Raw genomic sequence first — 55,484 nt, forward strand, 5'->3', positions numbered from 1 at the left:
GGGGGCCGCGGTCTCGCTGGCGGTGGCGGCCGGCGCGGAGGCCGCGTCCTGCGCCATGGCCGCGGGGGCCAGGCTGGTGAAGGCTGCCGCGGCCAGGGCCAGGCAGGCGAGAAGTTTCTTCATGATCGGGACTCTCTTCGTTGGATCTTGGGGATCGGCGGGAGCGGCCTCCCCTCGGCGGCCGCGGCGGGGTCGGGGTCGATCAGGCGCGGGTCAGAGCGCGTCCTGGCCGGTCTCGCCGGTGCGGATGCGGATCACCTGGTCCAGCGGGGAGACGAAGATCTTGCCGTCGCCGATCTTGCCGGTGCGCGCGGCCTTCTCGATGGCCTCGATGACCTGCTCGACGACGCCTTCCGCGACGGCCGCCTCGATCTTCACCTTGGGCAGGAAATCGACGACGTACTCGGCGCCGCGGTAGAGCTCGGTGTGGCCCTTCTGGCGGCCGAAGCCCTTGACCTCGGTGACGGTCAGCCCCTGGACGCCGATGGCGCTCAGGGCCTCGCGCACTTCGTCCAGCTTGAAGGGCTTGATGACGGCGGTGATCAGTTTCATGACGTTTTCTCCTCGATGCGGGCGCGCGGGACGGCGGTGCTGGGCCCGTCCCGGATGGGGGTTCAGAAGACTTTCTTGACCGACAGGACGACGCCGTTCTTGCCCAGGTCCTTGCCCTTGCCGCCGATGTAGGCGTCGGTGCTGGTGGCGACGACGCCCAGGCCGAAGGTGAAGCCCTCGAAGTCCTTGTTCACCGTCAGGGCGTAGTCCGTGTAGCTGAAGTCGCTGCTGTGCTTGACCGTCTGGCGGCCGATGTGCGGCGTCACGGTGAAGCCGCTGCCCACGTCGAAGGTGGCGCTCAGGTCGAGGTAGCCGCTGTTCTTGGAGTCGGCGAAGCCGAACAGGTTGCTGACGCTGTGCGAGTACTTCAGCGTGGCCGGGCCGTAGGACACGGCGCCGTAGAGCTCGTTGGTGTTGGCGCTGGTGGGGAGCTTGTTGCTCGGGTAGTTGTAGCGCAGGAAGCCGACGTCGACGGTGACGCCGCCGCCGACCTCGGTCTTGTAGCCGGCGTAGGTGTCGATCTCGACGTTGGCGTCGCCGCCGCCGTCCTTGATCCACTTGATCGTGGAGGCCCAGGCGCCGATGTAGAAGCCGCTGGAGTGGGCGTAGTCGACGCCGCCCTGCAGCGCCGGCTTGAGCCGGGTCTGGGAGATGCCGCGATAGCGGTAGTCGGAGGTGACGCTGACGTTGAAGGACAGCGGGTTGGCCTCCTGGGCCAGCGCCGGGAGGGCGGTGGCGGCGACGAGGGCGATGGCGGCGGCGCGGACGGCGACGGAGGGCTTCATGCGCGGGGGCTCCTGATGGTTGGGCGACTCGGGGCGACTGCTTGGGCGAGGCTTTGCAGCTTTTGTGCCAAGCGAACGGTTGCCCCTCGAAGGAGCCCCAATCCGGCTCACGCCACCCCGAAAGGCGGGGGGAGTCGCCCCGTCAAGCATCAAGACGCACCAAAAGCAGGCGCGGGAGGGGGAGTGGTTAACCCTGGAAACGCCCCAACAGGGTGCTAGGCGTGAAACCGGCGGCTGGGGACACTGCCAGGCTCATGAACAGGATGGGTGCGAAGGAGATGGGGATGCAGGGGAATGCCGCGATGCTGGCGAAGCCGCCGATCGATCTGTCGGGCGTTGCGCCGGGAGTCGCGGCGGACTGGCTCATCGCGAAGTACTGGGATGACGCGATGCCCATCCTCCCGGGGCGTATCGCACAGCGACTCGGTATCCGATTGGTGTACCTGCGGGCCACCGAGCAATCGCAGGTGTGTACCGACGACCAGGGACGCGTCTGCATCGCTTTCAAGGAATGCGACACCCCGCACATCCAGCGCTTCACGATCGCCCACGTACTCGGCCACATCGTGCTCGGCCACGGATTCCCGCCTCTCGAGGCGTGGGGTTCCTTCGGCAACAACGCGCCCGATCCGAGAGACCGCGCGGCCAACCAGTTTGCCGCCACGCTCCTGGTTCCCACCGATGCCCTGCGCTGGTGCTTCACCAGCGGATGGATGGCGAGTCTGGAACGGATCGTGGAGGCGTTCGATGTGCCGGAGAGCGTGGTGCTCTATCGGTACGACCAGTGGCGACGCAGCAGGTGAAGGGGCCAATCGCCCCGATGGAGATGCCTTGATGTCTGACCTGGATTCAACAAAGCCGCCCGACCTGTCGGCGGCCCCCCTTGTCGATGCGCCTGAACCGCTCGCGAAGCCGAGTTCTCGAAGGGAATCCGTCGACTCTCGCGCAAGGCTTGTCTTTCGATCGCTCGCACTTGGGCTGGCGCTTCTTGTCGTGGCATTGCTGACCGTATGTCTTCGCGACGTGATCACGACTTTCCTCGCCGGCGCGCACGGCGCTTCGCACCAGGAAGCCGGTGCCAGGCGGGCATCGAATCCCGGCGGCGGCGCTGTGCCGGCAGCCGCTCGTGCAGCACAGCAAGAGGCATCGAGGGATTGGCCACCGACTGTCGTCACGGTCCTCTCGCTGCTGTTGGTCGCCGACGTCGTCCTGACCCTGGGATTGATTCGCGCCACGTTTTCCCTGTCCGTACCCGGAGATGCAGTCAAGGACGACACCGGGGACAAGCGTGAAGGGACCAATCTTCCCGGAGTGGAATTGCTCAAGGCAACGACCGACGCGATCGCGACGGTGCTCAAGGGCCTGCCCAAACGCTGAACGAGCCCCGCGATCACCGTGGCGATGTCCCTCTCCATCATTCACAGCCGCGCGCTCGACGGCCTGTCGGCCGTGGCGGTCGAGGTCGAGGTGCACCTGGCCAATGGCCTGCCCAGCTTCACGCTGGTCGGCCTGGCCGACCTCGAGGTCAAGGAGTCCCGCGAGCGCGTGCGCGCCGCGCTGCAGAGCAGTGGTCTCGAGTTCCCCGCCAACAAGCGCATCACCGTCAACCTGTCGCCGGCCGACCTGCCCAAGGAAGGCGCGCGCTTCGACCTGCCGATCGCGCTCGGGCTGCTCGCGGCCAGCGGCCAGATCGACGCCGAGCTGCTGACCAACCTCGAGTGCGCCGGCGAGCTCGGCCTGTCCGGCGAGCTCCGGCCCGTGAAGGGCGCGCTGGCGATGGCGCTCGCGTTGCGCGCCGCCAAGCTCGACCGCGAGCTGGTCCTGCCGCGCGGCTGCGCCGACGAGGCGGCGCTCGTGCAGGGGCTGGTCGTGCGGGAGGCCGCTCACCTGCTCGACCTCGTGAACGCCCTCCAGCCCCGCAGCGACAAGCCGTTGCCGCGCGTGCAGCGCGATCCGCCGCCGCCAGGCGAGACGCCGGTCGACCTGCGCGACATCAAGGGCCAGGCCGGCCCGAAGCGGGCGCTGGAGATCGCCGCGGCCGGTGGCCTGAGCATCCTGCTGGTCGGCCCGCCGGGCACCGGCAAGTCGATGCTGGCGCAGCGACTGCCCACGCTGCTGCCGCCGCTGTCGGAGGCCGAGGCGCTGGAGTCGGCGGCGCTGCTCAGCGCCAACGGGCAGTTCCGCCCGTCGCTGTGGGCCCGGTGTCGCAAGTTTGAATAAATGCGACTGCATCGAAATTGATGCGACTCAGAGTTCGGTTCCCGACAGCTTTCTTCCACAACCGCCCGGAGACGAAGACGGCGGCTGCCCGAGCGTACGGTCGGCGGCTCTGCGTCGGAGGCAGCAGGAGCTTTTGTGCTGCAGGGGAAGGGGGGCGGTAGCCCCTACAGGCGCGCCCCCACATCCACGCCGGCGACGACCAAATCGGCCAAGGTGCCCGAATCTCGCTTCTTCGAACACAGCCAGGCGGCTGAATCAGCGATCCGCCTAGCCTTCGTTCGCTGTGCCGTCCGCAAACTACCTAGGCAGGACGGCTCCAACACCCCTCGTGTCATCGAACGTTTAGCCGCTGTGCACGCACGGAGGACTCGAACATGGTTCGTGTCTCACCGGGAGGAAGTGTGAAGTTTGTTGTGGCCGAAGATTCGCCGACGCTACGTCGGATGGCAGTTGCCCGTTTGGAACGCGAAGCCGGAGCAACGGTGGTGGCACAAGCTGACAGTGAGCGTCGACGTCCGAGAGTCATCGCTCATCTGGCGCTTCGATGCTGGTTCGCTCGCCCTCAGAAGTCGTTGTCGACCTTTCTCTGCACCTGCACTCGCATGGTTTGCGCGTTGAGTTCCAGGGCCAGCCCGTCGCGGTCCAACCCCGGGTCGGCTACCAAGTCCAGGCCGTCGGCCAAGCCCATCGCCCACAAAGCACGGAGATAGGTTCCGAGGCCGGTCGAGAGCTTGCCTGACTCAATCGCTTCGATGGCCGTGCGGCTTAGGCCGGCTCGGTCGGCTAGGTCCTGCTGGCGTAACTTGCGCCGAATGCGAGCCGCGCGAATGCGCTTGCCCAGCTGAGCGGCCAAGTCCGCTACTGCGGGCGGAGGAGGGAATGCAGGAGCGATCGTGCTTTTCATAGAACGCATTATCCAGAATATCGCATTTTATAGAACGCGCGGAAGTGGTCGGGGTGGAGGTGGACTTCGACCGGATCGGTCAACCGACTGCTCTCCCTAAGACCAGCCTGATCGCCGGCCTTTACGATCTGTTCCAACTCGGACAGGTCGGCAACGTGGCGTTTGCCCAGTCTTTTTCCTTGCACGCCTTCGCCCGAGCACTGGGCCGCGGCTCGAGGAGCGTCGGGGAGCTGCTGCAGATGACCTTAGAGCCGCTCCACACGGCTGTGTCCGACTCGACGCTCAGTGACGACGACTGGGGGCTAATCGAACTGCGGCTATCCTGGGTGTCGGAAGACAAGCGTTGGGACCGCTTAGGCCGGCTGAGAAACGCGGTTGCCGGCGCGTACCTGGACCGGCACCTGTGGCCGCGCGGTTTCGCGTCGATAGCAGCCGACAACAACGTGTTCGTAGCGTTAATGGAACAGACAGTGGATCGCTGGGGCGGCAAGCGCTTTCTGAAGACTGTCGAAGAGTCGCTGGAGCAAGAGGCCGACGCCTTTTGGCGCGCTAGGCGAGAGCTGATCCACTGGTTTCTGAAGCGCAAATAGTCGCAGGATCGATGGCCCCTTCATTTAGTGACGAATCAGGGCTGCCGTCGCCTCGCCGTACAAACCTTAGGTTTGCATCGAAAGTTCGTCAACGTTCCCACGCTCCACCCGTTCGGTGGCTATGCCTGGTTGCCTTTGCGGGGCGATTTTCGAGGTCTTGTGCCCGTGTTTTTGATTGGCGCAGAGGAGGCTGGCCGTTTGAGCGAGGCTCCCTCATCGATCTTGGACCGCTCGCGTCTGTCCTTGGCTGCGCGTGCTGGATCGAAAGAGGAAATCGGCTCTAGCTTCAAGTCGAACGGCTCGTACGTGCCCTTGAACTGAGATTCTCCAGGGACGCGTGCGACGTCTCTCCAATACGTTGGCTGCAAGTTGCGTTCCTCATCTGTGGTAGGCCTCCGCATGCATCGCGACGTTATTTGCTGGCAAGGTGCATCGAGGAGCCGGATGTTTTTGTAGCCGGAGGCGCACGCGGACATGAGCTGAAACAACGCTTGTAGCGCTGCCGTTGCATTAATCAGGTCTGGCTGCGTTCCGCGATGAATGAACTCGTTACGGGCCTTGCGGGCGAGATTGAGGTGACGATAAGTCTCGGCCATGATGAGCCCCTTCTGGAATAGCAGCTCGATGCGTGCGGAAGTTGTCCAGACTCGATAGTCCTTCAGAAAGCCGCCGCGGCTTGGGATCTCGTCACCTTGGCTAGTTGCCTCTACTTCAGCGCGCCAGATACGGCTGACGATCTGCTCAATCGATGTCCAGAGGCATGTAAGCGCCTCGGCCAGAGCACCCGCAACATAGTGGGTCGTACCAGCTAGCGCGATCTCGGCTCCCAGAGGCTCGCATTGCGCAAGGATCTTCCGGCCACGTTTGATAGCAGCGTCGAGGGCCGCAAGCGTGACGGGCATTTGACGTAACAGCACGATGTTGTCGCTCACGCTCGCGCTCTTGTCGCGAAGTCCGGAGTGCAACGATGTATTTCGGCTAGCGCCGCTCAGCATTCGGATGTAGCCGGTGTGAAAAAGGACGCCTGGGCAAATGTCGGCGGGTGCAGCGCCCTCGGTATAGATGCCACCTAGCAGCATTTCGAGGAATACGCGGTTGAAGATCTTCAGCGCGACGTCCGGTTGGGCAAACTTTGGCAAAGCCGGCATAGCAAGGCTGCCGTCGAATCCAACGAGCATCATGTAGGGTGCAACGCCGCCATCGATGAAGCCGCTAGCCCGATTCAGCTTCAAGTAGTCGTATGTGGAGCGGTTGATGTCCTCCAGGGTTGGGTTCCACTGGTCGCCCGCATCTTTTGTGATGAGCTTCAGCGGGGCGCTGAATGCCATGACAAGCGGCATCCCTTCAGGCTTGTTTAATTTCGTCATAACCTTCATGCTCCCTCGAAATCCAGCGAAGCGAGCCTGCAGCTACCCATCTGTACCAACAGTCGTCTTGGGAGCGAGAGGACCTTTCCAAGCGGAAACAGGAACAGCTTTCGCAGGCCATGTCGTCGTACCAAGACCTCAGCCGACTCATAGACCGCATACTCTTTCGGTTGAGGAACCTTCAGGGCGCTCTCGACGGAGCCGCCAAAGTGGAAATTCGCAACGCGCGAGCGAAGTATTGAGAAGCTGTCGCCGATTGGAACGAGAGCCTCAATCGAAACCTCGTGATGACCTTGATGTACTTCGGATCATCTGCTCGACAGATGCTCGAGGACGAGATCGTTGGTGGGCTGCGGGAATTGCACCGCTTGGCGATCGTCACGATCAAGCAACCAACGCCGGAACGGGTGCGTGCCTTGAAGCGTTCATCTGACGACTTCAATGTGCGCGTCTACAAGTTCAACGCCATGCTCTTGGTTCAGTTGCAGGAGGGCCAGGTCGGCTCATTCCTCCCCGCAGATCTGAAGGACGCACTTCCGTCTGAAGAACCCGACGTGAGTACCGAGGTCGAGCCATCTTCAGAGACAGAACATTTAGCGCCCTGCTCATCGCCTACAGCTCCAAAATCGCTTAGCCGCCCCTCTGCCTCTTGCGATCCCAGGCCATTTGAGACGCGATGACCTTCATGCAGCGTGAAGCGATATCTGCGCGCAGGTCGCTATGCCCTTCTTCGCATCGCCGGCAACGCGAGTAATCAGCGTTTGCGGTTCGACTGCACCACGACGGTGGCAACTAGCGTCTTCGTCGTAGTGGATGACCGCGCATTGTCGAGCGCACCGCCAGCTTTCGCTTCCGTTTTTGCTCCGGTCTGCGCTGCTGAGCCGGCTTGGCGCAGTGCGGAACCCGCCAGCGAACGCTGCAGCGCACTGGCGGAATCGCTCTGCAGTGTCTTGCCAGCGAGAGAGGCCACCCGAGGGGAGGTCTGCTTGGTGTTCTTGCTCATGAAGGCTCCTAACGAAACGGGCTGAAGGCTGGGATTAAATCCAGTTCAACCACTATAGGTAGTGGAGAATTTGAGTTCAAGACCCTACATCTAGTGTTTTTACTGACCCACGCGGCCGGGCAGCCAAGCAGGGTGGCAGGCAAAGTCTGATATCCTCAGTCCATGGCCCGCACGCCGGCCAGCCCGCCCACGAGGCGAAGTCGTATCGACAGCGTGATCTTCAAGATGACGAGACAGGCTTTGACCATCCACTGGTCGCCGCCGGCTCGGTGTGTGGGCGCATCTGAGCTGCCGCGACCGCGGAGTCAAGCCATGACTATGTCCTTCCCTCCCACCCAACTCGTGCGCTTCCGCAGGGAAGCCAAGAAGCTCGGCCGCGAGGCCTCCATCCCCCACAGCGAAGCGCTGGATCGCGTCGCGGTCAAAAACGGCTTTGCTAACTGGTCATTACTGGCCAAGCACAGCAACAGCGCGGAGGTACTTGCCTCTCGCGCTCGAACTCCACAGCCTGAGTCACCTCGCAGCATCCGGTACTACCTGCACGGGGACATTCGTGAAACCGATCCATCGCAGTGCTACTGCGCGCGCTGCGACGTCTTCTGGCCGCACGACCACCTGCTACCCGTCAGCCACCACGCTGATGGGAAGGACGGGGAGCGGTTCCTTCGAGACTTGGCAAGCTGGAACGCGCTGACCAGGGACGAGCGCGGGCTCAACTTTCGGCCTCAAGCGGCTCCCAATATCCTGTCCGCCCTGGCGACGGCCGCGCGCGACGCGCGGGAGGCTGCGAGGTCGCCGTTCCATCGTTGGCTGGACCATCAGCGCCGTCGCAACGATCCGGTCGGTGACTTAGCCAGCGACATCCTTCGCGACGCTGCCTTCCCCATCGGCTTGGCGACCCGTCGCGAGCTCGAAGAACACCTCGACATCTGCGGCTCGCATGTGAAGAAGGCACTGCGACAAGCCTGGCGCGAGTTCAAGGGTGGGGATCGCCTGGCGTGGACACGCGCGGATGCACTGGCCGCCGAGCTCAAGATTTCCCGTGAAGAGGCGCAGGAACTGGTCGACGTCGAACCGATTGAACTGACCGGCCACAGCGGTGACGGGGCTTACGGGTACGAGTTCGACTTCTCCCGTCACGCCTCGCCGAAGCTGGGCGCAACGCTGATGCGCAAGCATCGGTCTTTGACCCTCAGGGTGGGCCCCTGGTTCTACGACGGCATCGAGGGCAGCGAGTTCTCGCGCTGACCTTCCAGACCCAAGGCTGGCGGCATGCCGCCGCCAGCTCGAACTTCAATCAAGGGACGGGACCCACATGACGGGGGACTCGTGCCAAGGATGGCAGATTCGTCTCCGCAGCATTTCTGAGTGGCAGCCCTCGAGCGAGGGAGGTACGTCTTACGTATCGCAAACGCCGAGAAGCACGGAGTCATATGAAAACGCAAGCCAGCGGGGACACGTCCCGCCCCTCCCGTTCAAATGTCGCTGAGGGAGAGCCGCTTGTCGTGGCGGTGCTCAAGCTTCTGTCGCCTCGCGTACGCGAGCGCTTCTGTTATGTAGCCCTGGCCGTGGGCTTTGCCGTGTTCGCTCTCGGACTCTGCTTTGCGCCTGGGACCACGATCACCTGCGTCGGTGCGGCCGTGGCAGGCAGGCTCAGCAGGTAGATCGGGCGTTGAACTAGGCAACTCACCCGTGTCGCCGCGTTGAGCGCGCGATCACGCGATTACGTCATTGCCGCTGCTCGTGGAACACCGGCGCAAAGAGGTCGCGTATCGGTACCCCAAGGGCCTGCGCCATGCGCTCAATGTTGTCCAGCGACGCATTCCTGCGCAGCCGCTCCACATGAGCGACGAAGGTGCGATGAAGCCCACACTCCAACGCGAGCGCTTCCTGTGACCACCCCTTTTGTGCTCGCAGCCGGATGAGATTGAGCGCCAGCTGCTCACGCGCGCTGACGGCAATCTCCTTGGGCTGGTGACGAGGTGTGGACACGTGTGGAAGTCTTCACACCCATCGCCTATACGTCACCCGCTTTTAAGTCACAATCGCCACGCATTCAGTCAAGCGATCATGAACTTCAAAGAAGCTGCGCTCGCCAATGGCCAGAGCATCCGCATTGCCACCATGTCGGGCACCGTGCTCGACCCCTCCGGCTCTACCGGCGCGCCACGCAAAAAGGGCGGATTCTGGTTGCTCGATAGCGAGGGCAAAGAGAGCTTCATGCGCTCCGCCGGCCTTGGCATCGCCGTTCGACCCGGCCACCGCGTCTCTCTCGTGTACGGCGCTCCGTCTGCGCAGGTTGATGGCGTGATGTTTGGCGCGATGAATCACACGACCGGTGAAGTGGCCTGCGACATCATGGTGCTGGGGCAGTCACTTCGCAGTTGGCGACTGGATGTGGCCGAGGGGAAGAGCTTCTTGATCTGGGCATTCGCTCCTTGCCTCGTCCTGGCCCTGCTTGCTTTCGCCTCTCCCGCCACGCGGCTGGACAACAGGATCTTCGCCGCCTTCTGGAGCGCCATCGGTGGGTTCATCCTCGGTAGCGTGGCCTGGTACTTTGTTGGCTTCCGAATTGGCCCACAGGCGCGCCTCGGCGAGTTGGCAGCACAGATCAACGCGCTCGGGGTGGCGGCCCTCCAGCAGGCTGGCGATTGAACCTTTCGTGTGCTGCCGTGGCACGCGCCGTTGAGTCAGCGCGGCTCTCGAGCTTCCGCAGTGGTGATTGCGTGATCGACCAGCCAGCCTGGGAAGGGGACTCGATGATCAGCTGTCTCGGGCCACGTTGCCTGAGTTCAGCGGCACGGAGCGATCATGTCCGGTGAAACGCGGGCCAACCTCCAGACTGCCTGGACACTGAAAAGTTGCGTGTCGCGCCTTCAACCTTTGCTGCGATCCTTCGTCGGCGAGCGCGTCGGTTTCGCCGAACTGTGAGCTTCTCCCTTGCCGGAGATCCGCTTGGCAGCAACGCTCTCGACCTTGATCGACGTCGCCTTACCCAGCAGCGTGGGGTTTTCGGTTGGCCGCCGGAACGCCGGCCTGCGGGCGCCAGCTCCCGAGGAGGTACCGCCCTTCTCGGCGCCTTCTTGAATCCGTCCACCCGCGGCTGAGCGCGCGGTATCGACCCCTGGCCGTGGCGCGCCTTTGAGCTTCAGGTGAAGCTCGCAGTAGTTGGCACCGTCCATGGCGTCCAGCGCGCAGGTTTTGTTTGAGCAGCGCATCTTGTCCTCCCCGAAATTCTCTTCAGTTGCCGGTTCGGCCGTAGATCATCAGAAGCACCAGCGGCACGCAAAAGCCCGCTGCGCTGCACAGCGTCAGCAGGCAGTGGTTGAGCAGCTGGCGCTTGTTGACGAGAGCCGACCTTGTCTCGTTGCACGCACCCGTCCAGCGCTTGATCGCGGCTTGGATCATCCGCTCCCGCCGCAGCTGGAGCTCGGCCGAGTCCGCACTCGCACCCAGCAGGTCATCGATCTCGTCGATGCCTTCTGAACTCAGATACGGGGACGAAACATCGGTGATCCAGATGGCGCTCAAGGCGAAGACGATGCCGGCGATCAGGAGCGCCACGATCGTGAGCAAGATCACATGCTCCGCCGTGCTCGCTCCTTTGAGCTGCCCCACATACGCGAACGCACCGGCAAGAAAGACCCCAGCCAGGGCGGCGATCGGCTGGGCCTTGGATTCAACGACCTTCCAAGAGTCCCACAGTTCGGCGTACTCTGCCTTGAGCTCGGCCAATGACTCCCGCCTCAAATCGATGCGAGTCTGGAGGTCGATCATGATCAGGACCTGACGGCTTTGATGAAGCTGAAGTCGTCAGAACTCCCATCGGCACGGTGCACGAAGAAGCATGGCCGCGTGAATCCCTCGCCGCGGCATTGCCCCTTGGCAAAGCGCTCCACGCCGATGCCGATCTTCGTCTCCTGACCTTGCGGCACATCCCGGTCGTAGTGCTGGAGCAAGGCCAACAGGTCGTCGTGGTCGGTGCCTTGTGGGACCGTCTCGTCTACCTTGTAGCGTCCCAGCATCTCCGTGAAGTGCGCGATGGCCTCCTGGCGCGTCGACCAACTTCTTCCGTTGGCCAGGCTGAAGGGTTTCTTAGCCATTGCGCGTCCTCACCGGCACCACGAGCTTCGGTCGGATGGGCACGAGATGGCTGGCATACGAGCGAAGGATGTCGTTGTAGAGATCCGGATGTTTCGGCGCCTTGACCGTCAGCACGAGGGCGTAGGGAATCTTCGGCGGCTGCTTTGCGGTGCCGCCCGCCGTCCGCGCGTTGTAATGGATGTCGAACACCGGCTGGTCGAGGCTGCTGCCCAATTTGCCGACCTTGTTGTGCATCACGGTTTCCCACTTGCCTTGGTCGGCGCGCAGTTCATGCTCGGTCGCGTATTTCGCGCGGGCGAAGAACGAGTGGGTTTCCGCCGCCTGCTTGCCTTCCTTGACGTTCGTCAAATTCGGCCGGAAAACAACCTCCAGACCGGCGCGCGTGTATGAGGCCGAGTCCTGCGGATCCGTTGGGGATGCGTAGCAGAAGGTCGCCGAGAGTTCGATGCGCCCCTTCAGGCCACCCGCCGGGATCGGCAGCGCGGCGCGCAGGTATTTGCCCGGCTTGAGCTCACCTTGATAGACGACGCGTGCAACCCCATCCGGGCAGGAAATGATGTCCATGAGGTCTTCAGGAATCTTGCCCCAGCCGACCTCGCCCACGTCGTGCTCGCTCGGATCCGCGGCGTGAACCAGCAGCGCTTTGATGGCGAGCGTCGACAACGCGTTGCCCAGCACGGCGCGCACTCCGACGGCGTTGCGCAGCAGGTAGGGCGCCGCGAAGCTGGTGCCGAACTCAGGCACCAAGGTTGGCCGCGATCCGCGCGTGAGGACGTGGAAATATCGCTCCGCGCCGCCGCCGAAGGCGAGCAGATCCGGCTTGATCACGCCGGGGCTGCGACCCGGCCCGATTGCACTGTAAGGAGCGCGAGCCCAGCCTGCGGAAGGACTATCCGCCGCACCGACAGCAATAGCGTTGACGCAGTCCGACGGAACCTGGATCCGTGCCTCAGCCGCGTCCTCGTCTTCACCGGTGTTGCCCACCGCAACGGTCATGAAGGTCTTCCCGTCGCTCAGAAGGTCGTCGATCACGGACGTCCAAGCGTGCACCTCGTCATCCTCGACGGGCAACGCCGGTCCCAAGCTCAGGTTGATGAATTCATAGGCGCCGGAGAGCAGGACTTCTTCCACGAACTTCAGCGAGCGATACAGCTCCAGCGGATCCTGTTTCACATCGTCGACGACCCGCAGGTGATCGATGTACGAGTACGGTGCGGGTCCGATCCCGGAAGGCTGCAGTGGGCCAAACAGGAACGACGAGCTGACGTTGAGCCCATGCTCCATGCCATCGGAGGTGCTCTTGGCCTTTTCATCCATCAGGCGGTAGTTGCGAACCCATCGACCGATGGGGTGGGAGTCCGGCAGCCCACCGTCGAGGATGGCGACACGGGGCTCGGCGGACAGCGGCTCGTCGTTGGGAAGCTCGCAGTGCAGACGAGCGGATCCCGCCCGAGCCTCTCGCCGGATGCTACGCAACACGGGCATCGGACGGATCACACGGACGAAAGAGAACTCTGCGAGCTGCTGAATCTGGGCCTGCGTGCCGCGCACGGGCACGAACCAGAGGTTGCTCGCGTTGAAGGTCAGGTCATCCTCGATCTCGACACCGAGCTCAGAGGCGAAGGCCTCGAAGCATCGTTCGATGAGCTGGGTGGAGTCGTTCGGGATCAGGTGCAGACCTACCTCGTAGGTCCTCACCTTGTCCGATCGTGCATTCCCCATCACCCCCCGCAACCGCTCGGCCGATCGGAATGGCGCGACGGTTTCCAGGTGCGCAAAGTCCAACGCCTCTTCCGTTCCAGCCTGCAGCGTCTGCGCCCACTGGTTCAATTGGGTGAGCGTGTTGCGCTTGGCAGCGACGAAGATCTCCGTGGTCGAGGTTTCGTGAGGCTCAACCTTGCGCTTCCAGGCCTCGGGCACCAGGCGGACGGCACGGCTCCCCACCGACACCATGCCCAGCACGCTGAACATGTGCTTGGGGAAGTAGGAACGCGCGATGTAGGAAGGGTTGAGCGTGAACCTGGCGACCGTGATGTCTTCGGGGCAGGCCTGCGCAGGAAGCGCCGCCACCGACTCGGCCAGGGCGCCGAGCTTCTCGCTCAACCGCTCGCGCGCCCGGTCGAGCGAATACACCTCAGCCTTGTCGATGTTGCGCGATGGACCCGTGATGGTCTGAGTCAGCGCTTCTCCGTGTCCGATCAGAAAATTCGGCATCTACTCACCCTCCCTGGTGTTACCCGTCTTTAAGGATTTGCGGTCCTACTCCGTATCGTGTCGCGGCTCACACCGGTCAGGTCTGAGGCAGCATGCTGCGAGAACTTGCCGACCTTGACCAAGTCGACAGCCAACAGAATTCGATCGGCGTGCTCCATCGTGCCGGCCTTGCTGGCAACGAGGTGGCGCACGACGTCCTCAACTTTCCCTGTCCCCAGAGCCAAAGCCCGGCGAAGACGATTCAAGTCGCGCTCGATGTCGCTGTATGAATCGCCGCGGTACATCAGGGCCAGGGTGGTCACCCACTTCTTAAGGTAGGTCGCGTCAGCGCCAAGGAAGCGTTGAACCGCTTGCTCCACATCCTTGGGTGAGGGGGCTGGAAACTCCACGACCAACTCAAACCGACGCCACATGGCCGGGTCGATCAGTTCTGGATGGTTTGTCGCAGCCAACAGCAGCCCGGTGCTTGGCCACTCGTCAATCTCCTGCAAGATGACGGTCACCAACCGTTTGAGTTCTCCCACATCTGCGTCGTCGCTTCGGCGCTTGGCGATCGCATCGATCTCATCCAGCAGCAAGACGCAAGGGATGCGCTTGGCGTAGTCGAGCGCAGATCGCAGATTCGTCCCGCTACGGCCAAGCAAGCTGCTCATCACCGCAGTGAGATCCAGGATCAACAGAGGCACATTGAGTTGCTGAGCTAGCCATCTCGCAGTAATCGTCTTGCCCACGCCGGGCGGACCGACAAAGACCGCGGAACGGGTAGGTTGCAGCCCCTTCTGCGCCAGTTGCGCGCTTAGTCGTCGCTCATTGACAAGCTGCTCCAGACTGGAGCGAATCTCTTCACCGTGGATGGGTGCGATGTCGGTCTGTTCAGGCGCGAACACCTTGAACAGTGAGAGCCGCGACTCCTCGTCCACAGGCACGCCTGTCGACGCATCTGGCGCAGCCGCGGAGCCACGCCGAAAAGGTGTCGCCGCTGGCGCAGCAGGTCTAGTCTTGAGAACAGTTTCGAGCTGGCTGGCGGCGTCCGGATGCGAGGAACGCAGCTTTCTGATCATGCGTGCGACGTACAGACGCAGATCGTCCTCACGCTCGGTGAGCGCAAGTTTCGTGACGTGGACTAGCTGGTCTAGCATCGCACCGATTTCGTCCACTGATTTCATAACTTGTTGATTCACAGTGGTTTTTCTACTTAGATTAATGGACTACTGGTTATTCTCTCAGGGTTTGATGGTTCTGTCACCTGCCGTGATGTCACGTGAGCGCATGACGTGTCCGGCGAGGCGTTGCTGACCGCGCGCTGCCTGCTCACGACGAGCTCAGCCAACAGCGCTCTGTGCTTGCCTCGCAAGCGAAGAGCTAGCGGCACCCCACGCGCGGCCCTACGACTCGACATGAGATGAACGTTGAGAGACTGCCGAAGCGTCTGCTGGCTGCCTCACGAGTTCCGTGCGGAAGACCAACCCAGCGGGTGTTGCCCAGCCTGCCTCCGCACCCTCGCACCCCTCATGTAGGTGCCGCGGCCAAACAGATGTCGGGATTGGCCGACCGAATACGTTTCTCCTTAGGGGAGAACGTTTGAGGCCGCGCCCGTGGTCGTTGCACAGCGTCAGGCAGCCACATCGACTTGCGAGTTTCATGGTCTCAGCGTATCTGCGCTGTGGTCGACCAGAAGACGGGCAAGGCTCGCCCGTCGGGTCGGCAACTATGAAGAAAACAAGTCTGGAGGAGACCTATGTCTGGCGATTCCGCCCCCGGCACGGCGGCCCGTGTGCTTTTGATTCAGATCTCGGACATCCACTTCTTTGAGCCTACCGATGCGGTGCTCAAGCGCACTGCCGAGATAGCGGCTGCGGTGCAACCTCTGTTGCCGCTGGCCACGCGCGTGGTACTGATCGTGACGGGCGATATCGCCCAGTCTGGAAAGTCGACTGAGTACGACCTAGCGACGGGTTTCATCCACAGCATCGCCGCCGACATCGAAAGTCGCCATGGTCGGCCGCCAGAAGTCATCACCGTACCTGGCAACCATGACGCGGACTTCGAATCACCACGAGCGCGGATTCGCACGCTCGTTCTGAACACGCTCAAGTCCGGGCATGCATCGAATATCGAGCTGACAGACGTCGAAGAATGTGTGAGTGTGTTCGACGCTTACGAAGACTTCGCCAAGAAGGTCGAGACTGGGAGCGCGATCAAGCACTCCCCGATCTGGCGAACCTTCGAGATCGACGTCGGCGGGAAGTCGCTCCATGTGCATTGTGTCAACAATGCCTGGAGCTGCGAGCTTCGCACCGCACCCGGGAGCCTGGGGTTCCCGACCAAGCTTCATCAGCAGTGTGCGGATCCCACCGGAGCACTTCGGATCCTGCTGATGCACCATCCAGCACACTGGATCTCCTCGCATCAGTATCGCGAGTTCCGTCGCTTCACTCGAGAGTGTGCAGAGATCTGCTTTACAGGGCACGAGCACGAGAGCAACGCAGGTGCCAATCGGGACAGCGAAACGGGCCTGACGGCATATGTGGAGGGCGCCGTCCTTCAGGATCGGCACAACTCGAACGTGTCTGGCTTCAACGCTTCGCTGATCGACTTCGAGGCGAACAACATTGAGACCACCGAATTCGCGTGGAACGGCACAGCGTATCTCGCTACGCGCCAACCGTTGACCTTGTCACTGCCGAACAAGGCCAACGTGGTGAACCTGAACCCCGAGTGGCAGGACTTCATCAGTGACCTAGGGTCCAACGTCTCCCATCAAGGGCGCGAGCACGTCGACCTGGCTGACCTGTACGTGTACCCCGAGCTGGAGCAGCAAGACGACAGCGAAGAGAACCCGCTTATCGTTTCGAGCAAGGAACTCTCCAAGGAGCTTGCATCACCCACGGCGTCGACGCTCGTCAAGGGCGAACAAAGCAGCGGCAAAACCGCGCTGCTGAAACGCCTGTACGCCGATGCCTTGGAGCGCGAGCTCTACCCGGTCTATATCAACGGCCGGTCGATGAAGAGCTCATCCGACCGAGATCTCAAACGCCTGCTCGAACGCTCCATCAACGATCAATACGCTCCCGACTCTGCGAGCAAAGTGCTTCAAGCCAAGCCCGAGCAGCGCATCCTCTTGCTCGACAACTTGGATCGTTGTGAGTTCCCGGACCGCTATATGTCCGACGTGCTCAAATTTTTCGACAAGCAGTTTTTGAAGATCATCGCGACGGTCGACCCCGCCTTCGACCTGAAGGAAGCGTTGTTGACCGCGGACTTCAGCTCGCTGCGCAGCTTTGTGCAGATGCAGCTGCTCGAGTTCGGATTCCGGTTGCGCTTCCAGTTGGTGTCCAAGTGGTTCGGTCTGGACGATCGGACGAAGCGATCAGAACAAGAGGCCCAACACGCGGACAAGATCATCTCCAGGGTGGTAGGACGTGGCCTAGTCCCTTCGTTCCCCATCTACGTCCTGATCCTGCTGCAGAGCATCGAAGTCGGGCGAGCTGGGGAACTCGAGAACAGCGCGCTGGGTCACTACTACGAGTACATGATCCTGCAGGCGCTGGAGCCGCGCGTTCGACAGGAGCATGTGCACGAGATCTTGAACTACTGCTCGCAGTTCGCGTGGTTCCTTCACTCCGTCAAGAAGGAGAAGGTGTCCGACAAGGAGCTTCGCAGCTTCCATGCCGCCTTTGAGACCAAGTTCGATCTGGAGCTCAAGTTTGAAGATCGCAAGCGCATGTTGCTCGACGCCGATCTATTCATTGAGCTGGGTGACGAGGTCGGGTTCCGCTACCCATACAGCTACTTCTTCTTCCTTGGCCGCTACCTCGCCAAGAATTTGCAGAATGAAGAAACGCTCGGCTTCATCAAGCGCTGCTGCCAGAACCTGCATGTGCGCGAGAACGGCAACGCCATGCTGTTCCTGGCCCACCACAGCAACGATCAGTTCGTTTTCGATGCGCTGCGGGAGGCAGTTGACTCTCGGTTCGCAGAAACGGCCCCGCTTCAGTTCCAGCAGGACACTGAGGCACTGGACAAGATGGTCGACAAGGCGCCAGTACTTGTCTTCAACGAAGCGCACACCCAGGTTGGACGGGAGAAGGCGCAGGTGGAGGACCACGATATCGAGCAGACCTTTGATGACGCCGCCAACGGCGGACTCGAGTCGGGGATCGCATCCGATGAGCAACGCCAGGCGCTACAGCTCCTGGCCGAAGTCAACGGCTTGATCAAGGGCATCGAGCTGTTGGGCATGGCAATGAAGGCCAATTTCGGAACGATCGACACGGACGCGAAGCAAAAGCTCATCGACTCACTCTTCAAGGGAGGCCTGCGTGGACTGCGCGTGTTCGTGGAGGCCTTCTCCGAGGTGCCCGACCACATCATTGCGGAACTCGGCGCGGCGATCCAAGAACTCAGCTCGACAAACACGATCGACCGGGAACGCGCCGTCAAGGTTCGGATCTTTCAGGTGATCGGACGCTTCTCGTTCTGGTTCATTCGCCGCATTGGTTCGGCCGTGGGTTCCAAGAGCATGGCGCCAGCTATCAAGCGGTATGTCGACAGCAACGACACCATCGCCAACCAGTTGGTAGCCATGAGCAGTTCGTTGGAGACGCCGGGCCGCATTCCCTTCGACGAGCTGCAGGCCCTCAACAGCCGCGTATCTAAGCAGGCGTTTGCACAAAGCGTCCTGCGCTACATCGTGTTCACTCGGATTCACATGTACAAGACCTCCGAGGCGGAGAAGCAACAGGTCTTCCAAGAGTTGGAGATCCAGATCTCTACCCAACACGTCATTGACTACAAGACGCGCAAAGCCAAGAGACTGACCAAGACCTAGATTGGCTGGCTCAAGATCGAGGACGAAGTCGCGGGCGGCTTCGCTCCTCGAGGGGTGGGCGGGCTCCAGAACGCCACCGCTGGCGACGTGGGAGGTCCAACCGGCTCTCCGTGGTCAAACCGCGCTTTCATATCCCAGGCCGCGCGGGATCCACACCTCAATGCACGACCGGCCCCATTGCCGCGGCAACGCGCCACGCAGACGATCGACGCAGGGCTTCCTTGACAACATCGGGATCCGGCTCGAGGTCCTCGCTCAGGTCCACGCTGAACAGGCGACAGTGCAGAGCCTGAGCGCAAATACAGAGGTCGCGCACGAAGCGATCTGAATCCTTGACTCTTGCGTCGAGTCTGGCGATCACCTCCAGCTCGCATTCCCCCAGAGTCGAACCTCGACACGGTGACCCAGATCGGTCCCATAGATGCGCCAGCCGGCGAAGGACATGTTACTGCCCAGTCCTTCGACGAGCATCTCCAACACGTCGGCCTGCTCGGTGAGGGCTACCTTTGCGACGCCCGGCTCCGGGGTGAAGCAGAGATCGAAATGCCAACGCGACATCAGAACGCTCCGGAGTTTGGCGAGGCGCTTGGATGCGGCGACCAGCACTTCGTCAAGTGCACCTGGACTTGCAGGACAGCACATGGCTGGGGAATCGCATCACGAAGGTCTCTGTTCATAGCCAGCGGCTCCCAAGCACCGCGGCCCAGACCGAGGCGGCCAGCACCAGGGAGAGCAAGACTGCGGCGCTGCCGAAGTCTTTTGCCCGCTTGGACAGTTCATGGTGGTCGAAGGAGATCCGGTCGATCGCGGCTTCAAGCGCCGAGTTCAGCAGCTCCACGATGAGCACCAACCAGATCGACGACATCAGCAGCGCCCGCTCAACGCCGTTGCTCCCCAGCCAGATCGCAAGTGGCATCAGCACGATCGCAGCCGCCACCTCCTGTCTGAAGGCGGACTCGCCAGCAAACGCAGCTCGAAGGCCCTGCAGCGAGTACCCAAACGCATGTACGAGCCGATCGAGGCCCGTCCGACCCTTGTGGGGATTCACCGCTTGCCTTTCACGTGACCTTCGAGTTCCGCGAACGACGGACGCTCGGTCGAATAGAGCACCTTGCGCCCGAACTCGATGGCCACTTGCGGCGCGTAACCCTGCATGGAAGCCAGGAGCGTGGTCTTGATGCACTGAAGTTCCTTGCCGGCCTCGTCCACCTTGGATTCGAGCGCGCCGGCCAGCGGCTCAGCGAAAGCGTAGGCCAGCAAGATCCCGAGGAAAGTACCGACCAGCGCCGAGCCGATCATCCCGCCCAGCACCGCCGGCGGCTGACCGACCGAGCCCATGGTGTTCACCACGCCCAGCACAGCGGCGACGATGCCGAAGGCCGGCAGCCCGCCCGCCAGGCGCTGCACCGCGATCACGGCGAGAAAGGCCTCGTGATGATGCGTGTCGATCTCAGCGTCCATCAGGGACTCGATCTCGTGCGCGTTCAGGTTGCCCGAGACCATCATCCGAAGATAGTCGGTGATGAACTCCGTGACATGGTGGTCATTGCCCACCGTGGGGTATTTCTGGAACAGCGGCGAGCTTTGCGGATCCTCGACGTCCTTCTCGATGGACATCAGGCCTTCCTTGCGGGCCTTCTGCAGGATGTCGTACATGAGCGCCAGCAGCTCCATGTAGCGCGCCTTGGTGTACTTGCTTCCCTTGAAGCAGGCCGCGAGACCCTTCACCGTCGCCTTCATGACCTTGGGAGGATTGGTCGCCAACATGGCGCCGATCGCCGCACCGAAGATGGTGGTCATCTCGAAAGGCAAGGCTTTGAGCACGACACCGATATTCCCCCCGTGCGCGATGAACACGCCGAAGATGCAAGCCAAGGCGAGCACCCACCCGATGGCTATGAACATTGATCAATCTCCAAAAATTGATGTGCCGCGCGTCGACGTTTTCGCCGTGACGGCCGCGGCGCAGAGGCCGCGACCAAAAGGCGCGGCGAGTTGATGAGGTGTCACGCCGGCTTCGCGTGCGCGCGCCGCGTTGGGCAGCGTCCCGCGATTCATCCGGCCGGCCCTGCGCGGACCAGCAGGACATAACCATCGGCATCGAAGAGCACATGCAGCTGGGAGCGGCGGCCCTCGGACAGGGAGCGCCAGGACTTCTCGGTGGTCACCAGGAACTCGTGCTCGTGAAGCGGACCGAGCTTCGGATCCCGGCGAAGCCAAAGGTCAAGCTCTTCGTCCTTGACCACGTCGTGCGCCTTGCCGCCCGTGTAGAAACTGGCGGAGTACGGAAGTGCATTGAGGAACGTCACTTCCGAAGCCTTGTGGCCGCCAGACAGCAGCGGAAGCAGCACGCCGGATGCCGATCGGATGGCGCCCATCGACCCTTGGCTCGAAAGCAGCGCAGCGGCTGCGCCGGTCAGGATGACGAGTCCGGTCGCGACGAGCCCGTGAACGACGCGCTGCCTCGGATCTCGCGCAAGCCAGCGCCCGGCAAGGATCGCCAACGCAGGCGCGGCCGGAAGCACGTACGTCCAGAGGATGTTCCTCGAGGCCGAGAACAGCAGCGCTGGGGTCAGCGCCCATGCGACGAGTAGCGCCGTGTCCGGGGATCTCTCCGATCGCGTGTCGGCGGCGACCCGCCTCGCGGCCCGGCGCCTGCCGATCAGCAGCCAGGGCAGGAGCAGGCTCCACGGCAAGAATCCCACCGCCAGGTATGCCCAGACGATTCCCCTGGTCTGCTCGTGAGCGGTGCCATAGAGGTCGCCGGTCCATCCCGGCTGCGTGAACCGGCTCCAGTGCTCACCGACGAGGAAGTATTCCAAGAATCCGGGACTGCGAAGCTCCGCCAGCGCGTACCAAGGTCCCGCAATGCCCAAGACCAGGAGCCCACCCTTCATCCAGGGCAGCGACCTCACGTCTCTGAAGGCGCCGCGACAACTCAGGGCATGCACCCCAACTGGGAACAAGGACAAAACAAGCGCCACCGGACCCTTCGCCAGCAGCCCCAAGGCAAGCCCAACAAAGAAACCCAAGGCGCCGAGACGCACCCTGGTCAAGTTGGTCCCGGAAATGGCCCACCAGAAGCCGCCGATGCTGAGCGTTACAGCGACCGTCAGAGCCATGTCGGTCATCACCGCGCCGGCACTGACAAAGAACACCGCGCTTCCCCACAACACGGCGACGCCAAGAATGGCCTCGCGGGAACTGGAGTCGCGCAACCATCTCCAGACGATCAGCGTGACCATCATGGCGAGCACCAGCATGGGCAGGCGAGCACCCCACTCGTTGGCACCGAGCGCCAGTTGACCGAGTGCGGAGAACCAGGTCGACAACGGCGGCTTGCCCCAGAAGACGACATCCCCTGGCAGATGAAGATTGATCCAGTCGCCGCCCGACATCATGATTCGCGCAATCTCCGCGTACCGGGCTTCGGTGTTGTCCGAGAGCGGGTAGCTTCCCAGCGTCAGCAGGCGAAGGCCGATGCAGAGCACCACCAAGACGACCACCCAGAACGTGGTCGATATCGCTCTGGGAGGGGTGTGGGCAGCTTCGAGTACTTCCAAGGCTTGGCTCACCACGGCCTGGCTCCGGCGACCCACAGGGGTGGGGATGAGACCGCAGGACGGAACTCCTCGATCAGGTACAGCGGCCTGGCTTTGGACTCGATGAAAAGGCGGCTCACGTATTCACCGAGGATTCCGATGGCCATCAGCTGAAGGCCGCCGAGGATCAGGATGCTGATGATCAGAGTCGGAAGCCCATGTATCGGCTCGCCGAACAGCGCCGTCTTCGCAAGGAAGTACACCGCGTAGACGAAGGACGCTACCGCGCAGGTCAGGCCCACGTAGGTGGCCATCTTCAACGGTACCGTCGAGAATCCGACAATCCCCTCCACCGCAAAGCGCCAGAGCTTTCGGAACCCCCATTTGGTGTGGCCTTGGTTTCGCGCGTCTCGGTCATAGTCGATCGTGACAACCTTGAATCCGACCCATGCGAACAAGCCCTTCATGAAGCGGTTGCGCTCCGGGAGCCGATTGATGGCGTCCACGACGCGTCGGCTCAGCAGACGAAAGTCCCCCACGTCGGGCGGCATGGCGGTGTCCGACAGCATGTTGAAGACGCGGTAGAAGGCGTACGCCGAGAACGTCTTGAGCCAGCTTTCTCCTGCGCGCGATCTCCGTCTCATGGTGACGACGTCGGCACCTTCCTCCCAAGTGCGAATCATCTCGGGGATCAACGCAGGCGGATCTTGGAGGTCGGCATCGATCAGGATCACGGCTTCGCCGCGCGCCAGGTGAAGCCCGGCGGTCATCGCCGCCTCCTTGCCGAAGTTTCGGCTGAAGGAGGCGACACCCACGCGGGGATCTAGCGCACGAAGCGCGTTCAATGCGTCGCGCGTCCCGTCGGTACTGCCGTCGTCGATGTACAAGATCTCCACGCGGCGATCCAGAGACAGCAGCGCGGAGCTCAGTCGCTCGTGGAACGTCCTCAGGCTGGCCGCTTCATTGAAGACCGGCACAACCACAGAAATTGCACCAGCCATCTGACGAATCGGCGCAGCAGGAACAAGTTGGAGGGGCGCCGGCGACCAGGCAGCGTTGAACATCTCAGCCAAGCTCCTCTTCCTCGTGTCCCATGGCAGCATCCAGCTGCAACTTCACTTGGCGCGCCCATCGAGGTCCACCGCGCATGGCATCCAGCGCGTCAGAGCTCGCCTTCGCGAAGTAGAGAGACTCGGACAGCCCGTGGTTGTCCAACGCTTGCTTCAACCGGGCCGCGCGATGCCGTAGCTCCACATCACGGGGTCCTGAGCCCTGAACGCCGCCATCAGCCAGGTAGCCGGCGCTGCGCTTCAGTGTCTGCAGGGTCGATGAGGAGAGCGCAGGGATAGCCCGCGGCGAAGACAGTCGTGCATGCTGGATAAACGGGTTCTTCCCCACCACCAAGCCCCAAGGCCGAAGTCCTTCGACGATGTCCACCGTCATGGCCTCCAGCTTGGTCAGCCCAAAGTCCCTTGCTACCCTCAACCGCGCGGCCAAGGCGCCGTTGGTCTTGGCCACTTCGAAGATGCCGCGTGCCGCGTCGGCCTCGCACCCTTGAACAGGGAGGATAAAAGTGCGGATCAGCGCCTGGGCTTGGAAGTCTTGAGACTGCGAGGCCAGATACAACCAGTGCATCCCCTGTTCCGCATCGCGTAGCGATGCAGCGGCGCGCAGGATGGTCGCGCCCAGCCGGCGCTGCGCGGAAACGTCCCCGCTCGCAGCAGCCTTCTCCAAGAAGAATCGCGCCATCGGAGGATTTGCCACGGAGCTATGGTTGTTGGCATGCAGCTCATAGAGGCGTGTCCACGCTTCGCCGTAGCCTGCATCGGCTGCCCGCATGAGCAGTGCGGAAGCCTTGCGTCTGTTCGGCGCCTGCACCAGCATGTCCCAGCCAATCGATCCGACGTTGTTGCCGCTCAGCGCCTGGCCCAGCAGCAACGCCGCAGCGCAGTTCCCTCGATCCACGCAGTCATCCAGCAGTACCTCGATGGCCTTGGTATCGACCGTGATTCGCACATCGGGGATCGACTTGGCGAAGCTGATCGCGGCGTACACCTGATCGGCAAGGGTGGAGTTGGACAACTGCCCGAGGACCAGGCTCACTGCGAGGGCTCGCAGCAGAAGGCGAGGCTCTTTCCTCATGAGGGCCCGCTCCATCACCAGCGCGATCAGTTCCGGCCAACCAATCTTTGGCACGCCCAGCAGGGCCTTCACGCGCAGCACCGCGGCGTCGTCTGAGTCAACCGCGGAGGCGGGTAGCGTCAGCGCCTCCTTTGCGCCGTCTTGACCAGACCTCTCGGCAAGCCGAAGCCAGCCTACCGCCTCGCTTTGATCCACCTGCGTGAGCAGATTCCAGATCGCGACCCGGAGCTGCGCTTCTCCGCTGCCAAAGCGAGCAGCCCGCTCAAGCGTGGAGACACGTCCGTGTACGGCGATCTCATGCAGGTCGAGCGCCTCAACGATCAGCCGCTGAGCTTCGTCCTCCCTGAGGGTCTCGACCTGACTCAAGTACTCGAGTCCGAGCGGCACGTGCCGCGGGAATCCCTTCATCCCTTCGAGGTACAAGCGCCCGGCCTCGAAGCAGGCCGCAGCGTCTCCTCGCCTTGCCCTGGAAATCAGTTGAATGTCTTGTCTTCTCATCGAGCGCCTTTCTTCGTACTGGCGCCTTTGCTGAGCATCTTCGGGACACTCGCGTCGCCGGTACATCGCGAGCAGACGAGAGACTAGAGACCAGGCATTGACCAACAACTGACGGCCTGATTACCGGTTCGTCAGCTTCAACGTCGATGGCGTTGGTCAGTCTGGGACGTGTCGAACATGTGACCTCGCATCAGAAATTTCCTGCTGCTTCGGCTGTGTCCTGAGCGACACGTCTCACGACCGTTTGGACCACCGTGCGCGAGTACGCCCCCGCTCAATCGGTAGAACTCGTGGATTTCCCTTGCTCTTCTCCCTAGCCTGCGTCGTGCTTGAGGCGAATCGCGTCTCTATGCATCGACCATCGAATAGGAGAAGTTCATGAATAAGCCAGTCCTCTTGGCATTGGCATGCAGCGCGCTTGCCGGCTCGGCCTTCGCGCAAACCTCGTCCGTCACGCTGTTCGGCGTCGCTGACGTTGCCGTGCGCCAGGTGAAGAACGGCAACGCGGGTACGGTCAAGGGCGTGACGTCCGGTGGGAACACAACCAGCCGGCTGGGCGTTCGTGGCGTTGAAGAACTGGGCGGCGGACTGTCGGCTGGCTTCCACCTGGAATCGGGCATCGATCTGGACACCGGCACCTCCAACGCCAGCAAGTACTGGAACCGCCGTTCGACGATCAGCCTGATGGGTGATTTCGGTGAGGTTCGCCTAGGCCGGGACACCACCCCGACCTACAACAACACGCTCAACGATGAATTTGGCATCGTGGGTGTTGGATCTCGCGGCATCTTTGTTTATGGCAGCGGCGCGAACCTGGGCAGTGGTGCAACCACGATCCAGCGTACGGACAACGGCGTGAGCTACTTCCTGCCGAAGAACCTGGGTGGCGTCTACGGTCAGTTCCATGTCGCCGCAGGCGAAGGCACCGTGGGCAACAAGTACTACGGCGGCCGGATCGGCTACGAAGACAAGAGCTTCCTGGTCGGCGGTGCCTACGGCACGACGGATGTCGGCGCCAACCTGTCCAAGTTCAAGAACTACAACCTGCTGTTCAACTACAAGTCGCCGTGGGGCGTGTTGCACACCCTGGTTGACGTGAAGAAGTGGGGCGAACGCAAGTCGACCGAAATCTCGGTGGGCGCGACCATTCCGGTGACCGTCGGTCAGATCCGCGTGGGCTACACCAACGCCAACCGCTCCGGCGGCGCGGTTGGTTCCGGCTTCGCCGATGGCGACGACAGCACCCGCCTGGCGCTGGGCTACGTCTACGACTTCTCGAAGCGCACGGCGCTCTACGGCACCGTGGCTCGCGTGACCAACAAGGGCGCCGCTCGCAGCTCCGTGCTGTACACGACGCCGGCGGGCATGCTGGGCGGCCAGAACTCCTCCGGCGCGGAAGTGGGGGTGCGCCACAGCTTCTAAGGCTAGGCTTTCTGCAAGGTAAAGGCGAAGGGGATGCGCATCGCGCATCCCCTTTTCTTTGGGCCTACCATTTGGCTTTCGGAAGCAAACACCGATCGGAGGGCTGATGGACGAGGGCTGGGTTTCGAACCTCGAGGTCGACTGCAACGAGTCCGGGCGTTTCGTGGCCGTGCTGGTGCTCACCCCGCCGCCCGAACTAGGGCCGCCTATTCGCGTGCCGATCGAGGGGGAATACGACCGCCCGGAGCTTGCCGAAGATGCGGCGCTCGACGCCCTCGCCGCGATGACTCGAGGCGATTGAACCGGCCGCGACGAACCCACAGGTCAGTCGCGAACTGATCAGTGATCAGCCACGCCTCGTGGGCGACGCAGCATTTGGCAGCGCAGCTGCCTGTTTGAACTCCGTGGCCTCATCATCCAGCGATGCCATCGCCAGGGTGTACAGAATCGTGTTGCGAGCGAACTCAGCCTGCTCGCGCTCGACCTCTACGGTGTTGCCATCGATGCTGTCTTGCAACGGCTGTCTGTAGCCTGCGAACGCCAGCGTGCTCGAGGGTATGAGCGGCACTTCCCGAGCCACGCTCGTTTCCTTGCCATCCTGGTCGGTCAGTTCCTCGGCCTGGCTTGAGGCCTTCAGGACGTCTGCAAACGAGATGTCGCGCGCCTTGTAGTTGGGCGTGTCAGCGTTGGCGATATTGCTCGCCAGCATGGCTTGGCGCTTACCGCGAAATACCAGCGCCTGCGCCCGCCACTCATCTGAATCCTGCGCCTGCTTCGCCGTGGCGGCGCCGAACCTCGTGTCTTTGATCCCATCCATGGCATCCCCCAAAAAGGCGAAGCCGCTGGTGCGGCTTCGTGGGTTTCAGGCTCGTTCGCCTTCGTTCTTGTCGACGTAGACCTTGAACGGCTTGCTCGAGAACCCCGCCGGAGCGATCTTGGACAGGTCTACCGCGCGGTGCCCGACGACGTCGAACTTCCAGGCGAAGGTCTTTCCGCCTTGGCGGAACTGCACGGTCTGGCCGCATTCGATGTTGATGGCCTTGCGCGAATCGAGGTCGACGACGAAATCGGTCTTCTGACCTGCGAACGGCACGCCGTAGATGGAATTTCCGTTCATCAGACGCTCGGTCGTCTGTGCTGCGACCGGCGCGTTCAGGCCGGCGAACAGGCTGGCAGCGACAGCGATCATGGCAACGGTTCGGTTCATACAGATCTCCTTGTTCCGGTGGAGCCGTGCTCAACAAGAGCACCTACCGCATCCACCATGAACAGCACTTTAGAAATCTGTCGCTTTCAACGGACCTGTCGTAGTGATGACAAGTTTGTTAGCTCGCGCCCGCGGTGCGCCGCCGTTCTCCGTCCTTGGGACCAGACGCTGCGAGATGAGGACATCCAGCGCAGAATGAAGCGACGGAGGTGCCAAGGTGAGCAGCAACATTGCATCGGGATACACGCCCGAACAGGACGACGTGCTGAAGACGCTGGGGTTGGCGGTGGTGGCAGGACAGGGCGTGGAGCGCCTGATGAGCACCTGCCTCACGTTCGTTCTCCGGGACGAGCCGCTCGTGTCGCCAGAGCAACTTGATGGAATTCTGCGACGCCACAGCAGGGGTGAACTCGGTTTCGATGTACTCACTGGGGTTAGTGCCATCGGGTTAACCCGGATCTCGTCTTCCCCGTCGCGCAGCTGACAAACCGGTTGGATAGTCTTTCGCGCAAAGCCTGGCACCGCCTGGGCCGCAGGAGACATCAGTGCCGAGTTTCCACCTACGGTTCGTCGGGCGAGATGTGTTGCCCAGAGGGCTTTCCTCTCGCGAGGTCGAAGAGTCGTTCGCCTTAGCGCAGACGATCTTCACGAACTCAAGCATGAGTTTCGTGGGAACGCTCGCATCGGTGCGGCGTATCAACTGCTGATGCTGCGGGCCACGGGGCGCTTGCCCGACGCGATGACCGGGATCCCCAAGGCTCTGCTCCAATACATGACGATGTCGATGGGCATGCGGGCTCCTGACATTGCGTCGCTTGCGTCCTTGTACAAGGACGCGCATACCAGCGGTCTCCACAAGCAATGGGCACGAGAGCGTGCGGACTTCAGCATTGCGGACGAGCCGGTTCATGCTGCATTGCTGGACGCTCTTCATCAGCTCGCCGCCACTGCTGTGTCTCTTGATGACCTGGTGAAGCAGGCGGAGATGTGGCTCTACGAGAAGCGCTACGTGTTGCCGGGTGATCGCGCCATCCGCGACCTTGCGCGCAAAGCCTTTGCCGCACAGGAGGCGGCAGCGATCAAAGCCGTCATGTCTGGCGTGCCGGCGCATCAGCGCATCGCGGCCCTGCGCGAGCTCTATTCCAAGCGGCCTGGCCCTGGCAGCGTGACGGTACTCGAATGGCTACGCGAGCCGCCAGGCAAGCACGGACGCGCCACGCTCAAAGAGATCACCGACAAGATCCACTGCGTCAAGAAGTGGGGAGTCGAAACGTGGAAGCTAGAAGGCATCCCGCTCACCAGATTGCGGGCGTACGGCCACGAGGTAGTTGGCCGCCCGCCGTCTGAGACAAAGCGCTTGGTCGAGCAGCAGCAGATCCTGCAGCTGTGTGCCTTCAGCTATGTGGTGCTCCTGGATCTCAACGATCAGGCCGCTGACGTCGGTGGACGCTGCGTGGTTGACCTCTATCGCAAGGCCTCGGGGCGTGTCCAGAAGAAGCAAGCCGTCAGTTCCGTCGATCTCCGCGCGGAGCGTGTGAAGTTCAAGGAAGTGCTGCATGACCCGTCGCTGAAGGACAAAGAGATCGTGGCGGCCCTGCGGGCGCTCTTGCCCAAGGAAGAGCACGACTTCGCCGGCACGCGGGCCGCGATGATCCGCCAGTCGTTGGTTGACGACGATGCACCGCGAGTAACGGCGTTGCTTCACTCGCTCTCGGTACTGGACATTCGGGGCGTTGACGGCGACAAGGCGATGCAACAGCTGACCACGCTGCAGTCACTGGCTGAGCGTGGTGCCACATCCTTACCGCAGGACTTCGAAATTTCGATGGCTGATCCGTCGTGGCACGACTTGCTGTCGAGTCCCGACCGTAGGAAGGCGCTTGCAGCGTTGAAGGCATGCGCCATGACCGCCATCCGGAAGGGAGTTCGAGGCGGCAAGCTATGGGTCGCCCACAGCACCAGGCATCGCAGCCGCGAGGAGCAGTTGATTCCGCCCAAGGAATGGAGCGCCAGCTCCAAGTCGCTGATTCGCGCGCTGAGTCTGACGGACGATCCCGACAAGTACCTGCAGCGCGTGCTCTCCCGCGTCGACGAGTGCCTCAAGCAACTCAACGAAGCGGTGCGTACGGGGGTCGTGACAGTGGACTCCCGGGGTGAAATGCACATCGACCCGATTCAGGCGCTCGAAGTCGAACCTCAGGTTACCAACACGCGCGATACCCTATTCAAGAAGATTGGCGATCAGCAGTTCGCCGGGATGCTGGTCGAGATCGACGCCAAGACCGGATTGAGCGAGGCGTTGCTGGGTCGGCGCGCGAAGGATCTCGATGAACTGAAGGCTCTGTACGGAGCCCTCTTCGCTCATGGCACTGAAAACACCGCCAAAGGTGTCTGCGCGATGATCCCGGGCCTGCAGGTATCGCACATCACCACTGCGATGCGAGCGATCGAGGCCCGCGGCCGATTGCGCGACGCCAACAACCGAGTCATCGAGTACCAGCAGTCGTTCCCGATCGCCTCGCTTTGGGGGGATGGGGACAAGGCGTCGGCCGACTCGATGACAATCGACACGTCGCGCCATCTGCATTCGGCGCGCGTTGAGCATCGGCGCAAGACCCATGGCGTGGGCATCTATGTGCACATGAGCGATACGTGGAGCCTGTTCTACGACCAGCCGATCGTGCTGAACGACCGACAGGCGGGCAGCGCGGTCCACGGGGTCGAGGCCTATAACGTCTCGCGCCGAGAGGACCAGATTCGGCTGCAGCTGCTGGCGGTGGACACCCATGGGTACACGAACGCCGCCATGACAGTTTCCAAGTTGCTGGGCTTCGATCTTTGCGTACGCCTGCAGCGTCTGTCTGAGCGCAAGATCTACCTCCCCTGGGGAGCCCAGGTGCCCGAGGACCTGGAGCGGCTGAATGTCGGGAAGGCTTCGCTCAAGCGGATCCGCGAGGGCTGGAGCGAACTGATGCGCTTGATCGCCTCCATTCGCCAGGGCAAGTTGACCGCGCGCGAGGCGCTGTCGCGGCTGGGAAGCGCCGCGAAGGGAGATGTGGTTCATTCCGCTGCCGACGAGCTTGGAAAACTGCTGCGCACGATTTTCCTGTGCGACTACTTCACCAAGCCCGAGTTCCGGCGGGAGATGCACGCCCTGCTCAACCGCGGGGAGTCAGTTCACTTCCTGCAACGCGCGGTGTATCACGGCCGAGTGGGGGTGAGCCGAGGGCGACGAAGCGATGAGCTCATGGCCATCTCCGGCGCCCACACTTTGCTCACGAACGTGGTGATCGCCTGGAACACCATGAAGATGCAGGATGTGATCGACTACTGGAGAGCGAACAGACAACCCATCGAGGACTCCTGGATCCGCCGGATGGGTCCGGTCCACTTCGAGCACATCAACTTCCGCGGAATCATATCCTTCAACTTCGATCCGTTCACAGATGCGCTGCTCGACAAGCAGCCGCGCAAGCGGACCCGGGTGGCATGACGCCAGGTCAACACGCAAGCGCCCTAGCCGGCGACCCCACGGCCGTGGACTTTCAAGAGACGCATACCGCGCCCAGCCTTAACCCCATGCTCTGCACGAAAAACGACGCGGGCTCGCGCGGCGGAAAAACGTAAGTCGTTGATTTATCAACAAGTTCGAAGCTCTTAAACCCCAGTTCCTGCAGGAAAAACGAGGCGAGCTTCTGGCATTCGATACATCCGTCCGAACGCCAAGCGCATCGAGAATCTGCGCCGCCGCCTACGGTCGCCCTCCAGGATCCCGGCCCTGCTGACTCGTGTCTCTCGCGGCGGAATTCAGCACCGCCTCCCGGCGCCGGCACTCCTTGCTGGTTCCTGTCCGAACTGGCCGCGAGGCCTGCTTCCCCCGCGGCTGCGAAGCTACTGGGGAGGCTCGCGCAGGAAGGCATACCGAGGTCAGATGAGCCTCATTCGTCGGCTCCTCATTTGCTGCCGCGTGCTGTTCAGGACTGGACAGGCGCCTAGCGGCACGGTCGACAAGCTCGACACCTGGCTGGATGCCCAGCGACAGCGCAAGCACCGCAGCGAGCCTGCTCCACGGCAACTTGTCTACCTTGTTGATGACCATCGCCAGCAGGCGGTTGATGGCGCCGTCATTCCGGAAGTACCAGAGGTAGGCATGGTCGCCCTCTGATGGCTGGAACTCGGTGGGTTGGGCGGTCGGCTTGCGCGAGGCGCGGTTCGGCTTGCTCATGCCCAGAATGCTAGGGAGACCAAAGACCGACCCGAAGGGCGCTTTTCCGAAACTCGCTGCCCGAGCCCTAGGCGCTGCTCGTCCGCCAACCTGCTCGTCGCGCTGCGAGCAAGCGGCCCCGTCAAGGGCCTTCGGCGATCCGCGCGGCTCGACGCAACAGAGCCAAGATCAGCTGGGCGCAGCAGTCTCGGAACTCGGCCTGCAATGAGGCGTCCAAGATGGGCGTTGTTGCCCGAGCCGAGTAGGTGCCGTGCTGCACGCTGAATGGTCTCCCATCGGCGTGGGCGATGGTGCCATGACGCAGATCCAGGAGCACGGCCTTCAGGGCCTGGAACTTGGCCAAGTCGGCGTGGTGGGGAAACGCGTCGGCCTCTAGCTGCACAAGCTCGACAGCCATGTCTTGGTTCGATGCTACGGAGGATCTGTCCTCATATCCCGGCGTGTACAACTGGCCGAAATACACGACCGCCAATCGGACGAGATGCCTGGCTGCATTACGCGCCTCGCCCGGCAGCAACTCCGGAGCCGAAGGCAAGCGGCTGAGCCGGTCTGCCAAGTCGAGGCAGTCCCGGCAGTCGGTGAGTGCTGTCGCCCATAACAGGGCGCGTCCGATAGACGGCTTTGCCACCAGTCATTCCTTCCCTGCCAAGATTCCGGCCTCGGAAATCATTCCGCCTTGGTAGGGTCCGCATCAACGGATTTAGCAGTTCGCTTTCGAGCTGGTGCGCGCTTCTTGGCAGGAGGACTCTTGCCGGATATGAAAGCTTCACAGGAAAGGATCAATTGCCGCCCATACGCCATCGCGCCATCCCACACAGCGGCCTCCCGAACCGCGACGAGCATGTACATCGCATGGAAGCATGCAACGACCAACACGACCAAAATGCGCTGCGCGTAGCTCGTGTCAAAGGCCCAGCCGTCCTTCGATAGGAGCAGGACAGACGCCGCTACGACCACAAGATTTAGCGCCAATCCTATCCATTTCAAACCAAGTAAATTCCTGCGAAAACCGTAGGCGACATTTTCACTAAACAGGAGAGAGAACTTCTTGACGTCTCGGGTGTTGTGCCGAATCCAAACGCCAGCTTGTTCGTAAACGGCATCTCCGGCCTCAGGGTTCTTGGCCTCCTCCTCTGGAGTGGGAAACGGGGTATTCAGCTGTTCAGCGAGGAAGCTGCGATAGCGCGCCTTCGATCCTGCATCAATGGTTGTATCCGAGTGCCGAAATAAGGTGATTGACGGCATGCCGCCGTGCTTCGCGAAGAGGTTCTTCTCAATTGCTCCTCCACGTGTTCTTGCAAAATCTGCGATTGCAAACAGCAGCACGAGGATTCCGATCGTGGCAATTGCGTTGGAAAGCCCAAAAGACTTCCACGAAATCAATAATGCTAGCGCCGCCATTGCTGGCGCCGAAGCGATGATGGCAGGAAATAGTCGTGCCCTTATCGAATACGCGTCAAAAATCTTCAGGAATTCCATCACAACCCCTCGACTTGTGATGCGAAATCTTCCGCCACTATTGGCACCGCCCCAACGTGTCCCTTTCCCTTGTAATGCGAGATCCACCGAGTGCGCGTGGAAAACACTTGGAAGCCTCTGCGAATGAAGGCATTTTTCACTTGGCCCCTCGGGTAGTCCGGCTTGTTGGCGCCAATGGAGCAGAAGGCCGTGCCGACGACGGTGCCCTTGGGCACGCGAGGCCCAAGCCACGCATCCAATACCGAGGGCGTCACGTTGTGCCGGCTGCCGTGGTGAGGAATCTGCACGAAACCCGGATTGGGAAGACCCAAAGCAGCGGCGTAAACAGCAGCCTCAGAGAGCCCCACGGGCCCGACGTCCGCCGTGAGAAGAATCCCTTTTCCGTCGAGCAGCGCATATTGCACAACGCAACTCTCATTCGATGCGGATGTACTGACATTCTCCGAAAGCGTTTCGACGCCCCAGTCTTCATCAAGCCATTTTCTCGCAGCCTCCACGAGCGACTTCAGTAAGCCAAAAGGCGCCGCAGCATCTTCGGCGCGATAAGATGTGGGCGACTTATCCAGGTCCGGAATTGAATCGATGTACCGTTGTCTAGCGGGTGCGAGCACCACAAAATCGCCGATCCGCGCACCTTGGAAGACTTCATGAATGACGGTGCCTTGAGCCTGTGCGAGTTCTTCAATCTCGACCAGATAAGGATGGCGACCTTTAATGTCGTCAATTAACCCCTGAAGGGTGAAGTTGCCATGAAAATGATGCAGCACTTGGCCCGCATAAAGCCATGGTCGATTCATCCAAAGATTGGCGACACGAAATTTCTTCAACACGCCTACTAATCCACACGCATGGTCATTATCCGCATGAGACAAGACCATGTGATTAATGTATAGACCTGGGTAATACGAATCCAAGTGACCGATTATCGTCTGCGCCGTGTCTTTACGCCCCCCGTCGACGACGTGCAATAGACAGCCATTCTCGGCATCCCCGTACTTCACAACGATGGCGTCGCCATAACTGTCGCCTACGGGCAAAAAATCTATGGTGTAGTCCACTGTTCCTCCCTACATTGTTGTAGACACATCTTGCAACAAAGTTCGAGGAAGGTCGATGGATCGGCTTGAGCAAGCTGCGGTGACACAACAATGCCCCCAGGATCGGTGATCGACGTGCTCACAAGCGGCGTGCTCAGTCGGCTCGGCGACGGCAGGATACGGCGCCGCACACGCGGCCTAAGGGCGCGTCAGCGCAAGGGTGCCATCTCGGCAAGAACCGACAGCCACCGGACGGGGCCCCAGGCCAAGACCCGCGCTTGCGGCTACCTTGGCCAGGCGAGACTCCAGAAGCCGCCGGTGTGTCATGTCGGTGCCGTAGACATAAACGCTTGCCTGCTCGACCATGAATCTGTTCAGTTCCCTGAGTAGGGCCCGATCGTTCCGCGTGGCCAAACGGCGAGCAGTCTCTCGGGAGTTGAACGCCATGAAAGCTCGATCGGGGGCAACAGGTAGATAGAGCATGAAGTTGTCGTTCAGCGCTCCAAAGAGCGTGAGCGGACGATCGCCGATGAGCAATCTCTCAGGGGTGCTGGAGAACCTCCTCGTCACCCAAGACGCCTCGAAAATCGTGCGATTGAGCGTCGATGTCTGGATCAGCGTAGGCAGCGAGCGTGTCCCGAAATCATGAAGAAGATCCGGAGCATTCTTCTCTACGAATCGCCGCAAGCTGGCTTCCGGCTGATGCCCGCGAGCGTCCATAAAGGCATCCGGATCGGCGTCGAATTCGGCGCCGAGAGCTTCGATTCCGCGGGAGCGCACATGCTCCACCGCGCCAGGGCCGCGGAGGACCAGTGAAACCAGGAAGCGCGTCCAGATGTACTGCTGCTCTTCAGTCAGCCGGCCCAGTTGGTCATCCAGGATTACGCGATGTACCTGCGACGCGGGCTCGTCGATATGCAGGCTCATGAACTCGCGCTCAAGAACTTGGTTTGGCTCGCCACGGGCACGTCCGATGGCATAGAGGTCTCGCTCCTTGGCCACCGACCTGGCCTTGTACCGCTTCTCTGAGATGTTTCCACGCAGCCACCGCATGGCCGACAGACGCTCGTCAGCACCGCCCTCCCAGCGGCCCAGGAGAAATCGCGGAATGAAGTGATGCTCGCTGTGAGTGGCCATTGCCAAGGAGGACTTGGTGGACCTTCAGTCGCAGATGTGGATCCCGGTATGTCGGAGCATCTCGGTGGACTTCATGGCGTGCAGACCTTGCAGGGTCGACAAGCGTTTGGACGCAGGCGTGATCAACTTGGCCACGCGCCGGATCTCGGCGTCTTTCAAGCCATACACCGTGCCGGCGAAGCGAGGCGCATCGCCGTCAAGGGCATCCGCTAGAACGTTCATGGTGCCTTGCAGGTTCGGGCTTAATCTCGACACGTTCAAGTCGTCGAAGGCGAAGCCGAGGCATACGAGGCGCTCGGCTTCGGTGATGATCTTCTTGGCCCGGTCGAAACCTTCAGAGTGCAGATCGCTGCGATGCTCAGGGATCACACGAATCTGCGCGGCTGCCTTTGCCACCAGGCGCTGGCGTTGCTGGTCGTCGGCCGACTGGATCCCCGATTCATTGAGTCCGCCCAGACCGTACGGCACGAACAGCGGCGACTTGGGATTCAGACTTCCCAGGCAACCATACGCATGGACGATTGGGAACTGCTCCATGGCGGACCAGGCCTCATCTTCTGAAAGCTTGTACGTGTGGCGGAGGAAACTCCAGAGCGCGAGCTCCAGCGATCGGTCGTAGTTGAAGGTGACAAACGAGACTTGGTTGTTGACCAACTGCTCGGCTGGGCAACGGATGGCATTGAACACCGCCGCATACCAGTCGTCCTCGTTGGAGTCATCGAACAGCCGGTGCACGACCTCGTAGCCGAGCAGCACCTTCGCGATGGCCACCCGGCCGATCTCGGCGTATTCCATGCGATTGGCCAGAAAGGCGTCGATGGACTGGGCCTTGGACTCGATGAAGGCCTGGAAGAACTCCCGGGTCGACGGTTCGACGTCTAGCGGCCGCGGCTTCCCGAGGAACTTCACATCGTGCAGATAGCTCACCGGGACCTTCATGATGTCCTGGCGAAGCTGTGCGCCCAGCGGGAAGCCATACGGGTAGCTGGCGCCGGCGCCCAGAATAAACACGGTCTTCTTATGGATCAATGTCTCTTCCCCCTTGAGACCCATTTTTGCGACATCCGTCAGCCAAAGAGGTGTCGCGTCGCGGCGTTCAGGCGACGAGCCTCAGGATCACTGGCGCCTCTTCGGCCGGGACGCCTACATGGCTGCCGCTGGGCGGCTCCGGGTCCTCGAATCGACGCCAGTTGAGGATCACAACCGTGGCTTTCGGACCTGGGTCCTTGGCGAACTTACGGGCAAGCGCCTGTCCAATGGCCTGGGTGTCCGCGTGCGAGCGCACGGGATGGCTCAACGAGACCTCGCATGCGCCGAAGCCCGTGCCGCGACTCGATGAGAAGGTATACGAGACAAAGTACTTCAAATGGCCGACGGGCCCGCTTGGCTCGCTGGCCTCTTCGGACGCTGGATCGGTGAGGCCATCTCCATCTGGATGGTCGGCCTGCTGAAGGGGTGGCAGCACCGCCTCGCGCGCTCGGCGTTCCGCAACGCTCACATCTTGCAAGGTGTAGTAGCCCATCGCGCGGGCAAGTCGATCCAAGAATTGACGCATGGCGGTGATCACGTTTAGACGGCAGATCGTCAGGACTCGGCCTGGGTGAGGATTGGCGGATTGCCGGCGGCTCCGATGCGGGCCAGCACGTCCTTCATCAACTGATCTTGCGCCTGCGCGGAGGCGCCGAGAGCGGCCAGCTCGCGCTCCAGTTCAAGGTTGCGCTCACCCAGCGCAGTGGCCCGAGCAAGCAGCGCTTCGTACTGGCTGCCGGCCTGCGACGCCTGCGCCCGCAGATCATCAACGACCTGGTTCTGTGCGGCCAGCCGCTGCGCGGCGGGGCGGAGCTCGCGCAGGAGTTCATCGAGTTGGCGCTTCTCAGCGGGCACGCCGGTCAGCTGACCCAAGGCGTCGGCCTTTTCTTGCAAGGCGCTGCGGAGTTCCCCGTGCTTTGCTGCCAGCGCGTCGGAAACGTTGCGCAGTTCTCCCTGCAGGTACTGAATTTGTTGCTCGTGCTGGCGCGCCTCTCGGTCCCGCTGGTCTCTCGACGCTTCCCTGAAATGCTCCAGGGCCTCCCGGGCATGGCCGTGCTTCTCTTCAAGCGAGGCGACGTGGGACTGAGCGGACTTCAACTGTTCCCGCACGCCGTCAAGTTGGGCGCTGAGCTGTGCGGTCTGCCGGGCGAGTGCGAGTTTGGCCGCTGCCAGGTCGGCCTCAACTTCGTGGCGCCGCGCCCGCTCGCTGGCGAGTTCCGAGGCCAGGCGTTCGGCATCTAAGCGCGCGCCGCGAGCCTCCGCCTGTGATCGCTCCAGCGCCTCGGCGGCGCGTTTGACGTGAGCGGCGTGACCTGCCTGCTGCGCCTCGATGCGCTCCCTACTTTCGTATTCAAGCCGCGACGCCAAGTTGACGACGAAGGCCTGAAGCTCTTCGCTTAGGGAGGCGCTGGGGCTGCTGACGCCGCCTTCGTCCGCCTCGATCTCCTTCAGGTGCCGATAGATCGTCGCCTTCGAGCCGGTGTTCCCCAATTCGATCCGGATCGCATCAATCGAGGGGTGCTTACCCGCCTTCATGATCCCCAGCCGGGCCCGCTGTACTTCCGCCTTGCTCACACCGGGTCGTGCCATGTCCGTCACCAATTTCGTATGTATTACGTAATTGCAATGGTACGTAATATGAAACGACAGAACACGCCGCGTATCGGCGTCAGCCATGAGATTTGTTAATAGTCCATTATGAAATGTGACCGGCGAAACTGCGCTTGGTGAACGCTTGGCTGCAAAAGTACGCAGCGGGGTGAGCGTTTTCCCCTCGGGTGGCGGTGCCCGTCAGCTGAGCCTGGTGCATCGCGAATAGCGCCCTTGAAAGTCGTCGACCAAGTGCAACGCGTGCATTCGCCTAGTTCGCCGTTGCCAAATCGGCAGACCTCGTACCTGGCCAGCTCTAGGATTCGCGAGCAGCAGCCAGACTGGCGTACTCGCGGGGATCGGCGGTAGGTGTTCGCAGACGACGTCAAGACGAACCGGAACCCACGAGGTGGCCGCATTTGCCGGTCAGCGAGTGCCGCAGACCGGTGATGTAGTGGGTGGAGTTTTCAGCATCGGGCGTTACAGACCGCGCGTTTGCGCGACGGCCGCGCTCGTCACGCCTTGGACTTGCGCAGCCTCAGTGGACGCCCGATGGTGGCCATTCCAGACCAACGACCGTCCAGCCGTTCTCCGAGCGTGCGAATACCCGTCCTCCGTGCATGATCGCCACGGCCCGCACGATGGCCAAACCCAGGCCGTGATGATTGCTCGACTGCCCCCGTGCGGGATCGCCTCGCACGAAGCGATCAAACAGCCGGGGCAAAAGCTCTGGCGGGATGGCCGGTCCTGGATTGCGCACCGAAACGCGCACGAGGTTGGGCGCCGGCGACGCCAGCTCGATGAAGATCGCCTCGCCATGCGGCGTGTATCGCGCCGCGTTGCCAACCAGATTGACGAGCGCACGGCGCACCAGCCCTGCATTGCCTGCGGCCCGAGCGTCCCCCTCCACGAGCAACCGCACGCCTTGCTCCTCGAAGAGAGGCTCGAAATAGTCGGAGATGTGTTGAGCCTGGGTTCGCAGGTCCAGCAAGACAAGTTGGTCGGCCAGCAGCCCTTGGTCCGCCTTGGCCAGGAACAGCATGTCGTTGACCAAACTCGACAGCTCACGCAGCACCTCCAGGTTCGTGGCCAACACCTCGCGCAGCTCGGCTGCGGGGCGTTCTCGAATCAAGGCCACCTCAGCGCTGCTGATCATCGTGGCCAGCGGCGTACGCAGTTCATGGGCCACGTCCGCGCTAAAGCCTTCGAGCTGACTGTAGGCCGCCTCCACACGGCCCAGCGCGCTGTTGAAGGCTTGGACGAGCTCTTGCAGCTCCGCAGTCTCGACGGGCGTCAATCGCGCGGAGAGCGAACGCGGATTGAGTGCTGCGGCTTCCTCGGACAGCTGCTGAACCGGGCGAAGCGATCTACGGGCGATCAATCCGGCGACCATCACAATGAGTGCGACGCCGACGCCGCACACGATGGCCAGACGAGTTCCGTATCGCCGCAGCATCGCTTCCTGGTCGCGGGAGTCGATCGCAACGATCAATTCTTGTTTGCCCAGGACGGGATGGTCCTCAAGCGAGACTTGACGCGCCTGCATCGACAAGCCGTCCTCCCGGCGGACTTCCAATCTGCCCGCAATCGTCGACATCTCGGGGGGCGCACTGCCGCCGTAGAGCACCCGGCCGTCTCGGTCCAGCAGCCAGATGCGCATCTGCCCATGACCGATCAGGACGTCATTGAGGTGATGCGTCAACGCGGGCACGTCCGCCGGGACGCGGACTTCCTCCAGCAGATGCTCCACGACATCGATCTTCCCTTCCAGATCGTGATCCCGGGCCCGCTCCACCTCCTGCTGCAAACCACTGTGCAGCAGCAGCGCGACCGCGACGAACACGGCGACGGCCAGCAGCGTCAACGCGAGCGTCAAGCGCTGCGCCATCGAGCGCGGCGCGCGCGTGAGGGGAGCGCGCAAGGCCTGCCGCGACGTGTCGCCCGTCAACCCCGATCCTCCAGCACGTAGCCCATCCCACGGACCGTGTGCAACAGTGGCCTGTCAAAACCCTCGTCCAATTTCGCGCGCAGTCTCCGTACCGCCACGTCGATCGCGTTTGTCTCGCTGTCGAAGTTCAGGTCCCATACCTGTTCCGCGAGAACGGTTCGTGACAGGACCTCTCCCTGACGACGAAGCATTACGGTGAGTAGCGTAAATTCCTTCGGAGAGAGGTCAAGCCTTCGACCCGCGCGGGTGACCTTTCGCCGGGCCAGGTCGACGTCCAGATCTCCCAGGCGCAGCGAGGTCAACGGCTGCGACGCGTGGCTGGCGCCGCGACGCAGCAGCGCCTCGATGCGTGCGAGCAGTTCGGTAAAGGCGAACGGCTTGATGAGATAGTCGTCCGCCCCCCCTTTGAGGCCTTGCACGCGGTCTTCGACCTTGTCCCGCGCAGTGAGCATCAGCACAGGCGTGGCTTTGTGTTCCCTGAGTCGCCGCAACACCTCAAATCCATCGATGCCTGGGAGCATCACGTCCAGCACCACCAAGTCGTATTGACCCTCGACGGCCAGATGCTGCCCATCGATCCCGTCCTCTGCCACGTCCACCACGTAGCCGCTCTCGCTCAGGCCCTTTTTCAGATAGCTGGCAAGGCGGGACTCGTCTTCAATCACCAAGATTCGCATGGATCGAGTGTGACGCATGATGCCCCTCGCAACGAGGACGACCACATTACCGGTCTGTAATCTTCCCGTCCCCAAGCCGTGGGGGCTCGCCCTGTAGAGTGGCTGCCATGCTTCCCGTACATGTTGTGCAGGCGGCTCTTAACTGGAGCGAGTTCATGAATGTCCGTGCATTTGCCCTATCGGCCGCGCTTGCCGCGGCGGCTTCCTTGGCGCCTTGGGCAGCCGTGGCGGCCAACGACGCGACCAGCACTGCTGACGAGCGCCCCCCGTCCGGCAACTTCACGCTGGGCGAGATCAAGAAGGTCGATGTCAGCCAAGGCAAGCTCACGATCAAGCACGGCCCCATTGAAAACCTGGGGATGCCCGGAATGACGATGGTGTTCCGCGCAGATGCCTCGGTCCTGGCCGGCCTTCAGGCCGGTGATCAGGTGAAGTTCAAGGCAGACAAGGTGGACGGCGCAATCCGCATCCTGGAACTCCAGAAGTAAGTATTTTCCCTTGGTTCGGCAGAGTGGGTTCTATATGAGGAACCCGCAAGCGGGTTCTGGCTTCCCGATTGCCCCCCTTCCACACTACGTCCTTGCCCCTCTAAACTGATTCACATGACCCTGCTGGTCCGAACTGCACTCGTATGCCTGCTGGCCTTGGCCGTGCCTCTTCAGGGCGCGGTGGCCGCGGCCATGCGTTGCTGCGGGATGGATCATCATCAAGTCGGGGCATCGCTTGTCCAGGATCAGAGAGGCCACCAGCACTCCGAGGAGTTCGGCCGGGGGGGGGAACTGGCCCCGCATGTGCACACCAGCCACGCTCCACAGCATGACGAGCCGAGCGCACAGGATTCGGGATCTCCGAACGAGCATTCGGGCTCGCACGAAGAAGACAAGCGCGTCGACGCTACCAAGGCTCTCGCTAAGACTCCTGTCAAAGTCACCGGGAAGTGCAACGTATGTGCTTCTTGCTGCGGCGCTGCCGCGCTGCCATCTGAGGCTCCCGCTTTAGCGCCGACCGAAGTGGAAAAGGATCGGCACCTGCCATCGGTCACGCCAGACCCAGAATTCGGCACCGCCGGGCCTGAGCGTCCACCACGAACGTCCTTCCTCTGAAGACGTTCGCCGCGTGCGACGCTGGATCTGCTCGCCTTGAGCACGACTCCGCATCGAACACGTCGAACTGAGTTGCTGCGCCCTTGATTCGCACTAGGCGCGGCGAGTCTGTCCTGCTCCAGGACGGAGTTCACGAGGAACGACATGTTTTGCCGATCTACCCTTGGCGCGTGGGCATTTGTCCTTGCGTTGCCAGCGTTCGCCCAACACTCGGGTCATACCGCTGCGCCAGCGCCGCAGGTTTCCCCCCAGGCCTCTAAACCGCAACCCCCTCCAGCTGCTCAAGCCGCGGTCGGGACGGCCTCGTCGCCCAGCCGCACAGCTAGCGACCAGCGCTACGTTTCAAGCTTCGAGAACTACCGTCGATTTGCGGACGAGCCCGTTCAGTCTTGGAAAGCGTCCAACGACCGCGTGGGCCAGATTGGCGGCTGGCGTACGTATGCCAAAGAAGCGGCCGGCGCGGACGCGCCGCTGCCGAGCGCAGCGACTGCCCCGGCGCACCAGTCTGCTGGGCGGCCTGATAAGACGGCGTCCGAGGTCAAGCCGCCTCGCCCCGCTGCGGTCCAGACGCCGCAATCCCCGTCCGCACCGGCGCCCAAGGCGAGCGGTGGCCATTCCCAACATCAATGAACTACCGGAGACCGCGCATGAACAGCCGGGAGAGCCGCGTCGCGCGACGCATCCGCTGGGCCGCCATTCCGCTTGCAGTGACCCTGCTCGCCGGATGCGCCAGCACCGCCATTGATAGCAATTTCGGCGAGGTGCAGTCCCTCACACAGAGTCGACTTGGCGCCGAGGTGAAATGGCTGCGTTCCTCTGAAGCCCGCGAACAAGCGGCGAAGGACGTTCAAACGATCTTGGCCCAGCCATTGACCGCCGACGATGCGGTGCGGTTGGCGCTGGCCTACAGCCCTGCGCTACAAGCGACGCTGTACGACAGCGCGGCTGCGTCTGCCACCGCGGCACAAGGTGCGCGGTTGCCCAATCCAGTCTTCACCTTCGAGCGCTTGGTGCGCGGGCAAGGTGCTGATCGAGATCTAGATATTGGCAGGTCGCTGGGAATCTCCTTGTTCGACCTCCTGCTGCTGCCCAGCCGCATGCGTATTGCCAGCTTCCAGCAGCAGCAACTACAGCTGCGACTTGCGGGCGACGTGGTCCAGGCGGCAACTGAAGCCCGTCAGAACTGGATCCGCGCGGTCGCGGCCCAGCAGCAGGTCCAGTACGCCGAGCAAGTCAAGGTCGCGGCAGACGCGACCGCCGAGTTGGCCAGGCGCATGCAGGCGGTTGGCAACTTCAGCAAGCTTCAACGGGCCCGGGAGCAAGCCTTCGCCGCGGAGGCGGTGGCGCAACTGGCCAGAGCGCGGCAAAGCGCTCAAAGCAGCCGCGAAGCGCTCGTGCGCAGTCTCGGCTTGGACGCGGCACAAGCGCGCATGCTCAAGTTGCCGGAGCGCTTGCCCGAACTGCCGAAGTCCCCACGCGATGAGGCGCAGGTGGAGCAGCAGGCGATCGACCAACGACTCGATGTCCGCATGGCGCGGGCGGATCTGCAAACCACGGCCCGTGAACTCGGGCTCAGTCGCGTGACGAGTGTGATCAACGGGTTGCACGTGGCCGCAGTGCGAAACAGCGAGACCGGGCAACCTCCTCAGAAGGGGTTTGATGTTGAGCTCCCGATCCCGCTGTTCGACTTCGGCGACGCCGTGCGCGCGCGCTCGCAGGCGACCTACATGGCGGCGGTCAATCGCACCGCGCAGCTGGCGGTCGAAGCGACTTCTCAAGTACGCGAGACCTACGGTGCCTATCGCACCGCCTTCGATGTGGCTCGTCACTACATGGAGGAAGTCGTGCCGCTGCGTAAGACGATCTCCGAGGAGAACCAGCTTCGCTACAACGGGATGCTGATCGGAGTGTTCGAACTCATTGCCGACGCGCGCGAGCAGATCTCCAGCGTCAACCAAGCCCTGGAAGCGCAGCGCGACTTCTGGCTTGCCGACGCGGCTCTGCAAGCCACGCTGATCGGCAAGCCCGTGGACTCGATCACCTTCCAAGCGTCGTCTGCCGCGCCTGCTGGCGGCGACGCGGGTCACTGATTTCTACGGAGATGCATATGACAAACAGCCGACGCCGATTTCTGGCGGGTACCGCCGCGGCGGGTGCCGCCGTGGCGGCCTCGACCGTGAGCAAAGTGGCCATGGCCGCCTTGCCCGAGCCGGTCTATCAATCCAATCCCTCCTCCGCAGCGCCGCTCTATCCCACCACCGGCCGTCCCTACAACCCCATGGTCACGCTCAACGGCTGGAGCCTGCCTTGGCGCATGAACAATGGCGTCAAGGAGTTCCATCTGGTCGCCGAGCCCGTTGTCCGTGAGTTCGCGCCCGGTATGAAGGCGCACCTGTGGGGCTACAACGGAAGCTCGCCCGGTCCGACCATCGAGCTCGTGGAAGGCGACCGGGTTCGCCTGTTCGTCACAAACAAGCTCCCAGAGCACACCACGATCCATTGGCATGGCGTCCGTCTGCCGAATGGGATGGACGGGGTTGGCGGCCTCAATCAGCCCCACATTCAGCCCGGCAAGACTTTCGTGTACGAGTTCGTCGTGCGGCGCAGCGGCACCTTCATGTATCACCCGCACGCGGACGAGATGGTGCAGATGGCCATGGGCATGTACGGGATGTTCATCGTGCACCCGAAGGATCCGAAGTTCATGCCGGTCGATCGCGACTACGGCTTCATCCTGAACGCCTACGACATTGAGCCGGGCAGCTACACCCCGCGGGTGAGCGAGATGACCGACTTCAACCTGTGGACCTTCAACTCGCGCGTGTTCCCGGGCATCGATCCGATGGTGGCGCGTCAGGGCGAGCGCGTGCGCATCCGGGTAGGCAACCTCACGATGACGAACCACCCGATCCATCTGCACGGTCACGAGTTTGTGGTCGCCGGCACCGATGGCGGCTGGACCCGCGAGAGCTCTCGGTGGGATGAGGTCACGACGGACGTTGCTGTCGGACAGATGCGCGCGATCGAGTTCGTCGCCAACGAGCCTGGCGACTGGGCGTTCCATTGCCACAAGAGCCACCACACGATGAATGCAATGGGACATGGCCTGCCCAACATGATCGGGGTGGACCACACGGGCATCGTCAAGCAGGTCAACAAGCTGATCCCCGACTACATGGCCATGGGCGAGCGCGGCATGGCGGATATGGCTGAGATGGAGATGCCTATCCCGGACAACACGCTACCGATGATGACCGGGCAAGGCCCGTTCGGCCCGGTCGAGATGGGCGGCATGTTCACGGTGATGAAGGTTCGTGCGGACCAAAAGCGCGGCGACTTCAAGGATCCAGGCTGGTACCAGCACCCCAAGGGCGAGGTCGCGTACGAGTTCACCGGTGTACTGCCGGAGCCGGCGCGGTCCTTCAGCGCTGGAGGCCAGACCATGCCGTTGGCCCGCAAACCCCCAGGCAATGTCGAGATGCGCGTGCGCAAGCCCAGCGGCGGCCACGAGAACCACTGACAGCGCCCCCACTTTCCAACCCCCAAGCAAGACCGTTTTGTTAAGGAATCAATCATGAAGATCCAACACCTGCTCGCCGCCGTTCTGGTTGCAATCGGCTCCACTGCAGCATTTGCGTCCGGCAACCATGCCGACGGACACGGGAACGAAGACAGTGCCATTGGCAAACCTGGTAAAGCTCAACAGGTCACGCGCACCGTCAACGTCGACATGACCGACAACATGCGCTTCACGCCGGCCAGCGTTGAAGTCAAGCAAGGCGAGACCATCCGCTTCAAGGTCAAGAACTCTGGACAGGTCAAACACGAATTTGTGCTCGGCACCGAGCAAGAACTCAAGGAGCACTATCAGGCCATGCTCAAGAACCCCGAGATGGAGCACGAAGATCCGCAGATGATCACGCTGGCTGGTGGCAAGACCGGCGAAGTGATCTGGCAGTTCACCAAGGCGGGCAAGGTCGACTTCGCGTGCCTTCAGCCCGGGCACTACGACGCGGGGATGAAGGGCGCGGTCACCGTTGCCAAATCCGGCGCAAAGGTGAGTGCTACCAAGGCAGGCGCCAAGGCGGACGGCCACACCGACCACGCACACTGAGCAAGCCATGACCGGTCTCATGAATCGGCGCCGCGCCGTCTGGGCAGGTCTTGGCTTGGGCCTTGCAGCGGTTAAACACGCCGCTGCACGACCGTCCCCGGCTGCCTGGGCCGTCGAAGTGTGGAAATCCCCCGAGTGCGGTTGCTGTAAGGCGTGGTTGACGCACCTACAGGCGCAGGGCATGAGCATCGGCACCATCCACAACAGCGGAAACACCGATGCTCGCAAGTCACTTGGGATCCCCCTCGCTTTGGGCTCGTGCCATACCGCGCGCATCGAGGGCTACGCCATCGAGGGTCATGTGCCAGCCAAGGAAATCAAGCGCTTGCTCAGAGAGCGCCCCGTGGCGATTGGCTTGGCCGTGCCCGGCATGCCGTTGGGCAGCCCCGGCATGAATGGCCCCGACTTCGACAACCAGACCCAACCCTACGACGTGTTGCTCGTCCTCAAAGACGGCTCCACGCGCGTGTTCCAGTCCTACCACCGTTGATCCAAGGAGTTGTTATGAAGTCCCACTTTGTGCGTTTTGCATTGACTGCTTTCGTGCTGATGACCGCCGGCGGGGCTCACGCCGCGGGCGACCAGGCCGTGCAGCAATCCTCCTCGCCTGCCTCAGCGCAGACGGCCCCCGAAGCGTCGGCGATGACCGAAGGCGAAGTTCGCCGCATTGACACAGCGAACAAGAAGATCACGCTCAAACACGGCGAGATCAAGAACCTGGAGATGCCCGCGATGACCATGGTGTTTCAGGTTTCGGACCCGGCCGCAATCGACAAGCTCAAGGTGGGTGACAAGGTTCGTTTTGCCGCCGAGAAGCGCGCCGGCGCTTTGGTCGTCACGCAGATCGAGGCCGCCAAGTGAGTCCTCTCAAAGCCGTTGTCGCCTTTCTTGTGCTCATGATGCTGTTCACCACGGTGCGAGCGGAGTTGGTGGACGTGCAGTGGCAGCCGGATGGTTCGTCGCAGCGTGAATTCCAAGTCGCTCCGGGCAAGTTCGCGGAGTGGTGCACAAAGTTGCGTCAAGGCGAAAAGGTGCAGTGGGAGTTCGATTCGGACGCGCCGCTGAACTTCAACGTGCACTACCACGAAGGCAAGGAGGCACGGTACCCCGCCAAGCACGACGCCGCGACCAAGGCCGAGGGCTCGCTGGAAGTTGCTGCGGATCAGCACTACTGCTGGATGTGGGCCAACAAGACCACATCCACCGCGACAGCGCGCTCCGTCTTGCGAAAGGTCCAGTGAGCCATGGCGTGAAGACCTTTTGACATACGGGGGCAGATTCAGCCGCCGCGCCCGCACATCCTGCTCACCCTCTTGCTTGTCACAACCCATCCGGGACGGCAGGCAGGGGTGCGCGTGTTTTTGAGCGTCAAGCAGCGGCATGCGACTCCATATCGACTCGGTGGCCCGGGACTGTGCCTTGCTCGCTGATTAGGCCGAATCGTCGGTGACTACAAGGAGTGAATCATCATGGCCCACGAACAGTTTGCGTCGTGCATCGACGCCTGCGACGAGTGCGCGGCAGCGTGCAACCATTGCGCAAGTGCGTGCCTCCAAGAAAGCGACGTGCATGCGATGTCGCGATGCATCGCGCTGGACATCGACTGCGCAGCCATCTGCCAGCTGGCCTCCGCGGCGATGGCTCGCGGCAGTGAGCACGCTCGCTCCATCTGCGCCCTATGTGCGGAAATCTGCGACAGCTGTGCAGAGGAATGCGGCAAGCACGACATGGATCACTGCCAAGCCTGCGCGCAAGCCTGCCGCAACTGCGCAGCACTGTGTCGCAGCATGACCGGCTCAACCAACGCCTAGGTCTCGGCGCGCAAGGACGCGTTGGGGCGGCAGGCTTGATCAGATTCGCTGAACGGTAGGTCCCGAAATGACAACTCTGGACAGCGGGCCCGAAAAATGCGCTGGACCTTCCCACGATGGGAAGCTGCAGAGTGTCACTTGCCGGAGTTGTTCCGGAGCGACCCGAGGAGCATCCCATGCTTACGTTTGAAGTTCCCGATATGAGCTGCCGCAGTTGCGCCAGCAAGATCAGCAAGGCGGTCAAGGAGGTCGACCCGCAAGCTCGGGTCGAGGTGGACCTGACCGCCAAGCTGGTGCGGATTGACTCCGGCCAAGCGCAAGCGAGCGAGCTAAAAACAGCACTTGAGCAGGCGGGATACACGCCAAGCGAGCCGGCTGCCCCGCAAGGGGCGACCACATCCAGCCCCGCAAGCTGTTGCGGTGGCTGCAGGCCGTAAGCGGCAAATACCTCGGCCCCGCAGCGATGTCCTGACCAAAACTGCCGTACTTCGAGTCCGCGACGCAACTGCACGGCGCGGACTCTCCCTCAAGACCGGAGGAGAAAAAAATGAGCAAGTACCCCACCCATCACGAATTGAAGCCGGCGACGGTTCCAACGATTGGTGAAGCCGGCGCCGCGGCGGACTTCTCCTGCCCGATGCATCCGGAGGTCCGTCAGAGCGGCCCTGGACGGTGTCCGAAGTGCGGTATGCACCTGGTCGCGTCAGCCGGGGCCGTCCCAACGCATCGAGCCGGCGCCGGCATTGGCGCACAGGTGCATGCTGGCAACGCTCAACAGACACAGCCCCACAACCACGAGGCCAGCGGCGCGGCGTCGTCGTTCGGGCCTGCTCCGCAGTCTGAACACCGGCACGTTCACCAGCACACTGCTCGCGTGGGCGCGCCCGATGCGCCTGACGTTCACCCGCCATCGACGTCGACGATCTACACGTGCCCCATGCACCCCGAGATCCGCCAGGATCATCCCGGCAATTGCCCCAAATGCGGCATGACGCTTGAGCCGCTGATTCCTGAGGCGGCGGACGATGACAACCCCGAGCTGCGGGACTTCGCTCGTCGCTTCTGGTGGACGCTTCCGCTGACGGTCGTCGTCACGGCCCTGGCCATGGCGGGGCATCGGCTCGGCTGGCTCACTCCGGCGAAGCAGAGTTGGGTGGAGCTCGTGCTGTCGCTGCCCATCATTCTGTGGGCAGGGTGGCCGTTCTTGGTAAGAGGCGCCGAGTCAGTGCGACAGCGCAGCCCCAACATGTGGACATTGATCGGGCTGGGCACAGGAGCGGCTTTCGTCTACAGCGTGGTGGCCACGGTCGCGCCGCAGGCATTCCCGACCAGCTTCATGGCGCACGGCCGCATCGGGGTGTACTTCGAGGCTGCCGCGGTCATCATTTCCTTGACGCTGCTGGGGCAGATGCTGGAGTTGCGCGCTCGCTCGCAGACATCCGCAGCCATCAAATCGCTGCTCGGCCTCGCACCGAAAACCGCCAGGCGTATCTCGGCGGACGGCGGCGAGGAGGATGTACCGTTGACCCATGTGCATGTCGGAGACCGACTTCGCATCCGCCCGGGCGAAAAGGTGCCTGTGGACGGCATCGTCGAGGAGGGGCAAAGCGCCATCGATGAATCCATGCTTACCGGCGAACCCGTTCCGGTCACCAAGCGCGTTGGCGACAAGGTCATCGGGGCCACGATCAACACGACTGGAGCGCTGATCATGAGGTCCGAACGCGTGGGGTCGCAAACGATGCTTTCTCAGATTGTGCAAATGGTTGCTCAAGCTCAGCGCTCCAGGGCCCCCATGCAACGCATGGCGGATCGGGTGGCGGGCTGGTTTGTCTTGGCTGTCATTGGCGTCGCGCTGCTGTCGTTCTTTGGCTGGGGGGTTTTCGGCGGAGAGCAAGGCTGGCAGTACGGGTTGATCAACGCAGTGAGCGTGCTGATCATTGCGTGCCCCTGCGCGCTGGGCTTGGCTACGCCGATGTCCATCATGGTGGCCACGGGTAAGGCCGCGACGCAAGGCATCTTGTTCCGTGACGCGTCGGCCATCGAGCACCTACGACGCGTCGACACCATGGTCGTGGACAAGACAGGCACGCTGACCGAGGGCAGACCGGCCTTTGAACAAGTGGTCGCCGCGCCCGGGGAGTCCCAAACAGAAGTCTTGCGTCTGGCGGCCAGCCTTGATCAGGCCAGCGAGCATCCGTTGGCTCAGGCGATCGTGCAGGCCGCCAAAGCTCAGAACCTTGTGCTCGTGGCTGCGACGAACTTCGAATCCTCGACGGGCATCGGCGTACGCGGCCAAGTCGAAGGCAAGAGCCTCGCCCTGGGCAATACAGCCTTGATGCAGCTGGACGGCGTGAATGTCGCGCCCCTGAGTTCCGCAGCTGAAGAGCTTCGTACTCGCGGCAGCAGTGTGATGTACCTCGCGAGCAATCAGGTGCTGCTGGGGCTGCTGGCGGTTTCCGATCCGATCAAGCAGAGCACTCCCGAGGCATTGCGCGCGCTTCAGGCAGCAGGCATACGGGTTGTGATGGCCACTGGGGACGGACTGACAACGGCCCAGGCGGTAGCGCGTCGCCTCGGTATTGACGAAGTGCACGGTGAGGTGCAGCCCGCGGACAAGCTGGCGCTCGTTGAACGCCTGCAGGGCGAAGGGCGCGTCGTGGGCATGGCGGGAGACGGTATCAACGACGCTCCGGCACTTGCCAAGGCGGATGTGGGGGTTGCCATGGGCACTGGCACGGATGTGGCGATGAACAGCGCCCAGTTGACGCTCGTCAAGGGGGACCTGCGCGGCATCGCCCGTGCGAAGGCGATCTCCGACGCCACCGTTGCCAACATGCGGCAGAACCTGGGGTTTGCTTTCTTCTACAACGCACTGGGCGTGCCGCTGGCTGCCGGCGTTCTGTATCCCTTCACCGGCTGGCTTCTGTCGCCGATGATCGCGGCGCTCGCCATGAGCCTGTCCTCGGCCAGCGTGGTGTTCAACGCGCTAAGGTTGCGTCGGTCCTCGTCCGAAGAGACTGGCGACTGACCTTGCCGGCCAGACCAGATAGATTGGCGCCCACCGGTCTTCCCGACGAGCGCCTCGTCATTCAGTATCCGCGATTGGTGTTCATGCGCCGCAGGCTGCCGTCCTGACGTGCGAGGCGCAACTCTTCGAGCACCTCGGCCCGAGTGCGGCCACCTGCGGCGGGCGCTTCGAACTTCAGCGCACTGCTTTGCTCACCGGTCGCCGAGGTCTTCATGTCCTTGCTCGGCGCCAAGCGACGCGCCGGCGCAGGCTCGAACTCGGGTGCATAACCTGCCTCGCTATGGATCTTGTCCAGCGTGCCGTCCTCTCGTGCGCGCTTGAGCTCCTCGATCACCTCAGCGCGTGTGCGCCCGCCGCCGGCGGCCGGTGCATCGAACTCCAGGCGAGAGGACTGGCCGGCCACGACCGAGCTGGGGGCCTTTGCACGCGAGGAGCCAGAGGCGGCTTCAAACTCGGGGGCGTACCCAGCTTCGCTGTTGATCTTGGCCAGCGAGCCGTCGGCACGGGCCTGCGCCAGCTCGGCAAGGACCTGCGCACGTGTCTTCGCGGAAGGCATGACATGGTAGGCGCCTCCCGACTCACTATTGCCTTGCGTGAAACCGTTGTCGGCAGAAGCGGGTGCGGCGGTCACGGTGAGCGCAGCGGCGGCGGCCAAGGCGAAGGGCGTGAGGGTGCGGAACATGGTGAACTCCTTGTGGTTTGCATTGCGAGCAACCGGGTGGTCATCGCAGACTTGGCGTCGAACTCGAGCGCCATGGAGATCACTGTAGAAAGTCGGGGGCCACAAGGACCTGTCGCCGCCATTACGAAGCTGTCATGAAGCGCCGAGCCGCGATGTTGGGAGTGCGCCTTGCCGGATCAAAAGAGCCACGTCACCTCGTGAGGTGGTTGGTCCTTCAACTTCTTCGTAGGAGCATTTCATGAGAACTGAAACTTCCCGAGCTCGACAGCTGATCCTGATTGCAGTCGTGAGCGTGTGCTCCATCGGCGGCGCGCTTGCGCAGGCTGCCAACTCTCCCTCCGACAAGCTCAAGAGCTCGATGGAGTCGGGAATGAGGTCGATGCAGGGCATGAAGCTCAGCGGCGACACCGACAAGGATTTCGCCATGATGATGAAGATGCATCATCAGCAAGCGATCGAGATGGCCAAGGTCGAGATGCAGAGCGGCAAGTCTGCGCCACTCAAAGCAATGGCGCAAAAGATGATCGACGATCAGTCCAAGGAGATCGGGGAACTCGACGCGTGGCTCCAGCAGCACAAGTGACTTCAAGGGCTGGATTGACTCCGATCGCCGACCACTCGCGATCCAACGCCCGAGCTCGGCTATGACATCGGGCTGGGCGTGCTCCGAAGCCAGGCCCGCAGTCGCCGCCGGGTCTGGCTACAGGAGATGCCCAGCTGAGGATCGCAGGCAAGGATCATCGCTCCGCAATTGCGCACCTCGTCAGGCTCATCGTCGAGCACGAGTGCGTCTACGATCCGCGGCTGCGCGTGCAAGAACTGAGCGATGGCCGCGGCCTTTGCGCCGCGTGGAACCGCACCAGCAAACCGTGAAGCCAGTGGTCCGAGGAAGTCCCTCAGATAGTCATCGGCGAACTGTTCGCGCCAACTGGAATGAACGCATACCCCCACATCCGTAAACGCTGCGAGCTCATCAGCCAGGATGGTCAGCCACTCGAACGGAAGCATACGGCCGTTGGAGCCTTGCGCAGAGTGCAGGACCCCGTCAAAGTCTGTGAACACGATTCGATGGAAACCGACCGTGCGCGCGCCGACGATCACGCTTTGATGCGAATGGCGCACGATTAGCCGCGCGGCGCCCAGACTGTACCCAACGCCGGGTTCTCCACGATGGAGCCGTCGTTGAGCCAGAACTGGATGGCCCAGTTGACGGTGTCGGACCTGCGCCGTTCGCCGTCGATGACCCAGTGGATGGAGTGGTCGTTGAACATCAGGTGCCCCTGACCGGGCTCGATCAGTTCGTCGTACTGCTCGCGGCCTGTGAAGAAGTTCAGCATGATCCCTTTACGGATCTCGAAAAAGCGCTCTGTGCTCATCTGGTCTGGAGTTGATGTTGGTTCAAACAGCGGCGATGGATTTCCATCCTTGCGCGCGTTGTCGTTTACTCCGCCCGTGCCACGCGGGGCCGGCCACGCCCCGTCACGCAGACTCGGGGGCGCAACTTGGGAGCTCGCGTGTTGAGCCGCAGTAGCAGCTCTGCCTTCCGATCGGGTGGTGGCGTCTGCATGGGCACACCCACATCCAGCGTCTTCCCCGCCACATCTCGCAAGGTCACCACCTTGCCCGACTCGTCGCTGCGGAGCCAAACTTCGTTGATTTCCCGCGAGCACCACTGGCCGGTCGGAGACGCCCAGGCCGGAATCATCGCCACGAGACCGCGCACACTCGCGGCATCGACGGCCTTGATTGCGTCGGCCAAGTCCGTGTCCCACGCTATGCACAAGGTATGGGTCGGCTTCCATCCAAGATCGCCTGGATCTGGCCGCTCCACCGTGAGAAGAAACCAGGGTGAGTGCAGCGTCATCTCGACGACCCGCCAGTGTTTGCCTCCGGGCACGTTGAGGCCTTCGGGCATGGGGAACTCATACTGCGGGAGCGAGAGAAACATCGGTCTGTTGCCAGGGACCATACGGCTCCGGCGGTGGGATGGTTGACATGGCACCGATTGTTCGGCCAGCACGTCCATAACCAAATTTTTGATACGGCGCGGGGTCGGATACGGTGCGAGGCTGAGAGCTCTCCATGGTCAAAACTCTGCACAGCCGTCACAACGAGATCCTTCTGGACAAGCTCCGCAAGCTACGGGAAGCCCGCGGCCTGCGGCAGGCCGACCTTGCGCTGCTGATAGGTCGCAGCCAAGGTGCGGTCAGCTACGTCGAAAGCGGCCAGACCCGTCTGGACATCATCGGCTTGCGCGACTGGCTGGAGGCGCTGGACTACGGCTTCTTGCGCTTCTTGAAGGAGCTCGACGCCGAATTGAGACGGCTCGACGCGTTACGTATGCGGCCCAAGGCGGGCAAAGGGAGCAGGCGGGCATCGCGGTCGGCACACGCTCGGCTCAGCGATTTGCTGCAGCGCCCCCCCATGAGCGAAGACTAGTCCACGAATGGGCGATGCAGCGTATCAGCCACCGCCGTGGCGGTGGGGGCAGCTCCGTTGACGACGCCAGAAGAGCGGCGTCGCAATCTCGGGTGGGGACGAGAGGCGCTGGAGGAGCTGTCACTGGACCCGGATCTCCCCGCGGATTGGCGCAATGCGGCGGCTGCAGCGCTTGCCGACTACCCGACGCAGGAATTCATGCGGCAGTTCGATGCCGCTGATCCTGACGCGCTTGACGACTACGCCAGCGCGCTCCTGAAGGCACGCTTGCTGTTTCATCGGGTGCAAGCCGGCAGCGGATGCTCGGCGCAGCGCCGGTACATGCTTGCGGTCGTGCTTCGGCACTTCCCGTGAGGCGACAACGCCCTACAAGAGACTGGGAAGCTGGTGGCGCTGGATTCTTTCGTCCAGGCGCTTGACGAATGCCTCAAGCGTCGTGCCGCACGCGTGTGTCCACAGGGCCAGCTCGAAGACGTCGACGCGCCGTCGTCCAGATTCGCAGCGGCTGACGATGTCCTGGCCAATCTGCAGGCGCTCCGCCAGCTCCATCTGGCTCAGGCCAGCATCGGCCCTGAGGACGTTCAACTCCTCAAGGAACAACTTGTACTTCTCACTGTGGAGCGGGCTTCTCATCCTGACCTGGCTGCAAATGCAACCTGGCAGGATCAGAGGGAAGAAGAATTATGGGAAAACGCCATAATCAATATCGAAGTACCGCGTCTTCGGAATCGGTTGGCGAGCACCATGACATGAGCCACATTGCTGCTCTAACTGCTCAAGGCGCCTCGCTCCTGTTTGTGGCGAGACATGCACGGCCCTGATCGGTAGCGCTCGGACTCCATAATGCGAGGGCTCGCGGGCGCAGCCGCGCGCAAAGCGATGGCGCGCATCGGTCGAGCGGCCCAAGACAGCTCGAAGCACGATGGCACTTCATATGAGGCTGTGAGGATGGGTGAACCGTACTGGGCCGATGTCGAGGTCGACTGCGTCGGCCAGGACCTGTATCGAGCAGTCCTGGTCCTCGGACTGGGTGTTCGCGAGGGCGGGGACGAGGATGTCGTTCGCGTCCCCTACTCGGGGAGCATCCCACGGCAGAAGAGGCGCGCCTAGGCGCGCGCGCGGCTATTTCCGCCATGGCGCAAAGCCCCAGGTAGCACGCAATTCCGACAGGAGTTGAGAAGCGGTCATGTCGTGAGTCAAGCGTGCATCTACTGCGGGCAGGTCGGTCCCTTCAACGTCGAGCATGCAATCCCCGCCGGCCTTGGCGCGGGCGACGCATTTGTCCTGGAAGACCTGGTGTGCAGGACCTGCAACGACTTCTTCTCGCGGGAGTTGGAGGTGCGCGTGCTGCGACGCGGCGAGATCGGCCTGGGTCGCCTGGCACTTCAGCCGCAGGGTCGGTCGCGCGGGGGCAAGACCCGAGCTCCAACCTTCGAATCGTCGTCGGCCAAACTGCTGACAGAAGATGGCCGAGCACTGGAGAACAAACTGGGGTCCGGTCTATCGCCTCAGATCCTGCCTCAGCTCACCCTCGATGGTGTCCAGCTCGAAGGCAACGGCAGCGATCGCCGGAAGGTCGGTGAATTCCTGCAGCGCCTGGGGCGGGTGTTGGGCGATCGCGTCGAGCTGGTCGTCAAGGATGCCGATTCTGAAAAGTCGCTCACCTTTGCCCAGCTTGCCTGGTCCGTGGACAGGTATGCGGCGTCGAGCGGGAGCACGACAGGCAAGCCTGGCAAAGACACCATCTGGATGGAACTGCCACAGGCGGAGACCGGTGGCCGGGCGCGGATGCTTGAGCGCG

Annotated in this window: 59 protein-coding genes and 1 pseudogene (1 of these 60 running past the window's edge); 27 read left to right on the top strand and 33 right to left on the bottom strand. The window is 62.4% G+C overall.

Translation table 11 applies throughout. The features are described from left to right. Positions 1-213 precede the first annotated feature (213 nt). Both glnK and N5D62_RS03640 read right to left on the bottom strand, forming a co-directional pair. Positions 214-552, bottom strand: a complete 339-nt coding sequence (gene glnK / locus N5D62_RS03635; RefSeq protein ID WP_279756203.1) for a P-II family nitrogen regulator — start codon at positions 550-552, stop codon at positions 214-216. A 62-nt stretch (positions 553-614) separates the two neighbouring features. Continuing rightward, positions 615-1,337 carry a TorF family putative porin gene (locus tag N5D62_RS03640; RefSeq protein ID WP_279756205.1) on the bottom strand — a complete coding sequence of 241 codons (723 nt, stop codon included), beginning with the start codon at positions 1,335-1,337 and terminating at the stop codon, positions 615-617. Positions 1,338-1,621: 284 nt separating this feature from the next. Between N5D62_RS03640 and N5D62_RS03645 the strand changes: the two genes are divergently transcribed. From N5D62_RS03645 to N5D62_RS03655, 3 genes and pseudogenes are all read left to right on the top strand, one after another. Then, a complete protein-coding gene (locus N5D62_RS03645; RefSeq protein WP_279756206.1) occupies positions 1,622-2,140 on the top strand; it encodes an ImmA/IrrE family metallo-endopeptidase in 519 nt (172 codons plus the stop codon). Positions 2,141-2,171: 31 nt separating this feature from the next. Beyond that, a complete protein-coding gene (locus tag N5D62_RS03650) occupies positions 2,172-2,714 on the top strand; it encodes a hypothetical protein (protein ID WP_279756207.1) in 543 nt (180 codons plus the stop codon). A gap of 24 nt (positions 2,715-2,738) precedes the next feature. After that, positions 2,739-3,533: pseudogene (locus tag N5D62_RS03655) on the top strand (magnesium chelatase domain-containing protein); the annotation flags it as partial. Between the two features lie 586 nt (positions 3,534-4,119). On the opposite strand, the gene N5D62_RS03660 reads toward N5D62_RS03655, so the two are convergent. Beyond that, complete coding sequence (locus N5D62_RS03660; protein WP_279756208.1) at positions 4,120-4,461, bottom strand: helix-turn-helix domain-containing protein; 342 nt, start codon at positions 4,459-4,461, stop codon at positions 4,120-4,122. A 53-nt stretch (positions 4,462-4,514) separates the two neighbouring features. On the opposite strand from N5D62_RS03660, the gene N5D62_RS03665 reads away from it, so the two are divergent. Continuing rightward, positions 4,515-5,051 carry a hypothetical protein gene (locus tag N5D62_RS03665; RefSeq protein WP_279756209.1) on the top strand — a complete coding sequence of 179 codons (537 nt, stop codon included), beginning with the start codon at positions 4,515-4,517 and terminating at the stop codon, positions 5,049-5,051. 119 nt (positions 5,052-5,170) lie between these two features. Here the strand turns inward: N5D62_RS03665 and N5D62_RS03670 are convergent, their stop codons facing one another. Further along, positions 5,171-6,427 carry a hypothetical protein gene (locus tag N5D62_RS03670; RefSeq protein ID WP_279756210.1) on the bottom strand — a complete coding sequence of 419 codons (1,257 nt, stop codon included), beginning with the start codon at positions 6,425-6,427 and terminating at the stop codon, positions 5,171-5,173. A 278-nt stretch (positions 6,428-6,705) separates the two neighbouring features. On the opposite strand from N5D62_RS03670, the gene N5D62_RS03675 reads away from it, so the two are divergent. Further along, positions 6,706-7,098, top strand: coding sequence for a hypothetical protein (locus tag N5D62_RS03675; RefSeq protein WP_279756211.1), 393 nt, complete (start codon positions 6,706-6,708; stop codon positions 7,096-7,098). A gap of 74 nt (positions 7,099-7,172) precedes the next feature. Here the strand turns inward: N5D62_RS03675 and N5D62_RS03680 are convergent, their stop codons facing one another. Then, on the bottom strand, positions 7,173-7,421 hold the full coding sequence (locus N5D62_RS03680) for a hypothetical protein (RefSeq protein ID WP_279756212.1): 249 nt from the start codon (positions 7,419-7,421) through the stop codon (positions 7,173-7,175). A 312-nt stretch (positions 7,422-7,733) separates the two neighbouring features. Here N5D62_RS03680 and N5D62_RS03685 point away from each other — a divergent pair, with 312 nt between their 5' ends. Continuing rightward, positions 7,734-8,669 carry a YozE family protein gene (locus N5D62_RS03685; protein WP_279756213.1) on the top strand — a complete coding sequence of 312 codons (936 nt, stop codon included), beginning with the start codon at positions 7,734-7,736 and terminating at the stop codon, positions 8,667-8,669. A 480-nt stretch (positions 8,670-9,149) separates the two neighbouring features. Here N5D62_RS03685 and N5D62_RS03690 read toward each other — a convergent pair whose 3' ends face one another. Beyond that, entirely contained in the window at positions 9,150-9,413 is a 264-nt protein-coding gene (locus tag N5D62_RS03690) for a helix-turn-helix transcriptional regulator (RefSeq protein WP_091728574.1), read from the bottom strand. A 78-nt stretch (positions 9,414-9,491) separates the two neighbouring features. Here N5D62_RS03690 and N5D62_RS03695 point away from each other — a divergent pair, with 78 nt between their 5' ends. Beyond that, positions 9,492-10,076, top strand: a complete 585-nt coding sequence (locus tag N5D62_RS03695) for a hypothetical protein (protein WP_091728578.1) — start codon at positions 9,492-9,494, stop codon at positions 10,074-10,076. Positions 10,077-10,297: 221 nt separating this feature from the next. On the opposite strand, the gene N5D62_RS03700 is transcribed toward N5D62_RS03695, so the two are convergent. The 5 genes from N5D62_RS03700 to N5D62_RS03720 are packed head-to-tail and all read right to left on the bottom strand — an operon-like array spanning position 10,298 to position 14,920. After that, complete coding sequence (locus tag N5D62_RS03700; RefSeq protein WP_217648455.1) at positions 10,298-10,603, bottom strand: hypothetical protein; 306 nt, start codon at positions 10,601-10,603, stop codon at positions 10,298-10,300. A 58-nt stretch (positions 10,604-10,661) separates the two neighbouring features. Further along, positions 10,662-11,198: a hypothetical protein gene (locus N5D62_RS03705; protein ID WP_279756214.1), complete on the bottom strand. Its 537-nt coding sequence runs from the start codon at positions 11,196-11,198 to the stop codon at positions 10,662-10,664. Between the two features lie 2 nt (positions 11,199-11,200). Continuing rightward, the gene (locus tag N5D62_RS03710; protein WP_091728586.1) at positions 11,201-11,524 is read right to left on the bottom strand and encodes a DUF3223 domain-containing protein; all 324 of its coding nucleotides are present in this window, start codon (positions 11,522-11,524) and stop codon (positions 11,201-11,203) included. Next, the gene (locus N5D62_RS03715) at positions 11,517-13,739 is read right to left on the bottom strand and encodes a S8 family peptidase (protein ID WP_279756215.1); all 2,223 of its coding nucleotides are present in this window, start codon (positions 13,737-13,739) and stop codon (positions 11,517-11,519) included. The genes N5D62_RS03710 and N5D62_RS03715 overlap by 8 nt, the downstream gene beginning before the upstream one ends. Positions 13,740-13,768: 29 nt before the next feature. Further along, positions 13,769-14,920, bottom strand: a complete 1,152-nt coding sequence (locus N5D62_RS03720) for an ATP-binding protein (RefSeq protein ID WP_279756216.1) — start codon at positions 14,918-14,920, stop codon at positions 13,769-13,771. A gap of 557 nt (positions 14,921-15,477) precedes the next feature. On the opposite strand from N5D62_RS03720, the gene N5D62_RS03725 reads away from it, so the two are divergent. Next, on the top strand, positions 15,478-18,570 hold the full coding sequence (locus N5D62_RS03725; RefSeq protein ID WP_279756217.1) for a metallophosphoesterase: 3,093 nt from the start codon (positions 15,478-15,480) through the stop codon (positions 18,568-18,570). A gap of 357 nt (positions 18,571-18,927) precedes the next feature. Here N5D62_RS03725 and N5D62_RS03730 read toward each other — a convergent pair whose 3' ends face one another. The 6 genes from N5D62_RS03730 to N5D62_RS03755 all read right to left on the bottom strand — a co-directional run bounded on the left by N5D62_RS03730 (position 18,928) and on the right by N5D62_RS03755 (position 24,752). Beyond that, positions 18,928-19,176, bottom strand: a complete 249-nt coding sequence (locus tag N5D62_RS03730; RefSeq protein ID WP_279756218.1) for a hypothetical protein — start codon at positions 19,174-19,176, stop codon at positions 18,928-18,930. A gap of 67 nt (positions 19,177-19,243) precedes the next feature. Continuing rightward, on the bottom strand, positions 19,244-19,618 hold the full coding sequence (locus N5D62_RS03735; RefSeq protein WP_279756219.1) for a diacylglycerol kinase: 375 nt from the start codon (positions 19,616-19,618) through the stop codon (positions 19,244-19,246). Continuing rightward, positions 19,615-20,475 carry a flagellar motor stator protein MotA gene (motA, locus tag N5D62_RS03740; RefSeq protein WP_279756221.1) on the bottom strand — a complete coding sequence of 287 codons (861 nt, stop codon included), beginning with the start codon at positions 20,473-20,475 and terminating at the stop codon, positions 19,615-19,617. The genes N5D62_RS03735 and motA overlap by 4 nt, the downstream gene beginning before the upstream one ends. Before the next feature lie 149 nt (positions 20,476-20,624). Then, positions 20,625-22,145 (bottom strand): phospholipid carrier-dependent glycosyltransferase, encoded by a 1,521-nt coding sequence (locus N5D62_RS03745; RefSeq protein ID WP_279756222.1) that lies wholly within the window; start codon positions 22,143-22,145, stop codon positions 20,625-20,627. Then, on the bottom strand, positions 22,142-23,176 hold the full coding sequence (locus N5D62_RS03750) for a glycosyltransferase family 2 protein (protein WP_279756223.1): 1,035 nt from the start codon (positions 23,174-23,176) through the stop codon (positions 22,142-22,144). Before N5D62_RS03750 ends, N5D62_RS03745 begins: the two co-directional genes overlap by 4 nt. Position 23,177: 1 nt before the next feature. Then, positions 23,178-24,752, bottom strand: coding sequence for a sel1 repeat family protein (locus N5D62_RS03755; RefSeq protein ID WP_141225361.1), 1,575 nt, complete (start codon positions 24,750-24,752; stop codon positions 23,178-23,180). Between the two features lie 378 nt (positions 24,753-25,130). Here N5D62_RS03755 and N5D62_RS03760 point away from each other — a divergent pair, with 378 nt between their 5' ends. Next, a complete protein-coding gene (locus N5D62_RS03760; protein ID WP_088384647.1) occupies positions 25,131-26,174 on the top strand; it encodes a porin in 1,044 nt (347 codons plus the stop codon). A 106-nt stretch (positions 26,175-26,280) separates the two neighbouring features. Next, positions 26,281-26,475: a hypothetical protein gene (locus tag N5D62_RS03765; RefSeq protein ID WP_091728615.1), complete on the top strand. Its 195-nt coding sequence runs from the start codon at positions 26,281-26,283 to the stop codon at positions 26,473-26,475. A gap of 45 nt (positions 26,476-26,520) precedes the next feature. Here N5D62_RS03765 and flgB read toward each other — a convergent pair whose 3' ends face one another. Beyond that, a complete protein-coding gene (gene flgB / locus N5D62_RS03770; protein WP_279756227.1) occupies positions 26,521-26,991 on the bottom strand; it encodes a flagellar basal body rod protein FlgB in 471 nt (156 codons plus the stop codon). Positions 26,992-27,036: 45 nt separating this feature from the next. Beyond that, entirely contained in the window at positions 27,037-27,381 is a 345-nt protein-coding gene (locus tag N5D62_RS03775) for a CzcE family metal-binding protein (RefSeq protein WP_141225363.1), read from the bottom strand. Positions 27,382-27,598: 217 nt separating this feature from the next. Here N5D62_RS03775 and N5D62_RS03780 point away from each other — a divergent pair, with 217 nt between their 5' ends. The 3 genes from N5D62_RS03780 to N5D62_RS03790 all read left to right on the top strand — a co-directional run bounded on the left by N5D62_RS03780 (position 27,599) and on the right by N5D62_RS03790 (position 31,546). Continuing rightward, positions 27,599-27,865: a hypothetical protein gene (locus N5D62_RS03780; protein WP_279756229.1), complete on the top strand. Its 267-nt coding sequence runs from the start codon at positions 27,599-27,601 to the stop codon at positions 27,863-27,865. Between the two features lie 57 nt (positions 27,866-27,922). Beyond that, positions 27,923-30,874, top strand: coding sequence for a Tn3 family transposase (locus N5D62_RS03785; protein ID WP_279756389.1), 2,952 nt, complete (start codon positions 27,923-27,925; stop codon positions 30,872-30,874). Positions 30,875-31,312: 438 nt separating this feature from the next. Beyond that, positions 31,313-31,546 carry a hypothetical protein gene (locus N5D62_RS03790; RefSeq protein ID WP_279756231.1) on the top strand — a complete coding sequence of 78 codons (234 nt, stop codon included), beginning with the start codon at positions 31,313-31,315 and terminating at the stop codon, positions 31,544-31,546. Positions 31,547-31,727: 181 nt separating this feature from the next. Here the strand turns inward: N5D62_RS03790 and N5D62_RS03795 are convergent, their stop codons facing one another. From N5D62_RS03795 to N5D62_RS03835, 9 genes are all read right to left on the bottom strand, one after another. Then, the gene (locus N5D62_RS03795; RefSeq protein ID WP_279756232.1) at positions 31,728-32,234 is read right to left on the bottom strand and encodes a hypothetical protein; all 507 of its coding nucleotides are present in this window, start codon (positions 32,232-32,234) and stop codon (positions 31,728-31,730) included. 38 nt (positions 32,235-32,272) lie between these two features. Next, positions 32,273-33,085 (bottom strand): hypothetical protein, encoded by an 813-nt coding sequence (locus N5D62_RS03800; RefSeq protein WP_279756233.1) that lies wholly within the window; start codon positions 33,083-33,085, stop codon positions 32,273-32,275. After that, positions 33,085-34,143, bottom strand: coding sequence for a hypothetical protein (locus N5D62_RS03805; protein ID WP_279756234.1), 1,059 nt, complete (start codon positions 34,141-34,143; stop codon positions 33,085-33,087). Before N5D62_RS03805 ends, N5D62_RS03800 begins: the two co-directional genes overlap by 1 nt. Before the next feature lie 177 nt (positions 34,144-34,320). Further along, the gene (locus N5D62_RS03810) at positions 34,321-35,259 is read right to left on the bottom strand and encodes a DUF4238 domain-containing protein (protein WP_279756235.1); all 939 of its coding nucleotides are present in this window, start codon (positions 35,257-35,259) and stop codon (positions 34,321-34,323) included. 24 nt (positions 35,260-35,283) lie between these two features. Continuing rightward, the gene (locus N5D62_RS03815; RefSeq protein ID WP_279756236.1) at positions 35,284-36,312 is read right to left on the bottom strand and encodes a hypothetical protein; all 1,029 of its coding nucleotides are present in this window, start codon (positions 36,310-36,312) and stop codon (positions 35,284-35,286) included. Between the two features lie 43 nt (positions 36,313-36,355). Continuing rightward, positions 36,356-36,826, bottom strand: a complete 471-nt coding sequence (locus N5D62_RS03820) for a hypothetical protein (protein ID WP_279756237.1) — start codon at positions 36,824-36,826, stop codon at positions 36,356-36,358. 17 nt (positions 36,827-36,843) lie between these two features. Then, positions 36,844-37,965: a DNA-binding protein gene (locus N5D62_RS03825; protein WP_279756238.1), complete on the bottom strand. Its 1,122-nt coding sequence runs from the start codon at positions 37,963-37,965 to the stop codon at positions 36,844-36,846. Between the two features lie 451 nt (positions 37,966-38,416). Next, complete coding sequence (locus N5D62_RS03830) at positions 38,417-39,826, bottom strand: heavy metal sensor histidine kinase (RefSeq protein WP_279756239.1); 1,410 nt, start codon at positions 39,824-39,826, stop codon at positions 38,417-38,419. Beyond that, positions 39,823-40,503: a heavy metal response regulator transcription factor gene (locus tag N5D62_RS03835; RefSeq protein WP_279756240.1), complete on the bottom strand. Its 681-nt coding sequence runs from the start codon at positions 40,501-40,503 to the stop codon at positions 39,823-39,825. The genes N5D62_RS03830 and N5D62_RS03835 overlap by 4 nt, the downstream gene beginning before the upstream one ends. A gap of 155 nt (positions 40,504-40,658) precedes the next feature. Between N5D62_RS03835 and N5D62_RS03840 the strand changes: the two genes are divergently transcribed. The 10 genes from N5D62_RS03840 to N5D62_RS03885 all read left to right on the top strand — a co-directional run bounded on the left by N5D62_RS03840 (position 40,659) and on the right by N5D62_RS03885 (position 50,562). Further along, the gene (locus N5D62_RS03840; RefSeq protein WP_279756241.1) at positions 40,659-40,991 is read left to right on the top strand and encodes a copper-binding protein; all 333 of its coding nucleotides are present in this window, start codon (positions 40,659-40,661) and stop codon (positions 40,989-40,991) included. Between the two features lie 1,262 nt (positions 40,992-42,253). Beyond that, positions 42,254-43,696 carry a TolC family protein gene (locus N5D62_RS03845; protein WP_279756242.1) on the top strand — a complete coding sequence of 481 codons (1,443 nt, stop codon included), beginning with the start codon at positions 42,254-42,256 and terminating at the stop codon, positions 43,694-43,696. A gap of 17 nt (positions 43,697-43,713) precedes the next feature. Then, complete coding sequence (locus N5D62_RS03850) at positions 43,714-45,126, top strand: copper oxidase (protein ID WP_279756243.1); 1,413 nt, start codon at positions 43,714-43,716, stop codon at positions 45,124-45,126. A gap of 54 nt (positions 45,127-45,180) precedes the next feature. Further along, positions 45,181-45,720 carry a cupredoxin family protein gene (locus N5D62_RS03855; protein WP_279756244.1) on the top strand — a complete coding sequence of 180 codons (540 nt, stop codon included), beginning with the start codon at positions 45,181-45,183 and terminating at the stop codon, positions 45,718-45,720. A gap of 181 nt (positions 45,721-45,901) precedes the next feature. Then, positions 45,902-46,210 (top strand): DUF411 domain-containing protein, encoded by a 309-nt coding sequence (locus N5D62_RS03860; RefSeq protein WP_347881799.1) that lies wholly within the window; start codon positions 45,902-45,904, stop codon positions 46,208-46,210. A 14-nt stretch (positions 46,211-46,224) separates the two neighbouring features. Next, positions 46,225-46,581, top strand: coding sequence for a copper-binding protein (locus N5D62_RS03865; RefSeq protein WP_279756245.1), 357 nt, complete (start codon positions 46,225-46,227; stop codon positions 46,579-46,581). Further along, complete coding sequence (locus N5D62_RS03870) at positions 46,578-46,961, top strand: hypothetical protein (RefSeq protein ID WP_279756246.1); 384 nt, start codon at positions 46,578-46,580, stop codon at positions 46,959-46,961. The genes N5D62_RS03865 and N5D62_RS03870 overlap by 4 nt, the downstream gene beginning before the upstream one ends. A gap of 228 nt (positions 46,962-47,189) precedes the next feature. Then, entirely contained in the window at positions 47,190-47,531 is a 342-nt protein-coding gene (locus tag N5D62_RS03875) for a four-helix bundle copper-binding protein (RefSeq protein WP_088384660.1), read from the top strand. Between the two features lie 176 nt (positions 47,532-47,707). Further along, positions 47,708-47,968: a heavy-metal-associated domain-containing protein gene (locus N5D62_RS03880; RefSeq protein WP_279756247.1), complete on the top strand. Its 261-nt coding sequence runs from the start codon at positions 47,708-47,710 to the stop codon at positions 47,966-47,968. 200 nt (positions 47,969-48,168) lie between these two features. After that, a complete protein-coding gene (locus tag N5D62_RS03885; protein ID WP_279756393.1) occupies positions 48,169-50,562 on the top strand; it encodes a copper-translocating P-type ATPase in 2,394 nt (797 codons plus the stop codon). A gap of 61 nt (positions 50,563-50,623) precedes the next feature. Here N5D62_RS03885 and N5D62_RS03890 read toward each other — a convergent pair whose 3' ends face one another. Then, on the bottom strand, positions 50,624-51,244 hold the full coding sequence (locus N5D62_RS03890) for a DUF4148 domain-containing protein (RefSeq protein ID WP_279756248.1): 621 nt from the start codon (positions 51,242-51,244) through the stop codon (positions 50,624-50,626). Positions 51,245-51,482: 238 nt separating this feature from the next. Between N5D62_RS03890 and N5D62_RS03895 the strand changes: the two genes are divergently transcribed. Beyond that, positions 51,483-51,827 carry a DUF305 domain-containing protein gene (locus N5D62_RS03895; protein WP_279756249.1) on the top strand — a complete coding sequence of 115 codons (345 nt, stop codon included), beginning with the start codon at positions 51,483-51,485 and terminating at the stop codon, positions 51,825-51,827. Positions 51,828-51,886: 59 nt separating this feature from the next. On the opposite strand, the gene N5D62_RS03900 is transcribed toward N5D62_RS03895, so the two are convergent. The 3 genes from N5D62_RS03900 to N5D62_RS03910 all read right to left on the bottom strand — a co-directional run bounded on the left by N5D62_RS03900 (position 51,887) and on the right by N5D62_RS03910 (position 53,159). Further along, positions 51,887-52,345 (bottom strand): HAD domain-containing protein, encoded by a 459-nt coding sequence (locus tag N5D62_RS03900; protein ID WP_279756250.1) that lies wholly within the window; start codon positions 52,343-52,345, stop codon positions 51,887-51,889. 23 nt (positions 52,346-52,368) lie between these two features. Next, positions 52,369-52,620 carry a hypothetical protein gene (locus N5D62_RS03905; RefSeq protein ID WP_279756251.1) on the bottom strand — a complete coding sequence of 84 codons (252 nt, stop codon included), beginning with the start codon at positions 52,618-52,620 and terminating at the stop codon, positions 52,369-52,371. A gap of 65 nt (positions 52,621-52,685) precedes the next feature. Then, a complete protein-coding gene (locus N5D62_RS03910) occupies positions 52,686-53,159 on the bottom strand; it encodes a hypothetical protein (protein ID WP_279756252.1) in 474 nt (157 codons plus the stop codon). Between the two features lie 167 nt (positions 53,160-53,326). Between N5D62_RS03910 and N5D62_RS03915 the strand changes: the two genes are divergently transcribed. Together N5D62_RS03915 and N5D62_RS03920 are read left to right on the top strand one after the other, a co-directional pair. Next, a complete protein-coding gene (locus tag N5D62_RS03915) occupies positions 53,327-53,683 on the top strand; it encodes a helix-turn-helix transcriptional regulator (protein WP_088384668.1) in 357 nt (118 codons plus the stop codon). Positions 53,684-53,740: 57 nt separating this feature from the next. Continuing rightward, positions 53,741-54,037, top strand: coding sequence for a BPSL0761 family protein (locus tag N5D62_RS03920; RefSeq protein ID WP_279756253.1), 297 nt, complete (start codon positions 53,741-53,743; stop codon positions 54,035-54,037). A gap of 12 nt (positions 54,038-54,049) precedes the next feature. On the opposite strand, the gene N5D62_RS03925 is transcribed toward N5D62_RS03920, so the two are convergent. Beyond that, on the bottom strand, positions 54,050-54,316 hold the full coding sequence (locus N5D62_RS03925; RefSeq protein WP_347881800.1) for a helix-turn-helix transcriptional regulator: 267 nt from the start codon (positions 54,314-54,316) through the stop codon (positions 54,050-54,052). Positions 54,317-54,874: 558 nt separating this feature from the next. Here N5D62_RS03925 and N5D62_RS03930 point away from each other — a divergent pair. Further along, a protein-coding gene (locus tag N5D62_RS03930; RefSeq protein WP_279756254.1) for a hypothetical protein crosses the window boundary here: on the top strand, positions 54,875-55,484 show its 5' end (the start). It continues 626 nt past the right edge of the window; the window shows 610 of its 1,236 coding nt (coding positions 1-610); its start codon is at positions 54,875-54,877; its stop codon lies off the right edge, out of view.

It is taken from the genome of Mitsuaria sp. GD03876 (assembly GCF_029840635.1).
In the GTDB taxonomy this organism is placed as follows: Bacteria; Pseudomonadota; Gammaproteobacteria; order Burkholderiales; family Burkholderiaceae_C; genus Roseateles.

Excerpts from the sequence above, each read along its gene's own strand:
- glnK (WP_279756203.1), bottom strand. The coding sequence starts at position 552 with ATGAAACTGATCACCGCCGTCATCAAGCCCTTCAAGCTGGACGAAGTG.
- N5D62_RS03640 (WP_279756205.1), bottom strand. The coding sequence starts at position 1,337 with ATGAAGCCCTCCGTCGCCGTCCGCGCCGCCGCCATCGCCCTCGTCGCC.
- N5D62_RS03645 (WP_279756206.1), top strand. The coding sequence starts at position 1,622 with ATGCAGGGGAATGCCGCGATGCTGGCGAAGCCGCCGATCGATCTGTCG.
- N5D62_RS03650 (WP_279756207.1), top strand. The coding sequence starts at position 2,172 with ATGTCTGACCTGGATTCAACAAAGCCGCCCGACCTGTCGGCGGCCCCC.
- N5D62_RS03660 (WP_279756208.1), bottom strand. The coding sequence starts at position 4,461 with ATGAAAAGCACGATCGCTCCTGCATTCCCTCCTCCGCCCGCAGTAGCG.
- N5D62_RS03670 (WP_279756210.1), bottom strand. The coding sequence starts at position 6,427 with ATGAAGGTTATGACGAAATTAAACAAGCCTGAAGGGATGCCGCTTGTC.
- N5D62_RS03675 (WP_279756211.1), top strand. The coding sequence starts at position 6,706 with ATGACCTTGATGTACTTCGGATCATCTGCTCGACAGATGCTCGAGGAC.
- N5D62_RS03680 (WP_279756212.1), bottom strand. The coding sequence starts at position 7,421 with ATGAGCAAGAACACCAAGCAGACCTCCCCTCGGGTGGCCTCTCTCGCT.
- N5D62_RS03685 (WP_279756213.1), top strand. The coding sequence starts at position 7,734 with ATGACTATGTCCTTCCCTCCCACCCAACTCGTGCGCTTCCGCAGGGAA.
- N5D62_RS03695 (WP_091728578.1), top strand. The coding sequence starts at position 9,492 with ATGAACTTCAAAGAAGCTGCGCTCGCCAATGGCCAGAGCATCCGCATT.
- N5D62_RS03700 (WP_217648455.1), bottom strand. The coding sequence starts at position 10,603 with ATGGACGGTGCCAACTACTGCGAGCTTCACCTGAAGCTCAAAGGCGCG.
- N5D62_RS03705 (WP_279756214.1), bottom strand. The coding sequence starts at position 11,198 with ATGATCGACCTCCAGACTCGCATCGATTTGAGGCGGGAGTCATTGGCC.
- N5D62_RS03710 (WP_091728586.1), bottom strand. The coding sequence starts at position 11,524 with ATGGCTAAGAAACCCTTCAGCCTGGCCAACGGAAGAAGTTGGTCGACG.
- N5D62_RS03715 (WP_279756215.1), bottom strand. The coding sequence starts at position 13,739 with ATGCCGAATTTTCTGATCGGACACGGAGAAGCGCTGACTCAGACCATC.
- N5D62_RS03725 (WP_279756217.1), top strand. The coding sequence starts at position 15,478 with ATGTCTGGCGATTCCGCCCCCGGCACGGCGGCCCGTGTGCTTTTGATT.
- motA (WP_279756221.1), bottom strand. The coding sequence starts at position 20,475 with ATGTTCATAGCCATCGGGTGGGTGCTCGCCTTGGCTTGCATCTTCGGC.
- N5D62_RS03750 (WP_279756223.1), bottom strand. The coding sequence starts at position 23,176 with ATGTTCAACGCTGCCTGGTCGCCGGCGCCCCTCCAACTTGTTCCTGCT.
- N5D62_RS03755 (WP_141225361.1), bottom strand. The coding sequence starts at position 24,752 with ATGAGAAGACAAGACATTCAACTGATTTCCAGGGCAAGGCGAGGAGAC.
- N5D62_RS03760 (WP_088384647.1), top strand. The coding sequence starts at position 25,131 with ATGAATAAGCCAGTCCTCTTGGCATTGGCATGCAGCGCGCTTGCCGGC.
- N5D62_RS03765 (WP_091728615.1), top strand. The coding sequence starts at position 26,281 with ATGGACGAGGGCTGGGTTTCGAACCTCGAGGTCGACTGCAACGAGTCC.
- flgB (WP_279756227.1), bottom strand. The coding sequence starts at position 26,991 with ATGGATGGGATCAAAGACACGAGGTTCGGCGCCGCCACGGCGAAGCAG.
- N5D62_RS03775 (WP_141225363.1), bottom strand. The coding sequence starts at position 27,381 with ATGAACCGAACCGTTGCCATGATCGCTGTCGCTGCCAGCCTGTTCGCC.
- N5D62_RS03790 (WP_279756231.1), top strand. The coding sequence starts at position 31,313 with ATGAGCCTCATTCGTCGGCTCCTCATTTGCTGCCGCGTGCTGTTCAGG.
- N5D62_RS03800 (WP_279756233.1), bottom strand. The coding sequence starts at position 33,085 with ATGGAATTCCTGAAGATTTTTGACGCGTATTCGATAAGGGCACGACTA.
- N5D62_RS03810 (WP_279756235.1), bottom strand. The coding sequence starts at position 35,259 with ATGGCCACTCACAGCGAGCATCACTTCATTCCGCGATTTCTCCTGGGC.
- N5D62_RS03815 (WP_279756236.1), bottom strand. The coding sequence starts at position 36,312 with ATGGGTCTCAAGGGGGAAGAGACATTGATCCATAAGAAGACCGTGTTT.
- N5D62_RS03825 (WP_279756238.1), bottom strand. The coding sequence starts at position 37,965 with ATGGCTGACGCCGATACGCGGCGTGTTCTGTCGTTTCATATTACGTAC.
- N5D62_RS03835 (WP_279756240.1), bottom strand. The coding sequence starts at position 40,503 with ATGCGAATCTTGGTGATTGAAGACGAGTCCCGCCTTGCCAGCTATCTG.
- N5D62_RS03840 (WP_279756241.1), top strand. The coding sequence starts at position 40,659 with ATGAATGTCCGTGCATTTGCCCTATCGGCCGCGCTTGCCGCGGCGGCT.
- N5D62_RS03845 (WP_279756242.1), top strand. The coding sequence starts at position 42,254 with ATGAACAGCCGGGAGAGCCGCGTCGCGCGACGCATCCGCTGGGCCGCC.
- N5D62_RS03850 (WP_279756243.1), top strand. The coding sequence starts at position 43,714 with ATGACAAACAGCCGACGCCGATTTCTGGCGGGTACCGCCGCGGCGGGT.
- N5D62_RS03855 (WP_279756244.1), top strand. The coding sequence starts at position 45,181 with ATGAAGATCCAACACCTGCTCGCCGCCGTTCTGGTTGCAATCGGCTCC.
- N5D62_RS03860 (WP_347881799.1), top strand. The coding sequence starts at position 45,902 with ATGAGCATCGGCACCATCCACAACAGCGGAAACACCGATGCTCGCAAG.
- N5D62_RS03865 (WP_279756245.1), top strand. The coding sequence starts at position 46,225 with ATGAAGTCCCACTTTGTGCGTTTTGCATTGACTGCTTTCGTGCTGATG.
- N5D62_RS03875 (WP_088384660.1), top strand. The coding sequence starts at position 47,190 with ATGGCCCACGAACAGTTTGCGTCGTGCATCGACGCCTGCGACGAGTGC.
- N5D62_RS03880 (WP_279756247.1), top strand. The coding sequence starts at position 47,708 with ATGCTTACGTTTGAAGTTCCCGATATGAGCTGCCGCAGTTGCGCCAGC.
- N5D62_RS03885 (WP_279756393.1), top strand. The coding sequence starts at position 48,169 with ATGCATCCGGAGGTCCGTCAGAGCGGCCCTGGACGGTGTCCGAAGTGC.
- N5D62_RS03890 (WP_279756248.1), bottom strand. The coding sequence starts at position 51,244 with ATGTTCCGCACCCTCACGCCCTTCGCCTTGGCCGCCGCCGCTGCGCTC.
- N5D62_RS03895 (WP_279756249.1), top strand. The coding sequence starts at position 51,483 with ATGAGAACTGAAACTTCCCGAGCTCGACAGCTGATCCTGATTGCAGTC.
- N5D62_RS03905 (WP_279756251.1), bottom strand. The coding sequence starts at position 52,620 with ATGAGCACAGAGCGCTTTTTCGAGATCCGTAAAGGGATCATGCTGAAC.
- N5D62_RS03910 (WP_279756252.1), bottom strand. The coding sequence starts at position 53,159 with ATGCCCGAAGGCCTCAACGTGCCCGGAGGCAAACACTGGCGGGTCGTC.
- N5D62_RS03915 (WP_088384668.1), top strand. The coding sequence starts at position 53,327 with ATGGTCAAAACTCTGCACAGCCGTCACAACGAGATCCTTCTGGACAAG.
- N5D62_RS03925 (WP_347881800.1), bottom strand. The coding sequence starts at position 54,316 with ATGAGAAGCCCGCTCCACAGTGAGAAGTACAAGTTGTTCCTTGAGGAG.